The sequence below is a fragment of the Streptomyces sp. NPDC054770 genome, from assembly GCF_053611985.1.
Map to the genome: position 1 here is coordinate 1 of NZ_JBSHBL010000020.1, position 55,808 is coordinate 55,808.

General features: G+C 71.5%; 51 protein-coding genes and 1 riboswitch (1 of these 52 running past the window's edge). Of the genes, 25 read left to right on the top strand and 26 right to left on the bottom strand.

The genetic code is table 11. The features are described 5' to 3' along the window. Positions 1-408: 408 nt before the first annotated feature. Both ACWGKQ_RS19365 and ACWGKQ_RS19370 read left to right on the top strand, forming a co-directional pair. Positions 409-1,266 (top strand): helix-turn-helix domain-containing protein, encoded by an 858-nt coding sequence (locus ACWGKQ_RS19365; RefSeq protein ID WP_453293141.1) that lies wholly within the window; start codon positions 409-411, stop codon positions 1,264-1,266. A 41-nt stretch (positions 1,267-1,307) separates the two neighbouring features. Next, on the top strand, positions 1,308-1,811 hold the full coding sequence (locus ACWGKQ_RS19370; protein ID WP_453293142.1) for a hypothetical protein: 504 nt from the start codon (positions 1,308-1,310) through the stop codon (positions 1,809-1,811). On the opposite strand, the gene ACWGKQ_RS19375 is transcribed toward ACWGKQ_RS19370, so the two are convergent. Together ACWGKQ_RS19375 and ACWGKQ_RS19380 are read right to left on the bottom strand one after the other, a co-directional pair. Next, a complete protein-coding gene (locus tag ACWGKQ_RS19375; protein ID WP_453293143.1) occupies positions 1,744-2,052 on the bottom strand; it encodes a hypothetical protein in 309 nt (102 codons plus the stop codon). The two genes, ACWGKQ_RS19370 and ACWGKQ_RS19375, sit on opposite strands and share 68 nt — an antisense overlap. Before the next feature lie 31 nt (positions 2,053-2,083). Beyond that, positions 2,084-2,341: a DUF397 domain-containing protein gene (locus ACWGKQ_RS19380; protein WP_453293144.1), complete on the bottom strand. Its 258-nt coding sequence runs from the start codon at positions 2,339-2,341 to the stop codon at positions 2,084-2,086. A 177-nt stretch (positions 2,342-2,518) separates the two neighbouring features. Next, a riboswitch (cobalamin riboswitch) is annotated at positions 2,519-2,659 on the top strand. A 101-nt stretch (positions 2,660-2,760) separates the two neighbouring features. Here ACWGKQ_RS19380 and ACWGKQ_RS19385 point away from each other — a divergent pair. From ACWGKQ_RS19385 to cobI, 7 genes are read left to right on the top strand one after another with little or no spacing between them, the layout of a single operon-like run. Beyond that, positions 2,761-3,720, top strand: a complete 960-nt coding sequence (locus ACWGKQ_RS19385) for a cobalamin biosynthesis protein (protein WP_453293145.1) — start codon at positions 2,761-2,763, stop codon at positions 3,718-3,720. Further along, entirely contained in the window at positions 3,717-5,228 is a 1,512-nt protein-coding gene (locus tag ACWGKQ_RS19390; RefSeq protein WP_453293146.1) for a cobyric acid synthase, read from the top strand. Before ACWGKQ_RS19385 ends, ACWGKQ_RS19390 begins: the two co-directional genes overlap by 4 nt. Further along, positions 5,225-8,896, top strand: a complete 3,672-nt coding sequence (gene cobN, locus ACWGKQ_RS19395; RefSeq protein WP_453293147.1) for a cobaltochelatase subunit CobN — start codon at positions 5,225-5,227, stop codon at positions 8,894-8,896. The genes ACWGKQ_RS19390 and cobN overlap by 4 nt, the downstream gene beginning before the upstream one ends. Continuing rightward, the gene (locus ACWGKQ_RS19400; RefSeq protein ID WP_453293148.1) at positions 8,893-10,893 is read left to right on the top strand and encodes a putative cobaltochelatase; all 2,001 of its coding nucleotides are present in this window, start codon (positions 8,893-8,895) and stop codon (positions 10,891-10,893) included. Before cobN ends, ACWGKQ_RS19400 begins: the two co-directional genes overlap by 4 nt. Next, positions 10,893-11,492 (top strand): cob(I)yrinic acid a,c-diamide adenosyltransferase, encoded by a 600-nt coding sequence (gene cobO, locus ACWGKQ_RS19405; RefSeq protein ID WP_453293149.1) that lies wholly within the window; start codon positions 10,893-10,895, stop codon positions 11,490-11,492. Before ACWGKQ_RS19400 ends, cobO begins: the two co-directional genes overlap by 1 nt. After that, positions 11,492-13,036 (top strand): cobyrinate a,c-diamide synthase, encoded by a 1,545-nt coding sequence (locus ACWGKQ_RS19410; protein WP_453293150.1) that lies wholly within the window; start codon positions 11,492-11,494, stop codon positions 13,034-13,036. The genes cobO and ACWGKQ_RS19410 overlap by 1 nt, the downstream gene beginning before the upstream one ends. Next, complete coding sequence (gene cobI / locus ACWGKQ_RS19415) at positions 13,021-13,767, top strand: precorrin-2 C(20)-methyltransferase (RefSeq protein ID WP_453293151.1); 747 nt, start codon at positions 13,021-13,023, stop codon at positions 13,765-13,767. The genes ACWGKQ_RS19410 and cobI overlap by 16 nt, the downstream gene beginning before the upstream one ends. A gap of 11 nt (positions 13,768-13,778) precedes the next feature. Here cobI and ACWGKQ_RS19420 read toward each other — a convergent pair whose 3' ends face one another. Beyond that, positions 13,779-14,507: a ZIP family metal transporter gene (locus ACWGKQ_RS19420; RefSeq protein ID WP_453293152.1), complete on the bottom strand. Its 729-nt coding sequence runs from the start codon at positions 14,505-14,507 to the stop codon at positions 13,779-13,781. A gap of 84 nt (positions 14,508-14,591) precedes the next feature. Between ACWGKQ_RS19420 and cobM the strand changes: the two genes are divergently transcribed. Genes cobM through cobC form a run of 6 tightly spaced genes read left to right on the top strand, consistent with a single transcriptional unit; the run spans position 14,592 to position 20,963 of the window. Further along, positions 14,592-15,428, top strand: coding sequence for a precorrin-4 C(11)-methyltransferase (gene cobM, locus ACWGKQ_RS19425; protein WP_453293153.1), 837 nt, complete (start codon positions 14,592-14,594; stop codon positions 15,426-15,428). After that, positions 15,425-16,657 (top strand): precorrin-6y C5,15-methyltransferase (decarboxylating) subunit CbiE, encoded by a 1,233-nt coding sequence (gene cbiE, locus ACWGKQ_RS19430; protein ID WP_453293154.1) that lies wholly within the window; start codon positions 15,425-15,427, stop codon positions 16,655-16,657. Before cobM ends, cbiE begins: the two co-directional genes overlap by 4 nt. Further along, on the top strand, positions 16,654-18,357 hold the full coding sequence (gene cobJ, locus ACWGKQ_RS19435) for a precorrin-3B C(17)-methyltransferase (protein WP_453293155.1): 1,704 nt from the start codon (positions 16,654-16,656) through the stop codon (positions 18,355-18,357). The genes cbiE and cobJ overlap by 4 nt, the downstream gene beginning before the upstream one ends. After that, positions 18,354-18,938 carry a precorrin-8X methylmutase gene (locus tag ACWGKQ_RS19440; protein ID WP_453293156.1) on the top strand — a complete coding sequence of 195 codons (585 nt, stop codon included), beginning with the start codon at positions 18,354-18,356 and terminating at the stop codon, positions 18,936-18,938. Before cobJ ends, ACWGKQ_RS19440 begins: the two co-directional genes overlap by 4 nt. Further along, positions 18,935-19,864, top strand: coding sequence for a sirohydrochlorin chelatase (locus ACWGKQ_RS19445; RefSeq protein ID WP_453293157.1), 930 nt, complete (start codon positions 18,935-18,937; stop codon positions 19,862-19,864). The genes ACWGKQ_RS19440 and ACWGKQ_RS19445 overlap by 4 nt, the downstream gene beginning before the upstream one ends. After that, entirely contained in the window at positions 19,854-20,963 is a 1,110-nt protein-coding gene (gene cobC, locus ACWGKQ_RS19450) for an Rv2231c family pyridoxal phosphate-dependent protein CobC (protein ID WP_453293158.1), read from the top strand. The genes ACWGKQ_RS19445 and cobC overlap by 11 nt, the downstream gene beginning before the upstream one ends. A 117-nt stretch (positions 20,964-21,080) precedes the next feature. Here the strand turns inward: cobC and ACWGKQ_RS19455 are convergent, their stop codons facing one another. The 5 genes from ACWGKQ_RS19455 to ACWGKQ_RS19475 all read right to left on the bottom strand — a co-directional run bounded on the left by ACWGKQ_RS19455 (position 21,081) and on the right by ACWGKQ_RS19475 (position 25,764). Continuing rightward, positions 21,081-21,980 carry an SCO1860 family LAETG-anchored protein gene (locus ACWGKQ_RS19455; protein WP_453293159.1) on the bottom strand — a complete coding sequence of 300 codons (900 nt, stop codon included), beginning with the start codon at positions 21,978-21,980 and terminating at the stop codon, positions 21,081-21,083. Between the two features lie 142 nt (positions 21,981-22,122). Then, entirely contained in the window at positions 22,123-23,214 is a 1,092-nt protein-coding gene (locus tag ACWGKQ_RS19460) for an amidohydrolase family protein (RefSeq protein ID WP_453293160.1), read from the bottom strand. A gap of 92 nt (positions 23,215-23,306) precedes the next feature. After that, a complete protein-coding gene (locus tag ACWGKQ_RS19465) occupies positions 23,307-24,080 on the bottom strand; it encodes an amino acid ABC transporter ATP-binding protein (RefSeq protein WP_453293161.1) in 774 nt (257 codons plus the stop codon). Continuing rightward, positions 24,077-24,913 carry an amino acid ABC transporter permease gene (locus ACWGKQ_RS19470; RefSeq protein WP_453293162.1) on the bottom strand — a complete coding sequence of 279 codons (837 nt, stop codon included), beginning with the start codon at positions 24,911-24,913 and terminating at the stop codon, positions 24,077-24,079. Before ACWGKQ_RS19470 ends, ACWGKQ_RS19465 begins: the two co-directional genes overlap by 4 nt. Continuing rightward, entirely contained in the window at positions 24,910-25,764 is an 855-nt protein-coding gene (locus ACWGKQ_RS19475) for a transporter substrate-binding domain-containing protein (protein ID WP_453293163.1), read from the bottom strand. The genes ACWGKQ_RS19470 and ACWGKQ_RS19475 overlap by 4 nt, the downstream gene beginning before the upstream one ends. 218 nt (positions 25,765-25,982) lie before the next feature. Between ACWGKQ_RS19475 and ACWGKQ_RS19480 the strand changes: the two genes are divergently transcribed. The 5 genes from ACWGKQ_RS19480 to thpD all read left to right on the top strand — a co-directional run bounded on the left by ACWGKQ_RS19480 (position 25,983) and on the right by thpD (position 30,498). Continuing rightward, on the top strand, positions 25,983-27,083 hold the full coding sequence (locus ACWGKQ_RS19480) for a pyridoxal-phosphate-dependent aminotransferase family protein (RefSeq protein ID WP_453293252.1): 1,101 nt from the start codon (positions 25,983-25,985) through the stop codon (positions 27,081-27,083). 296 nt (positions 27,084-27,379) lie between these two features. After that, entirely contained in the window at positions 27,380-27,895 is a 516-nt protein-coding gene (gene ectA, locus ACWGKQ_RS19485) for a diaminobutyrate acetyltransferase (protein ID WP_453293164.1), read from the top strand. An 11-nt stretch (positions 27,896-27,906) separates the two neighbouring features. Further along, positions 27,907-29,178 carry a diaminobutyrate--2-oxoglutarate transaminase gene (gene ectB, locus ACWGKQ_RS19490; RefSeq protein WP_453293165.1) on the top strand — a complete coding sequence of 424 codons (1,272 nt, stop codon included), beginning with the start codon at positions 27,907-27,909 and terminating at the stop codon, positions 29,176-29,178. A 31-nt stretch (positions 29,179-29,209) separates the two neighbouring features. Continuing rightward, positions 29,210-29,608, top strand: coding sequence for an ectoine synthase (locus ACWGKQ_RS19495; RefSeq protein WP_293997165.1), 399 nt, complete (start codon positions 29,210-29,212; stop codon positions 29,606-29,608). Positions 29,609-29,610: 2 nt separating this feature from the next. Then, complete coding sequence (thpD, locus tag ACWGKQ_RS19500; RefSeq protein ID WP_453293166.1) at positions 29,611-30,498, top strand: ectoine hydroxylase; 888 nt, start codon at positions 29,611-29,613, stop codon at positions 30,496-30,498. A gap of 118 nt (positions 30,499-30,616) precedes the next feature. On the opposite strand, the gene ACWGKQ_RS19505 is transcribed toward thpD, so the two are convergent. The 4 genes from ACWGKQ_RS19505 to ACWGKQ_RS19520 all read right to left on the bottom strand — a co-directional run bounded on the left by ACWGKQ_RS19505 (position 30,617) and on the right by ACWGKQ_RS19520 (position 34,058). Then, positions 30,617-31,678: an aminotransferase class V-fold PLP-dependent enzyme gene (locus ACWGKQ_RS19505; protein ID WP_453293167.1), complete on the bottom strand. Its 1,062-nt coding sequence runs from the start codon at positions 31,676-31,678 to the stop codon at positions 30,617-30,619. Positions 31,679-31,799: 121 nt separating this feature from the next. Beyond that, on the bottom strand, positions 31,800-32,516 hold the full coding sequence (locus tag ACWGKQ_RS19510; protein WP_453293253.1) for a DsbA family oxidoreductase: 717 nt from the start codon (positions 32,514-32,516) through the stop codon (positions 31,800-31,802). Between the two features lie 64 nt (positions 32,517-32,580). Then, positions 32,581-33,084: an N-acetyltransferase family protein gene (locus tag ACWGKQ_RS19515; protein ID WP_453293168.1), complete on the bottom strand. Its 504-nt coding sequence runs from the start codon at positions 33,082-33,084 to the stop codon at positions 32,581-32,583. Then, entirely contained in the window at positions 33,081-34,058 is a 978-nt protein-coding gene (locus ACWGKQ_RS19520) for a GlxA family transcriptional regulator (RefSeq protein ID WP_453293169.1), read from the bottom strand. Before ACWGKQ_RS19520 ends, ACWGKQ_RS19515 begins: the two co-directional genes overlap by 4 nt. A gap of 70 nt (positions 34,059-34,128) precedes the next feature. On the opposite strand from ACWGKQ_RS19520, the gene ACWGKQ_RS19525 reads away from it, so the two are divergent. After that, positions 34,129-35,520, top strand: a complete 1,392-nt coding sequence (locus ACWGKQ_RS19525; protein ID WP_453293170.1) for an MFS transporter — start codon at positions 34,129-34,131, stop codon at positions 35,518-35,520. Here ACWGKQ_RS19525 and ACWGKQ_RS19530 read toward each other — a convergent pair. Next, positions 35,480-36,088: a DUF1349 domain-containing protein gene (locus ACWGKQ_RS19530; RefSeq protein WP_388913837.1), complete on the bottom strand. Its 609-nt coding sequence runs from the start codon at positions 36,086-36,088 to the stop codon at positions 35,480-35,482. The genes ACWGKQ_RS19525 and ACWGKQ_RS19530 overlap by 41 nt on opposite strands. A gap of 170 nt (positions 36,089-36,258) precedes the next feature. Further along, on the bottom strand, positions 36,259-37,788 hold the full coding sequence (locus ACWGKQ_RS19535; protein ID WP_453293171.1) for an aldehyde dehydrogenase (NADP(+)): 1,530 nt from the start codon (positions 37,786-37,788) through the stop codon (positions 36,259-36,261). Positions 37,789-37,933: 145 nt separating this feature from the next. On the opposite strand from ACWGKQ_RS19535, the gene ACWGKQ_RS19540 reads away from it, so the two are divergent. Together ACWGKQ_RS19540 and ACWGKQ_RS19545 are read left to right on the top strand one after the other, a co-directional pair. Beyond that, complete coding sequence (locus ACWGKQ_RS19540; RefSeq protein WP_123978118.1) at positions 37,934-38,707, top strand: IclR family transcriptional regulator; 774 nt, start codon at positions 37,934-37,936, stop codon at positions 38,705-38,707. A 92-nt stretch (positions 38,708-38,799) separates the two neighbouring features. After that, positions 38,800-40,257: a penicillin-binding transpeptidase domain-containing protein gene (locus tag ACWGKQ_RS19545; protein ID WP_453293172.1), complete on the top strand. Its 1,458-nt coding sequence runs from the start codon at positions 38,800-38,802 to the stop codon at positions 40,255-40,257. Positions 40,258-40,342: 85 nt separating this feature from the next. Here the strand turns inward: ACWGKQ_RS19545 and ACWGKQ_RS19550 are convergent, their stop codons facing one another. Next, on the bottom strand, positions 40,343-41,794 hold the full coding sequence (locus tag ACWGKQ_RS19550) for an NCS2 family permease (protein ID WP_453293173.1): 1,452 nt from the start codon (positions 41,792-41,794) through the stop codon (positions 40,343-40,345). Between the two features lie 293 nt (positions 41,795-42,087). Between ACWGKQ_RS19550 and ACWGKQ_RS19555 the strand changes: the two genes are divergently transcribed. Next, the gene (locus ACWGKQ_RS19555; RefSeq protein ID WP_453293174.1) at positions 42,088-42,660 is read left to right on the top strand and encodes a SigE family RNA polymerase sigma factor; all 573 of its coding nucleotides are present in this window, start codon (positions 42,088-42,090) and stop codon (positions 42,658-42,660) included. Further along, positions 42,657-43,508, top strand: a complete 852-nt coding sequence (locus ACWGKQ_RS19560) for a hypothetical protein (RefSeq protein ID WP_453293175.1) — start codon at positions 42,657-42,659, stop codon at positions 43,506-43,508. The genes ACWGKQ_RS19555 and ACWGKQ_RS19560 overlap by 4 nt, the downstream gene beginning before the upstream one ends. 110 nt (positions 43,509-43,618) lie before the next feature. On the opposite strand, the gene ACWGKQ_RS19565 is transcribed toward ACWGKQ_RS19560, so the two are convergent. From ACWGKQ_RS19565 to ACWGKQ_RS19615, 11 genes are all read right to left on the bottom strand, one after another. Then, complete coding sequence (locus ACWGKQ_RS19565; RefSeq protein WP_453293176.1) at positions 43,619-44,773, bottom strand: right-handed parallel beta-helix repeat-containing protein; 1,155 nt, start codon at positions 44,771-44,773, stop codon at positions 43,619-43,621. 146 nt (positions 44,774-44,919) lie between these two features. Continuing rightward, positions 44,920-45,717: an HAD family acid phosphatase gene (locus ACWGKQ_RS19570; RefSeq protein ID WP_453293177.1), complete on the bottom strand. Its 798-nt coding sequence runs from the start codon at positions 45,715-45,717 to the stop codon at positions 44,920-44,922. A 139-nt stretch (positions 45,718-45,856) separates the two neighbouring features. Then, positions 45,857-46,960 (bottom strand): right-handed parallel beta-helix repeat-containing protein, encoded by a 1,104-nt coding sequence (locus ACWGKQ_RS19575; RefSeq protein ID WP_453293254.1) that lies wholly within the window; start codon positions 46,958-46,960, stop codon positions 45,857-45,859. A 31-nt stretch (positions 46,961-46,991) separates the two neighbouring features. Then, the gene (locus tag ACWGKQ_RS19580; protein ID WP_453293255.1) at positions 46,992-47,975 is read right to left on the bottom strand and encodes a pectinesterase family protein; all 984 of its coding nucleotides are present in this window, start codon (positions 47,973-47,975) and stop codon (positions 46,992-46,994) included. 46 nt (positions 47,976-48,021) lie between these two features. Beyond that, positions 48,022-49,140: a pectinesterase family protein gene (locus ACWGKQ_RS19585; protein ID WP_453293178.1), complete on the bottom strand. Its 1,119-nt coding sequence runs from the start codon at positions 49,138-49,140 to the stop codon at positions 48,022-48,024. 102 nt (positions 49,141-49,242) lie between these two features. Beyond that, positions 49,243-50,559, bottom strand: a complete 1,317-nt coding sequence (locus ACWGKQ_RS19590; RefSeq protein WP_453293179.1) for a pectate lyase family protein — start codon at positions 50,557-50,559, stop codon at positions 49,243-49,245. A gap of 13 nt (positions 50,560-50,572) precedes the next feature. After that, entirely contained in the window at positions 50,573-51,349 is a 777-nt protein-coding gene (locus ACWGKQ_RS19595; RefSeq protein ID WP_453293180.1) for a rhamnogalacturonan acetylesterase, read from the bottom strand. Between the two features lie 133 nt (positions 51,350-51,482). Next, positions 51,483-52,817 carry an ABC transporter substrate-binding protein gene (locus ACWGKQ_RS19600; protein WP_453293181.1) on the bottom strand — a complete coding sequence of 445 codons (1,335 nt, stop codon included), beginning with the start codon at positions 52,815-52,817 and terminating at the stop codon, positions 51,483-51,485. Next, positions 52,814-54,355 (bottom strand): family 43 glycosylhydrolase, encoded by a 1,542-nt coding sequence (locus ACWGKQ_RS19605; protein WP_453293182.1) that lies wholly within the window; start codon positions 54,353-54,355, stop codon positions 52,814-52,816. Before ACWGKQ_RS19605 ends, ACWGKQ_RS19600 begins: the two co-directional genes overlap by 4 nt. Beyond that, the gene (locus ACWGKQ_RS19610) at positions 54,352-55,500 is read right to left on the bottom strand and encodes a Gfo/Idh/MocA family protein (RefSeq protein ID WP_453293183.1); all 1,149 of its coding nucleotides are present in this window, start codon (positions 55,498-55,500) and stop codon (positions 54,352-54,354) included. Before ACWGKQ_RS19610 ends, ACWGKQ_RS19605 begins: the two co-directional genes overlap by 4 nt. Before the next feature lie 70 nt (positions 55,501-55,570). Then, positions 55,571-55,808, bottom strand: partial view of a carbohydrate ABC transporter permease gene (locus ACWGKQ_RS19615; RefSeq protein WP_453293184.1) — the 3' end only. 647 nt of this gene lie beyond the right edge of the window; the window shows 238 of its 885 coding nt (coding positions 648-885); its start codon lies beyond the right edge, outside the window; the stop codon is at positions 55,571-55,573.

Genomic DNA, 55,808 nt, shown 5'->3' on the forward strand with positions numbered 1-55,808 from the left:
GCCGACGGGACCGCGGCGCAGACCTTTGACGGTGCTCGCGGGCACACTCGGCCGGCGTCAACCCGCCGCGATCGACCACACGGGTGGCGGCAGGGGCGCATGACGCCTACTGCGTCCGGAGTCACAGGATTCGCGTGGAAATTTTTCGCTGAATGCGGACCACGGCCGGAGATCCCACCGTCATTGCCGCGTCACACGGACCACTTTCCTAACACTCCCCCGCGTACACGTGCGGCACTTTCGGGGGTTTTATCCTCATTCAGGCTCGCATTGCGACCTCACCTGAAAAGACACATGTCATACTGACCAGCGCTGGCCGCTGCGGTCTAACTAACCTACTCTAATGGGTAGTTACAGTTCGACGGTGGCGGCCTGACAAGTCAGCGACGACATGTGGCAGGGAGCACCATGGCCAGAGACATCGATCCGAGCCTGAATCGCCGCAGGCTGCGAATCGAGCTGCGCAAAGCCCGGGAACAGGCCGGGCTGACGCAGCGGGACGCCGTGAAACGTCTGGAATGGTCACTGTCCAAACTCATCCGGATCGAGGCGGGAACGGTCAGCCTCGGCGTCACCGACCTCCGGGCGCTGCTCCAGTTGTACGAGGTCACGGAGCCGGAGCTGGTGGCGGAGCTGGAGGAGGCCGCCCGTGGCTCAAAAGGGCTGTCGTGGTGGGCTCAGTACAGCGAGGTGGTGTCCCCCGCATACGCGCTGTACCTGGGCTACGAGGGGGCGGCGGACACGATCCGCATGTACAACCCCGTCATCCTCCCCGGTCTGTTCCAGACGGCGGACTACGCCACAGCACTGCAGTCCGCCACGGCGCAGGAAGCAAATGTGCGTCCGCAGGTGGATCTGCGCATCACCCGTCAGGAGCGGTTCTTCGACGGCGACCACGGCCCCGAGGTGGACGTCGTACTGGACGAAGCGGCACTGCGACGGGAGGTCGGCGGTCCCGCGGTGATGCGACGGCAGCTGGACCACATCAAAACGCTGGTGGACCACCCCCGGACGACGGTCCGGGTGCTGCCGTTCTCCGCCGGCGCGCATTTCAGTGTCAGCACACCTTTCATCCTGTTGGGATTCAAGGACGACGACGATCTGCTCTACCTGGAGGGTCCTGCGGGCGGTCTGTCCAGCCGTGACGACCTGAGCCTCTCGGCCCGTTACCAGGAGTGCTTCGAAGAGATCAGCGCCATCGCGTACGAAGGCGACCGGATGATCGAGCTGCTCGACACGGTCAGGGAGAGTCTGGACAACGGCTGAATCCGGGCTGCTACGGCCCGGCGTGAGACGGGGGAGGGCCGATGGCCGTCTTCGGAATACGGGCCTGGTGGGGTCGGTTGCGTGGGTCGGCCGAGGCGGGTGCGTCCGGCGATCCGCCGACCACCGCCTCCAACGCCTCGGACAACGGTGCGCGCCCTCTCGACGACACCGCCCTGAAGGCCTACGCCATGCAACGGCCGGAGTGGGCGGAGGCGCTCATCCAGGTGGAGAACGCCAGAGTGGCCGGAGAGATCCGGCTTCTGTCGGCTCGGCTCCTGCTGGGCACGGCGTGCGGCAGTGTCCTGCTGCTCAGCATCACTGTCGCCGCGCGGGTCGCACCCAGCATCCCGCTCGGCTCCATGACGCCCCTGAGTACGGCGGTCGTCGGCGCCGTCAGCGCGGCGATCCTCACGGCGCTGGGTGCGGGGCTCGGCAGGACGCTGAGCAGGCGTTCCGCCGATGCCCCGGCCGCTCCCGTCAGCGGTGCCGCTGCCGTATCTGACCGGCCACCAGAAGGCGGTTCAGAACCTGGAGCCGCTCAGTGACGGGGGTCAGCCCCCACCACAGGCCGGCGCCCACGGCCACCAGGACCGTCACCACCAGCCACACCAGGCCGCGGGCCGCGCCATCCGGCACCAGCAGTGCCGCCAACGCACCCACTCCGACGGCGAGGAATCCCACCACCGAGCAGTAGATCGCCAGCGGAAGGGCCGCCGTCGGCCACGCCCCGCGGACACCGCGATCACCCAGCCGCGCAGCGGCGGATTCCTTGGCTCGGTCTCCCATGCGTGTACCTCCCGTCCCCCCGCGCGGTGACTCAGCCGCCGCGCGTCTCCGGGTCCACAAGCTCCGTCAGAAAACCACACCACGCCGCGTGACGAAAGACGAGCACAGCGTCTTGACGCCACTTCGAGTCGCGGACCCGCACGCGGTCACTTCCCGGGGCTACTTCCACGCACTCGCCTCCGCCGCTCGAATGGCTGCTCCTGCGCCACGCCCGCCCCGACAGCTCCCTGCCGACCACGCCCACCTCCTCCAGCTCCGCTGGCAACCACACGGTCATGGACACCGTCATCCAGCCGACGGTCCGAGACCGCCGGTCGACGCGTACACGCACGCCTGTTCCCCTCAAGTGTTCCCAGGTTCCTGGCCGGGAAAGAGCCCAGAAACCGCCTATTCGGCCGCCTGACGGCGCATCAGTGATGTGGACCTCAGCACACCACAGCTCCGCAGGTCAACGGCAAGTTGACGGGTCTTCCAAGGCCGTGGTGGACTTCCGGAGCCATGTACGGCGGCAAGGGAGGAAGCCGGTGTGAATCCGGCGCGGTCCCGCCACTGTCACCGGGGTAGCAAGTCCCCGGGAGCCAGGAACTCTCACCGCCGGTCTCGTCGAACCAGGGCGCGGACACCCTGAGTGAGGACATATCGCCATGCGCGGCTGCCGACCGAGGTGCAGTAACCGGACCGTCCCCGACCCCGCGGCCGGCTGAGCCGATGGGTGCCGATCGCGTCTTCGCGTACGGTGCCGCCGCCGGCCTTCTCGGTGATCTGCTGCTCGGCGATCCGCGCCGGGGGCATCCGGTCGCCGTGTTCGGGCGGGCGGCCGGGGCCGTGGAACGGGTGCTGTGGCGGGACCACCGCGGGTGGGGCGCGCTGCACACCGCCGTGTGTGCCGGTGGCGCCGTGGCGCTGGGTGCCGTGGCCCAGCGGGCCGTACGACCGTCCGCCGCCGCGTCCGTCGCGCTCACCACCGCTGCCACCTGGGCCGTCGTCGGGGGCACTTCGCTCGCCCGCGAGGCCCGCGTCATCGGGCGGGCCCTGGAGGCGGGCGATATCGAGGCGGCCCGTGCCCGGCTGCCGCACCTGTGCGGACGGGATCCGCAGGCCCTGGACGCCGACGGGATCGCCCGGGCGGTCGTGGAGTCCGTCGCCGAGAACACGAGCGACGCGGTCGTGGGCGCTCTGGTGTGGGGGGCCGTGGGTGGCGTGCCGGGGCTGGTGGGGTTCCGGGCCGTCAACACCCTGGACGCGATGGTGGGGCACAGGTCGGCCCGGTACCGGCGGTTCGGGTGGGCCTCCGCGCGGCTGGACGACGTGGCCGGGTGGCCGGGGGCGCGGCTCACCGCCGTGCTGGCCGCCGTGGCCGGAGGCGGCACCGAGGGAGCGGTACGGGCCTGGCGGGCCGACGCCGCGAAGCACCCGAGTCCCAACGCCGGGCCCGTGGAGGCGTCGTTCGCGGGGGCGTTGGGGGTACGGCTCGGGGGGACGCTGTCGTACGGCGGGCGGGTCGAGCATCGGCCGGTGCTGAACGGGGAGGGGCGGGCTGTGGAAGTCGGGGACATCGAGCGGGCGGTGCGGTTGTCGCGGCGGGTGGGGTGGCTGGCGTTGGGCGTGAGTGCGGCGGGGGCGCTGCTGCGGGGGGCGCTTTCACGACGTCAGGGGGGTTCCTCATGAACAACGGCGGCCTCCTCGTGGCCGGTACCACCTCCGATGCCGGGAAGAGTGTCGTGACCGCCGGTATCTGTCGGTGGCTGGTGCGGCAGGGTGTGAAAGTCGCGCCGTTCAAGGCGCAGAACATGTCGCTCAACTCCTTCGTCACGCGCGAAGGTGCCGAGATCGGGCGGGCGCAGGCCATGCAGGCGCAGGCCTGCCGGGTGGAGCCGACCGCGCTCATGAACCCGGTGCTGCTCAAGCCCGGCGGGGAGCAGAGCAGTCAGGTCGTGCTGCTCGGCAGGCCGGTCGGTGAGCTGAGCGCGCGTGGCTATCACGGCGGGCGGCAGCAGCGGCTGCTCGGGACCGTGCTCGACTGTCTCGCCGAGTTGCGGGGCACGTATGACGCGGTGATCTGTGAGGGGGCCGGCAGTCCGGCGGAGATCAACCTGCGGCGGACCGACATCGTGAACATGGGGATCGCCCGGAACGCCGGGCTGCCCGTGCTCGTCGTCGGGGACATCGACCGCGGAGGTGTCTTCGCCTCCTTCTTCGGGACGGTGGCGCTGCTGTCGCCGGAGGACCAGGCGCATGTCGCCGGGTTCCTCGTCAACAAGTTCCGGGGGGACGTCTCGCTGCTCGAACCCGGGCTGGACATGCTGCACGGGCTCACCGGGCGGCACACCTACGGCGTCCTCCCCTTCCGGCACGGGCTCGGGATCGACGAGGAGGACGGGCTGCGGGTCTCCCTGCGGGGAACCGTCCGCGAGTCGAACACGGCCCCGCCCGTCGGGGAGGACGTGCTGCGGGTCGCCGTCTGCGCGATCCCGCTGATGTCCAACTTCACGGACGTGGACGCGCTGGCCGCCGAACCGGGCGTCGTGGTGCGGTTCGTGGACCGGCCGGAGGAACTCGCCGACGCCGATCTCGTGGTGATCCCGGGGACCCGGGGGACGGTCCGGGCCCTGGAGTGGCTGCGGGAGCGGGGGCTGGCCGAGGCGCTGCGGCGCCGGGCCGCCGAGGGACGGCCGGTGCTCGGCATCTGCGGTGGCTTCCAGATCCTCGGCGAGCACATCGAGGACGAGGTCGAGAGCCGCAAGGGGGCCGTCGACGGGCTCGGGGTGCTGCCCGTGCGCGTCCGGTTCGCCCGGGAGAAGACCCTCACCCGGCCGGTGGGCGAAGCCCTCGGCGAGCACGTCGAGGGGTACGAGATCCATCACGGGGTCGGTGAGGTGACCGGCGGGGAGCCCTTCCTGGACGGCTGCCGGGTCGGGCAGACCTGGGGCACGCACTGGCACGGCTCCCTGGAGTCGGACGGTTTCCGCCGGGCCTTCCTGCGCGAGGTGGCGGCCGCCGCGGGCCGCCGGTTCGTGCCGGCCCCCGACACCTCGTTCGCCGCGCTGCGCGAGGAGCAGCTCGACCGGCTCGGCGACCTGATCGAACAGCACGCGGACACGGACGCGCTCTGGCGGCTCATCGAGTCGGGCGCGCCGCAAGGACTGCCTTTCATTCCACCGGGAGCGCCCGCATGAGCACTGTGTTGTTGTTGTCGACCGCAGACACCGATCTGCTGGCGGCCCGGGCCGCCTCCGGTGCCGACTACCGGATCGGCAATCCGACGCGCGTCGACGTCACGACGGAGCTGCCCGCGCTCGTCGCGGGCGCGGACATCGCCGTCGTACGGCTGCTCGGCGGCAAGCGGGCCTGGGAGGACGGGCTCGCCGCGCTGAAGGCCGCCGGGATCCCGACCGTGCTGCTCGGCGGCGAGACGGTGCCGGACGCCGAGCTGATGGCCGAGTCGTCGGTGCCCGCGGGTGTGGTCGCCGAGGCGCTCAGGTACCTCGTCGAGGGCGGCCCGGCCAACCTCACCGAGCTGGCCCGGTTCCTGTCCGACACGGTCCTGCTGACCGGCGAGGGGTTCGTCGAACCGCAGAAGATGCCCGAGTACGGCGTGCACGGCACCCGGACCCGGGAGAGCGGCCGGCCGACCGTCGGGGTGCTCTTCTACCGGGCCCATGAACTGAGCGGCAACACCGGCTTCGTGGACACCCTGTGCGACGCGATCGAGGCACACGGCGCCAACGCCCTTCCGGTGTACTGCGGTTCGCTGCGCGGGGCGGACGCCGGGCTGTACGAGATCCTCGCCGGGGCCGACGCGCTGGTGGCGACCGTCCTGGCGGCCGGCGGCACGCACGCCTCGCAGGCCTCGGCCGGCGGCGACGAGGAGGCCTGGGACATCGGGGCGCTCGCCGACCTCGACGTGCCGGTGCTGCAGGGCCTCTGCCTGACCTCCTCCCGGCAGGCCTGGGCCGAGTCCGACGCCGCCCTCTCCCCCATGGACGCGGCGATGCAGGTCGCGATCCCGGAGTTCGACGGACGGCTGATCACGGTCCCGTTCTCCTTCAAGGAGCAGGGACCGGACGACGTCCCGGTGTACGTCGCCGACCCCGAGCGGGCCGGACGCGTCGCCGGCATCGCCGTACGGCACGCACGGCTGCGGCACAAGCCGAACGCGGAGAAGAAGATCGCGCTGGTCTTCACCGCGTACCCGACCAAGCACTCCCGGGTCGGCAACGCGGTGGGGCTCGACACCCCCGCCTCGGCGGTGCGGGTACTGGACGCGCTGCGGGACGCCGGGTACGGGGTCGGCGAATACCCCTCCGAGGGCGACGAGTTGATCCACCGGCTCATCAACGCCGGTGGCCACGACGTCGAATGGCTCACCGAGGAGCAGCTGGCCGCCGCGCCCGCGCGGGTGCCGCTCGCGGACTACCGGGCGTGGTTCGAGAAGCTCGACCCGGAGCTCAGGGACGCGATGACCGAGGCGTGGGGCGAGCCGCCGGGCTCGCTGTACGTCGACGGCGAGGACATCGTGCTGGCGTCCCTGCAGTTCGGGAACGTCGTCGTCATGATCCAGCCGCCGCGCGGCTTCGGCGAGAACCCGATCGCGATCTACCACGACCCCGACATGCCGCCGTCGCACCACTACATGGCGGCGTACCGGTGGCTGGACAACTCGTTCGGCGCGGACGCCGTCGTCCACATGGGCAAGCACGGCACCATGGAGTGGCTGCCCGGCAAGGGGCTCGGCCTCGGCAGCGGGTGCGCGCCGGACGCCGTGCTCGGCGAACTGCCGCTGATCTACCCCTTCATCGTGAACGACCCCGGCGAGGGCACCCAGGCCAAGCGGCGCGGGCACGCCACGGTCGTCGACCACCTGGTGCCGCCGATGGCCCGTGCCGACACCTACGGCGACCTGGCCAAGCTGGAGCAGCTGCTCGACGAGTACGCGCTGGTGTCGGATCTCGACCCGACGAAGGCGCCTGCCGTCCGCGCCCAGATCTGGACGCTGGTGAAGGCGGCCGAGCTCCACCACGACCTGCACGTGGACGAGCAGCCGGAGGAGGACGACTTCGACTCGTTCGTCATGCACATCGACGGCTATCTGTGCGAGATCAAGGACGTGCAGATCCGCGACGGCCTGCACATTCTCGGCGGCGGTCCGGTCGGCGAGCCGCGGGTGAACCTGGTGCTCGCGGTGTTGCGCGCCTCGCAGGTGTGGGGCGGGCAGGCCAACGCGCTGCCGGGGCTCAGGGCCTGCTTCGCGGCCCACTTCGGGCTGGTGGAGAAGGAGTTGCTGGCCGAGCCCGGTGCGCCGGTGAAGGTGCCGGTGGAGCTGACGGATCTCGTCGAGGGTCCGTCGCGTACGGCGGCCGACGCGATCGACCTGCTGGAGCAGCTGTGCCGCCGGGTCGCGGAGGGCATGGAGCAGCGGAACTGGGCGGCCGCCGAGAGCCCCGCGCTGGTACGGGAGGTCCTCGGCGGCACCGAACTCCCGGACGCGGTCGCCGTGCTGGAGTTCGCGTGCACCGAAGTCGTGCCCCGGCTGGCGCGGACCACGGACGAGATCGGGCACATCCTCAAGGCCCTGGACGGCGGTTACGTCCCGGCCGGCCCGTCCGGTTCCCCCACCCGCGGCCTGGTCAACGTCCTGCCCACCGGCCGGAACTTCTACTCGGTCGACCCCAAGGCCATTCCGTCCCGGCTGAGTTGGGAGGTCGGCCAGTCCCTCGCGGACTCGCTGGTGCAGCGCTACCTCCAGGACACCGGCGCGTACCCGAAGTCCGTGGGCCTGACGGTGTGGGGCACCTCCGCGATGCGCACCCAGGGCGACGACATCGCCGAGATCCTGGCGCTGCTGGGCTGCCGTCCGGTCTGGGACGACGCGTCGCGGCGCGTCACCGGCTTCGAGGTGGTCCCACTGGCCGAGCTGGGCCGGCCGCGCATCGACGTCACGGTCCGGATCTCCGGCTTCTTCCGGGACGCGTTCCCGCACGTGGTCGGGCTGATCGACGACGCGGTGCGAGCGGTGGCCGAGCTGGCCGAGCCCGCCTCGCAGAACTACGTCAAGGCGCACGCCGACGAGGACACCGCCGAGCACGGCGACCGGCGGCGCGCGACGGCCCGTGTCTTCGGCTCCAAGCCGGGGGCCTACGGTGCCGGGCTGCTGCCGCTGATCGACGCCCGCAACTGGCGCTCGGACGCCGACCTCGCCGAGGTGTACGCGGTGTGGGGCGGCTACGCCTACGGGCGCGGGCTCGACGGGCGGGCGGCGCGCGGGGACATGGAGACCGCGTTCAAGCGGATCGCCGTGGCCGCGAAGAACGTGGACACCCGCGAGCACGACCTCGTGGACGCCGACGACTACTTCCAGTACCACGGCGGCATGGTCGCCATGGTGCGCCATCTGACCGGCACCAACCCCGAGGCGTACGTGGGTGATTCGGCCACCCCCGACCAGGTGAGGACCCGCACGCTCGGCGAGGAGACGCACCGCGTCTTCCGGGCCCGGGTGGTGAACCCCCGCTGGATGGCGGCCATGCGCCGGCACGGCTACAAGGGCGCCTTCGAGATGGCGGCGACCGTCGACTACCTCTTCGGCTACGACGCCACCGCGGGCGTGGTCGACGACTGGATGTACGAGAAGCTCAGCGCGGAGTACGTCTTCGACGCGGAGAACCGGGACTTCATGAAGAAGTCCAACCCGTGGGCGCTGCGCGGTATCACCGAACGGCTCCTGGAGGCCGCCGACCGGGGCCTGTGGGCCGAGCCGGACGCGGACACCCTGGAGCGGCTGCGGGCCACGTACCTGGAGCTGGAGGGCGACTTGGAAGGCAACTCGGAGGGCGACGACCAGTGAGTACTCCGTTCCCGTTCACGGCCGTCGTCGGCCAGGACGACCTGCGGCTCGCGCTGCTGCTGAACGCCGTCTCGCCGGCGGTCGGCGGGGTGCTGGTGCGCGGCGAGAAGGGCACGGCGAAGAGCACCGCCGTACGTGCCCTGTCGGCGCTGCTGCCGACCGTGGACGTCGTCGCCGGCTGCCGTTTCTCCTGCGACCCGGCCGCCCCGGACCCGGCCTGCCCGGACGGCCCGCACAACCCGCCCGGTGCCTTCGAGTCCCGCCCGGCGCGGATGGTCGAACTGCCGGTCGGCGCCTCCGAGGACCGGCTGGTCGGCGCGCTGGACATCGAACGCGCCCTGGCGGAGGGCGTGAAGGCCTTCGAGCCGGGTCTGCTGGCCGACGCGCACCGGGGCATCCTCTACGTCGACGAGGTCAACCTCCTCCACGACCACCTGGTCGACCTGCTCCTTGACGCGGCCGCGATGGGCGCGTCGTACGTGGAGCGCGAGGGGGTGTCGGTCCGGCACGCGGCGCGTTTCCTGCTCGTCGGCACGATGAACCCGGAAGAGGGCGAACTGCGGCCGCAGTTGCTCGACCGGTTCGGCCTCACCGTCGAGGTGGCCGCCTCTCGCGAGCCCGACCAGCGGGTGGAGGTCGTACGGCGGCGGCTCGCGTACGACGACGATCCGGCGGGCTTCGCAGCGCGTTGGGCCGGGGAGGAGGCCGCTGTCCGGCAACGCATCATGGCGGCACGGGAGTTGCTGCCGTCGGTGCGGCTGGGCGACGGGGCGCTGCGGCAGATCGCGGCGACCTGTGCGGCCTTCGAGGTCGACGGGATGCGCGCCGACATCGTGATGGCCCGGACGGCGACCGCGCTGGCCGCGTGGGCCGGACGGACCGAGGTGCTGGCCGAGGACGTACGGCAGGCCGCGCTGCTCGCGCTGCCGCACCGCAGGCGCCGTAATCCCTTCGACGCCCCCGGACTCGACGAGGACAAGCTGGACCAGACGCTGGAGGAGTTCTCCGGCGAGGACGACGAGGACCCCGATCCGGACGGCCCCGGCGGAGGCGGCGGGCCGGCACCCGAGGACGGCGGCCCGCAGGGCGGAGAGACCGGTGCGCGGCCCGAGGGCGGGGAGGACGGCGAACCGCAGTCCTCCGGCGCCGGTGCGGGCGAGCAGGCTCCGGCACGGGCGTCCGAGCCCTTCCGCACCAAGGTCCTGAGCGTGCCGGGGATCGGGGAGGGCGCCGCCGGACGGCGGTCCCGGGCCCGCACCGAGCACGGGCGGACCACGGGTGCGCGCCGGCCGCGCGGTGCCCTGACCAAGCTGCACCTGGCGGCGACCGTGCAGGCCGCCGCCCCGCACCAGCGGGCGCGCGGGCGCTCCGGGCCGGGGCTCGTGCTCCGGCGGGACGATCTGCGGCAGGCGACCCGGGAGGGACGCGAGGGAAACCTCGTGCTGTTCGTGGTCGACGCGTCCGGGTCGATGGCGGCCCGGCAGCGGATGAGTGCCGTCAAGGGCGCCGTCCTGTCGCTGCTCCTCGACGCGTATCAGCGGCGGGACAAGGTGGGGTTGGTGACGTTCAGGGGGGCTGGCGCGGAGGTCGCGCTGCCGCCGACCTCGTCGGTGGACGCGGCCGCGTCCCGGCTGGAGTCACTGCCGACCGGCGGTCGTACGCCGCTCGCGGCCGGGCTGCTCAGGGCGCACGACGTGCTGCGGGTGGAGCGGTTGCGGGATCCGGCGCGGCGGGCGCTGATGGTCGTGGTGACGGACGGGCGGGCCACGGGCGGGCCGGAGCCGGTCGCGCTGGCCGGGCGGGCGGCCCGGCTGTTCGTGGCCGACGGGGTGGCTTCCGTGGTCGTGGACTGCGAGTCGGGGCCGGTGCGGCTGGGGCTCGCCGGGCAGCTCGCGGGTGAGCTGGGCGGTACCGCGGTGACGCTCGACGAACTGCGGGCGGACTCGATCGCCGGGCTGGTGAAGGACGTTCAGGGTCGTTCGAGGAGGGCCGCGTAATGCCGCAGGGACAGCCGAGTGTCGTACCGGACGACGGGCTGACGACTCGTCAGCGCCGTAACCGTCCGCTGGTGGTCGTGCACACGGGCGTGGGCAAGGGCAAGTCCACCGCCGCCTTCGGGCTGGCCCTGCGGGCCTGGAACCAGGGGTGGCCCATCGGGGTGTTCCAGTTCGTCAAGTCGGCGAAGTGGAAGGTCGGCGAGGAGAACGCGCTGCGGGTGCTGGGCGCCTCCGGCGAGGGCGGCTCCGTCGACTGGCACAAGATGGGCGAGGGCTGGTCCTGGGTCCAGCGCGACGCGCAGATGGACAACGAGGAGAAGGCCCGGGAGGGCTGGGAGCAGGTCAAGCGGGATCTGGCGGCCGAGACGTACCGGCTGTACGTGCTGGACGAGTTCGCGTACCCGATGCACTGGGGATGGGTCGACACGGACGAGGTCGTCGACGTGCTGCGGAACCGGCCCGGGACCCAGCATGTCGTGATCACCGGGCGGAACGCGCCCGGGAAGCTCGTCGACCTCGCCGACCTCGTCACCGACATGTCCAAGGTCAAGCACCCGATGGACGCGGGGCAGAAGGGGCAGAGGGGCATCGAGTGGTGATGTCCCCGTCCGTGCCCCGGCTGGTCATTGCCGCGCCGTCGTCCGGCAGCGGCAAGACCACCGTTGCCACGGGGTTGATGGCCGCGTTCGCCGCGCGGGGGCTCGCCGTGTCCCCGCACAAGGTCGGGCCGGACTACATCGACCCCGGGTACCACGCGCTCGCCACCGGGCGGGTGGGGCGGAACCTCGACGCGTACCTGTGCGGGCCGGAGCTGATCGGTCCGCTGTTCGCGCACGGGGCGCGGGGCTGTGACCTCGCCGTCGTGGAGGGCGTGATGGGGCTGTACGACGGGGCCGCGGGGGAAGGGGAACTGGCGTCCACGGCCCATGTGGCGAAGTTGCTGCGGGCGCCGGTGGTGCTGGTCGTGGACGCGTCGTCGCAGTCGCGGTCGGTGGCGGCGCTGGTGCACGGGTTCGCGTCGTGGGATCCGGAGGTGCGGGTCGGGGGCGTGATCCTGAACAAGGTGGGGTCGGACCGGCACGAGGAGTTGCTGCGCGAGGCGCTGGATTCGGCGGGGGTGCCGGTGTTCGGGGTGCTGCGGCGGGTGGCTCGGGTGGACACGCCGTCGCGGCATCTGGGGTTGGTGCCGGTGGCGGAGCGGCGGGGGGAGGCGGTGGGGGCGGTGGCGGCGATGGCCGCGCAGGTCTCCGACGGGTGTGACCTGGAGGGGCTGCTGGGGTTGGCGCGGGGTGCGGGTGCGGTGCCGGGGGCGGCGTGGGATGCGGCTGAGGCGCTGGTTTTCTCGCCCCCGCCGCCCCTACCCGTCCCATCACCAGGGGCTGCCGCCCCTTCGGCCCCGGCTTCGGGGGCTGCCGCCCCCGGATCCCCGCTTCGGCCCGAAGGGCCTCGTCCTCAAACGCCGGACGGGCTGGAGGGGGTGCGGACCGGCTCTCGTCCTCGGACGCCGGACGGGCCGGAGCGGGTGCCGGTCGGCCCCCGTCCGGTGCGCGTCGCTGTTGCCGGTGGGGCTGCCTTCACGTTCTCCTATGCCGAGCACGCCGAGTTGCTTGCCGCTGCCGGGGCCGAGGTTGTCGTGTTCGATCCGCTTCGGGACGAGCGACTGCCCGAGGGGACGCGCGGGTTGGTCATCGGGGGCGGGTTTCCCGAGGTGTACGGGGGTGAGTTGGCGGCCAACGAGGCGCTGCGGAAGGACGTCGCCGCGCTCGCGGAGCGCGGTGCTCCGGTCGCCGCCGAGTGTGCCGGGCTGCTGTATCTGGGCCGGGAGCTGGACGGGCTGCCCATGTGCGGGGTGCTGGACGTGCGGGCGCGGATGTCGGAGCGGCTCACGCTGGGGTACCGGGATGCCGTCGCCGTGAGCGACAGTGTGCTGGCCGTCGCCGGTACGCGGATGCGGGGGCACGAGTTCCACCGCACCGTGGTGGAGCCGGGGGCCGGGGCGGCTCCCGCGTGGGGTGTGCGTACGCCCCGGCCGCGGGTCGAAGGTTTTGTACAGCGGGGTGTGCACGCCAGTTATCTGCACACGCACTGGGCGTCCGAGCCCGGTGTGGCCCGAAGGTTCGTGGAGAGGTGCCGGACGTCATGAGCAGCAGCAGGTTGATCGGAGTCGGAGTGGGGCCCGGTGACCCGGAGCTGGTGACCGTCAAGGGGGTCAACGCTCTGCGCGCCGCCGATGTCGTCGTGGTGCCCGTCATGGACAGCGGTGAGCGGGGGCGGGCCGAGGCCACCGTGCTGCACTACGTCGGCGAGGAGAAGGTCGTACGGGTCGTCTTCGCGCTGAACGAGCGCAGTGACCGGGGTCGACGGGAGGCCGCCTGGGACGCGGCGGGGGCCAGGGTGGCCGAGCTGCTGCGCGGGCACGGCACGGTCGCCTTCGCCACCATCGGGGATCCGAATGTCTATTCGACGTTCACGTATCTCGCGCAGACCATCGCCGGGCTGGTGCCGGGGGTGGCCGTGGAGACCGTGCCCGGGATCACCGCCATGCAGGACCTCGCCGCCCGCTCCGGGGCCGTGCTCACCGAGGGGACCGAGCCGCTGACGCTGGTGCCGGTGACGGCCGGCGCCGAGGTACTCAAGGAGGCGCTGAGCGGACCGGGGACGGTCGTGGCGTACAAGTTCGGACGGCAGGCCGGGGCGGTCGTGGCGGCGCTGCGGGAGACCGGGCGAGTCGACGATGCCGTGTGGGGGTCGGCGCTGGGGCTGGCGGAGGAGTCGATCCGGCCCGCCGCCGAGCTGGACGGCTCCCCGCTGCCGTACCTGTCCACGCTCATCGCGCCCCCGCGCCGGGACGGCGGCAGAGGCGGGAAACTGTGAGCGGCCGGGCGTCAGCTGGAAACGCCCACCACCAGCCAGATGAACGCCGCGCCCGCCACCGTGCACAGCAGCGTCGAGCGGGCCGGGTGCTCGTGGTGCGCCTCGGGGAGGATCTCGGCGGCGGCCAGGTAGAGCAGGACGCCGCCGAAGAGGCCGAGATAGCCGCCGAGCAGGGCCTCCGGGATGGTGAAGAAGACCGTGGACAGGGCCCCGAGGACCGGTGCGCAGGCGTCGGCGATCAGCATCGCTATCGCCCGGCGGCGCGCGTTGCCGTACAGGCTCGTGATCGTGAACGTGTTGAAGCCGTCCGCGAAGTCGTGCGCGATGACCGCGAGCGCGACCGCCGCGCCCATGCCGCCGCCCACCTGGAAGGCCGCGCCGATCGCCACGCCGTCCATCGCGCTGTGGCCGACCATCGCCCCGGCCGCCGTCAGGCCCACCTCGGGCGCCCGGTGGCCGTGCTCCTCGCCGCCGTGCGCGGCCTGGCGCAGGGCCAGGGTGCGTTCGACCAGATGGGCCAGCAGGAAGCCGGCCACGAAGAGCAGCAGGGCGGCCGGCACGCCGAAGACCGCGCGGCCGGCCGCGCGCAGCGCCTCCGGCAACAGGTCGAGGCCGACCACCCCGAGCATCAGACCGCCGGCCAGGCCCAGGACCAGGTGACGACGGTCGGTCACACGCTGTGCCGTCCAGCCGCCGGCCAGCGTCATCAGGAACGCGCCGAGCGCGACGAAGACCGCCATGTGCCCTTGCTATCCGATCGACCCGCCTCAGCGCACATCCTGAAGCTCCCGTAACACCCTTTGTCCAGAGAGGACCGAATTTCCATGGCCGATGCCGCTGCCGCAGCCGGCGCTCCCGCCGGCAAGGTGACCTTCGTCGGTGCCGGCCCCGGCGCCGCCGATCTGCTGACGTTCCGGGCCGCGCGTGCGATCGCCGAGGCCGACGTCGTGATCTGGGCCGCGAGCCTGGTCCAGGCGGAGGTCCTCCAGCACGCGCGCGAGGACGCGGAGGTTCTCGACTCCGCGACGATGTCCCTCGAAGACGTCGTCGCCGTGTACGAGCGGGCCCGTACGGAGGGGCTGCGGGTGGCCCGGATCCACTCCGGGGATCCGGCCCTCTGGGGCGGTACCCAGGAGCAGGTCGACCGGTGCGCCGGGCTCGGCATCGAGGTCGAGATCGTGCCGGGCGTCTCCTCCTTCTCGGCCGTCGCCGCGATCGCCCAGCGCGAGCTGACCATTCCCGAGGTGGCGCAGTCCGTCGTGCTCACCCGGCTCGGCGGCGGCAAGACGCCGATGCCGCCGGGGGAGGAAGTGCGCGAGTTCGCGCGGCACGGGACGACCATGGCGATCTTCCTCTCGGCCGCGCGCAGCGGGCAGCTGGTGCGCGAGCTGCTGGAGGGCGGCTACCCGACCTCCACCCCGGTCGTCGTCGCCTATCAGGCGACCTGGCCGGAGGAGCTGGTCGTGCGGTGCACGATCGAGACGCTGGAGGAGACGGTCAAGGAGCACAAGCTCTGGAAGCACACCCTCTTCCTGGTCGGCCCGGCCCTGGCCGCCCACGGCACCCGCTCGCACCTCTACCACCCCGGCCACTTCCACGGCTTCCGCAAGGCCGACCCCGAGGCCCGGCGGGCGCTGCGCGAGCGGGGGGCCAGTACATGATCACGGTGGTCGGTACGGGGACGGGAGCGTCCCCGACGCCGGAGGCGCTCGCCGGCGCCGAGCTGGTCGTCGGCGGGCGGCGGCATCTGGATGCCGTACGGCTGCCGGAGGGGGCCGAGCGGGTCGTCCTCGGGCCGCTGGCGCCCGCCCTCGACACCATCGGGGAGTACATCGGCAAGGACCGGCCGGTGGCCGTGCTGGCCTCGGGGGATCCCGGGTTCTTCGGGATCGTGCGGGTGCTCGCGGAACGGTTCGGGTCGGAGCGGCTGGACGTACGCCCCGGGGTCTCCTCGGTCGCCGCGGCCTTCGCGCGGATCGGGCTGCCCTGGGACGACGCGGTGGTGGTGAGCGCGCACGGGCGGGAGCCGCGTACGGCGGTCAACGTGTGCCGGGCGCATCCGAAGGTGGCGGTGCTGACCGGGCCGGGAGCGGGTCCGGCGGAGCTGGCGGCGGCGGTGCCCGAGGACCGGGTCCTCGTCGTGGCGAGCGCGCTCGGCGACCCGGAGCGGGAGCGGGTGGAGCGGGTCACGCCCGCCGAGGCCGCCGCCCGCGACTGGGGAACCGACGTCAGCGTGGTGCTGTGCCTGGACGGGACACGTGCGCTCGGCGGTGTCCGGACGGTCGCCGGCGCACCGGCCGGTCCCGCCGGATGGGCCCTGGCCGAGAGCGAGTTCACGCACCGCGACTCGATGATCACCAAGTTCGAGGTGCGGGCGCTGGCCCTGGCCCGGCTCGGTCCCCGGCTCGGCGACCTGGTCTGGGACGTCGGCGCGGGGTCCGGGTCGGTGGCCGTGGAGTGCGCACGGCTCGGAGCCGCCGCGGTCGCCGTGGAGAAGACGGCGGACGGGGCGGCGCGGATCGCGGCCAACGCGCGGGCGCACGGCGTGTACGTGGATGTGGTGTGTGACATAGCACCGGATGCCCTGGCCGCACTCCCCGACCCCGACGCCGTGTTCATCGGCGGGGGCGGGGCCGAGCTCCCCGCCGTCGTCACCGCCTGCGCCCGCCGCGCCCGGCGGACGGTGGTGGTCGCGATGGCCGCCCTGGACCGGGTACCGGCGGCCCGCGCGGCGCTCACCGGCGCCGGGTTCTCCTGCGACGGGGTGCTGCTGCAGTCCTCCCGCCTCGCGCCGCTGCCGGGTGAGGTGACCCGGCTGGCCGCGACCAATCCCGTGTTCCTGCTCTGGGGGACGCGAACCCCCTTGTCCGAAGAAGGAGTTGCTCTGTGATCGGCCTGATTTCCGCCACCGCGGCGGGGGCGGCGGCGCGTGACCGGCTGGCCGCGGCGTGGCCGGACCGCACGCGGGTGTACGACGGTCCCGTCAAGGACGCGGTACGGTCCGCGTTCGCGGAGTGCGAGCAGCTGGTGTGTTTTCTGGCCACGGGTGCGGTGGTGCGGCTGATCGCCCCGCTGCTGGGCGAGAAGGCGACCGACCCGGGTGTGGTGTGCGTCGACGAGGGCGGCCGGTTCGCCGTGTCACTGGTCGGCGGCCACGGCGGCGGCGCCAACGAACTCGCGGTGGAGGTCGGCGAGTTGCTGGCCGCGCAGCCGGTGGTGACCACCGCGACCGACGCGGTCGGGCTGCCCGGACTCGACACCCTCGGCTTCCCGGTCGAGGGCTCGGTGGCCGCCGTGTCGCGGGCCCTGCTGGACGGCGAACCGGTGGCGCTGCACGCGGAGTTGATGTGGCCGCTGCCGCCGCTGCCGCTGGCGGAGAAGGGCGCCTTCTCCGCCCGGCTGACCGACCGCGCGGTCGAACCGGGCGAGAACGAGGTGCTGTTGCGGCCGCCGTCCCTGGTCGTCGGCATCGGTGCCTCCAAGGGCGCCCCCGTCGAGGAGGTGCTCGGCCTCATCGACACGGCCGTCCGGGACGCGGGGCTGTCGCCTCGCAGCATCACCGAACTCGCCACCGTGGACGCCAAGGCCGAGGAGCCCGGGATCGTCGCGGCGGCCGCACGGCTCGGGGTTCCGCTGGTGACGCACTCCGCCGAGGAACTGGCCAAGGTCCGGGTCCCCAACCCCTCGGACGCTCCGCTGGCCGCCGTCGGCACCCCCTCCGTCGCCGAGGCGGCGGCTCTCGTGGGGGGCGGCGAACTCCTCGTCCCCAAGCGGAAGTCGGAGCGGGCGGACGGCCGGCCCGCCATGGCCACCTGCGCCGTCGTACGACGCCCCGCGCGCGGCCGTCTCGCGGTCGTCGGGCTCGGCCCCGGTGCCCGGGACCTGCTCACCCCGCGCGCCAGGGCCGAACTCCGCCGTGCTTCCGTGCTCGTGGGCCTCGACCAGTACGTCGACCAGATCCGTGACCTGCTCCGGCCCGGCACCCGGATCCTGGAGTCGGGGCTCGGCGCCGAGGAGGCGCGGGCACGTACCGCGGTCGCCGAGGCGCGCGCCGGGCACGCCGTCGCGCTGATCGGCAGCGGGGACGCCGGCGTGTACGCGATGGCCTCCCCCGCGCTCGCCGAGGCCTCCGACGACATCGACGTGATCGGCGTGCCGGGCGTCACCGCGGCACTCGCGGCCGGGGCGATCCTGGGCGCGCCGCTCGGCCACGACCATGTCTCGATCAGCCTGTCCGACCTGCACACGCCGTGGGAGGTCATCGAGCGCCGGGTGCGCGCGGCGGCCGCGGCGGACATCGTCGTGACGTTCTACAACCCGCGCTCCCGGGGCCGCGACTGGCAGCTGCCCAAGGCGCTCGCGATCCTCGCCGAGCACCGCGAGCCGACGACGCCCGTCGGTGTCGTACGCAACGCCTCGCGCCCCGACGAGTCGAGCCGGCTGACCACCCTCGGCGCACTGGACCCGGCGTGGGTCGACATGATGACGGTCGTGACCGTGGGCAACACCGCGACCCGGAACATCGCCGGACGCATGGTCACCCCGCGCGGCTACCGCTGGCAGGAGAGCGCTCCGGAGGAGGGCAAGTGAACCGCGTCGTCCATCCCATCGAGCAGGAGTCCTACCGGCGGCTGCGCGCCCGCCTGGACACCTCGCACTTCCCGCCGCTGACCCGGGCGGTGGTGGAGCGGGTCGTCCACTCCGCCGCCGACCTGGAGTACGCGACCGACCTGGTGACCGACGAGGGCGACCTGGCGAAGGCGCACGCCGCGCTGCACGCCGGGGCGCCGGTCGTCGTGGACGTCGAGATGGTCGCCGCCGGGATCACCCGCCGGGCGACCGTGTGCCGCCTGAAGGACGCCGAGGCCGGGCCGGGCCTGACCCGTTCGGCGCACGCGATCCGGCTCGCCTACGAGCAGGTCGGGCCCGGCGCCCTGTGGGTGATCGGCAACGCGCCGACCGCCCTGGAGGAGCTGCTCACCCTGGACGCCTCCCCCGCGCTCGTCATCGGCCTGCCCGTCGGCTTCGTCGGTGCCGTCGAGTCCAAGGCCGCGTTGCGCGAGAGCGGGCTGCCCGCCGTCAGCAACGTGTCCGAGAAGGGCGGCTCGGCGGTCGCCGCCGCCGCGCTCAACGCCCTGCTGTACCACCCCACTTCCGAGGAGACGCTGTGACCACCCCGCCCGCCCTGCTCATCGCCGGCCACGGCACCCGGGACGACGCCGGGGCCGAGGCGTTCCGCGACTTCGTCCGGGAGCTGGGCCGCCGCCACCCCGAACTGCCCGTCGCGGGCGGCTTCATCGAGCTGTCCCCGCCGCCGCTCGGCGACGCCGTCGCCGAGCTGGTGGAGCAGGGCGTGCGGCGGTTCGCCGCGGTACCGCTGATGCTGGTCTCCGCCGGGCACGCCAAGGGCGACATCCCGGCCGCGCTGGCCCGGGAGAAGGAGCGGCACCCGGGGATCTCGTACACCTACGGCCGTCCGCTCGGTCCGCACCCTTCCCTGCTGTCGGTGCTCGAACGGCGCCTGGACGACGCGCTGGGCGGTTCCTCGCGGGCCGCGCAGGACCGCGCCGACGTGACGGTGCTGCTGGTGGGCCGCGGTTCGACGGACCCGGACGCCAACGCCGAGGTGCACAAGGCGGCCCGGCTGCTGTGGGAGGGCCGCGGGTACGCCGGTGTGGAGACGGCGTTCGTGTCGCTGGCGGCGCCGGACGTGCCGAGCGGGCTCGACCGGTGTCTGAAACTGGGGGCGCGCCGGATCGTCGTCCTGCCGTACTTTCTCTTCACCGGGATCCTGCCGGACCGGGTGCGGCAGCAGACCGAGGGCTGGGCGGCCGCGCACCCGGAGGTCGAGGTGCGTTCGGCGGACGTCATCGGGCCCGAGCCGGAACTGCTCGACCTGGTGATGGAGCGGTACCGGGAGGCGGTCGAGGGTGATCTGCGGATGAACTGCGACTCGTGCGTGTACCGGATCGCGCTGCCCGGCTTCGAGGACAAGGTCGGGCTGCCGCAGCAGCCGCACTTCCACCCGGACGACGACGGACACCACCCTCACGGACACGGACACCACCACCATGGCGGACACGCGCATGCGCACTGAGGACGGTTCCGACGGCCCCGGAGACGACAGATCCCCGGGCGGCGGAGGCGGGCACGATCTGCGGCACCACGGTGACGCCGAGGTCCGGGACGGCGGTCCGGCGCTCGTCGACCTCGCGGTCAACGTGCGCACCGGCACTCCCCCGGTCTGGCTGCGGGAGCGGATAGCCGAGTCGCTGGGCGGGCTGGCGGCCTACCCGGACGGACGGGCGGCGCGGGCGGCGGTCGCGGCACGGCACGGGCTGCCGGTGGAACGGGTACTGCTGACGGCGGGCGCCGCGGAGGCGTTCGTCCTGCTGGCGCGGGCGCTGAAGGTGCGCCGGCCGGTGGTGGTGCACCCGCAGTTCACCGAGCCGGAGGCGGCGCTGCGGGACGCCGGGCACACCGTGGACCGGGTGCTGCTGCGGGAGGCGGACGGGTTCCGGCTGGATCCGGCGGACGTCCCGGAGGACGCCGACCTGGTGGTGATCGGCAATCCGACCAACCCGACGTCGGTTCTGCATCCGGCGGCGGCGATCGCCCGGCTCGCCCGTCCCGGGCGGACCCTGGTCGTCGACGAGGCGTTCATGGACGCGGTGCCGGGTGAGCGGGAGGCGCTGGCCGGGCGGACCGATGTGCCGGGTCTGGTGGTGCTGCGGAGTCTCACGAAGACGTGGGGGCTGGCCGGGCTGCGGATCGGCTACGTGCTGGCCGCGCCGGAGATCGTCGCCGAGTTGGCGCGGGCGCAGCCGTTGTGGCCGGTGTCCACGCCGGCGCTGGCGGCGGCCGAGGCGTGTGTGGCGCCGCGCGCGCTGGCGGAGGCGGCGCATGCGGCGCACCGGGTCGCCGCGGACCGGGCCCATCTGGTGGCGGGTCTTGAGGAGTTCGCGCCGGAGGGGGTACGGGTGGCGGGGCCGGCGGAGGGGCCGTTCGTGCTGGTCCGGATGGCGGGGGCGGCGGCCGTGCGGCGGCAGCTGCGGGTGCTGGGGTACGCCGTGCGGCGGGGGGACACGTTTCCGGGGCTGGACGAGGAGTGGGTGCGGATCGCGGTGCGGGACCGGGTGACGGTGAACCGGTTCTTGCAGGCGCTGGATCAGGCGTTGATGTTGATACGGGCGTGAGGGGAGGGGCCGGGGAACTGTGGGCCGTGGGCGAGTGCGGGTCTCGTCGTGGCTGGTCGCGCCCGCGCGGCGGTAGCCGCAGATCGACTACCGCCCCGCGCCCCTGAAAGCAGAGCGTCAGCGTCGGCGTCGGGCCACAGCGACCGCTCCTCCGCCTGCCGCCACCAGCGCCAGCGCTCCTCCCACCGCATACGGCGTCATCGAACTCCCACCCGTCTCCGCCAGCTTCGTCTCCTTCGCCGGGGCGCCCTGGACCTTCACGTCGGACACCGGGTCGGCCGGGTCGGCTGCGGGATCCGGCGGTGTCTCGCAGGTCACCTTCGCCAGGGTCACCGTGCCTTCCACGTCGGCCACGTTGAGCTTCAGCGGGTTGACGGAGACCTTGAGTTCGAGGGCGCTGGCCGCCGCCGAGGTCGATGTCGTCTCGCGCCTGGACAGGTCGAGGCGGACCTCGCCGACGCCGGGGACCTTGACGTCGGTGGGGCCGCCCGCGCTCAGCGTCACGCGCTTGCCGAGCACGGTGACGGCGCCGGCCACGTCGGCGTCGGCCTCCGGCGGCCTGCCGGTCTCGCAGGTGGCCTCGGAGGTGACCGTGTCGAGTTCGACGAGGGACAGCAGGGGCAGGCCCGGCAGGTGCAGCCGGGCGTGGGCGAGGTGAACGGAGGCCTCGGCGCGGCTGTCGGTGACCGTCGCCTTCGCCGCGGCGACGTCCGCGCCGAGGACGTTGAACGGCTTGCCGCCGTCCACTCCGTCGAGCGTGGCGGTCAGCGCGGTCCGGTCGGAGCTCTGCGGTGCCCGGACCTCGTTCAGGGTGACCGCGAGCGGGACGTCCACGGTCTTGTCGAGGAGGGAGACATGCAGGCCGGTGCGGAGGACGACGGCGCTCGCGCGACCGTGGTCGGTGGTCGCGTGTGCGGTGCCCGCGCCGGCCAGGACCGCAGGACCGGCGGCCAGGGCGGTGGCCGTCGCGAAGGTCGCGAGACGGCATGCGGGCATGCGGAATGTGTCGCTGTTCAAGGTGGTGGGACCCCCAGAGGAAACTTGCTCGGGACCCGCCAAGAATTACGCACTGTGGGTGAACGGGCGGCGATCCTGCGTTACTTCACCCAATAGTGGACTTTCCGTGAATCTATTCGAGTCGGCAGGCACAGAAGTTCCCTTACTCCACGATCTGCCCGTTCAGCACCACTCTCCGGGGGGACGCGAGGACGCGTACGTCGGCGCGCGGGTCGCTCTCGTACACCACCAGGTCCGCGGGTGCGCCCTCCTCCAGGCCGGGCCTGCCGAGCCAGGCGCGGGCCGCCCAGCTGGTCGCCGCGAGCGCGTCGAGGGGCGGGATCCCGGCGGTGACCAGTTCGGCGACCTCGTCCGCGACCAGGCCGTGGGCGAGGGAGCCGCCGGCGTCGGTGCCGACGTAGACCGGGATGCCGGCGTCGTAGGCGCTGCGGACGGTGTCGTAGCGGCGCTCGTGGAGCCGGCGCATATGGGCCGACCAGCGCGGGAACTTGGTGTCGCCGCCCGCCGCGAGCTGCGGGAAGGTGGCGATGTTGACGAGGGTCGGGACGATCGCGACGCCGCGGGCGGCGAAGAGGGGGATCAGGTCCTCCGTCAGTCCCGTGGCGTGCTCGATGCAGTCGATGCCGGCCTCGACCAGGTCCTGGAGCGAGTTCTCGGCGAAGCAGTGCGCGGTGACCCGGGCGCCGAGCCGGTGCGCCTCCGCGATGGCCGCCTCGACCGCGTCGCGGGGCCAGCTGGGGGCCAGGTCGCCGAGGTCGCGGTCGATCCAGTCGCCGACCAGCTTGACCCAGCCGTCGCCGCGCCGGGCCTCCTGGGCGACGTACGCGACCAGGTCGGCCGGCTCGATCTCGTGGGCGAAGTTCCTTATGTAGCGGCGGGTGCGGGCGATGTGCCGGCCGGCCCGGATGATCTTCGGGAGGTCGTCGCGGTCGTCGACCCAGCGGGTGTCGGAGGGCGAGCCGGCGTCCCGGATGAGGAGGGTGCCGGCCTCGCGGTCGGTGCGGGCCTGCTTCTCGGCGGTCGCCGCGTCGACCGGGCCCTGCGGGCCGAGGCCGACATGGCAGTGGGCGTCGACCAGGCCCGGGAGGGCCCAGCCCTCGACGGTCGTGATGTCACGGGCGTGGGCCGGACGGTCGTAGGAGACACGGCCGTCCACGATCCACAGTTCGTCGCGGACTACGTCAGGTCCCACAAGGACCCGGCCCTTCACGTGCAGCACCGCTTGATCGCTCATGCCACGCACGATAGTTCGTCGGGTGCGGGTTTCGATGTGGCTGGTCGCGCAGTTCCCCGCGCCCCTTTGGGGCGCGTCCCAGCGGGCGCCTCCTATGGAGTACCGTCCTCCTCCACCTGGGCCATGGCCGGGTCCAGGAGCCGGGAGAGGAAGTGGCGGGTCCGTTCGTGCGTCGGGTTGCCGATCACCTGGTCCGGTGTGCCGTCCTCGACGACGACTCCCCCGTCCATGAAGACCACCCGGTCGGCGACCTCGCGGGCGAAGGTCATCTCGTGGGTGACCACCATCATGGTCATGCCCTCCTGCGCCAGCATCCGCATCACCGCCAGGACGTCCCCGACCAGTTCCGGGTCGAGGGCCGACGTCGGCTCGTCGAAGAGCATCACCTCGGGGCCCATGGACAGCGAGCGGGCGATCGCCACCCGCTGCTGCTGGCCGCCGGAGAGGGCGGCGGGGTAGGCGTCCGCCTTCTCCGACAGGCCCACGCGGGAGAGGTTCTCGGCGGCCACCCGCGCGGCCTGCGCCTTGTCCCGCCGGAGTACCCGGCGCTGCGGCAGGGTGAGGTTCTCGGTGACCGTGAGGTGCGGGAACAGGTTGAACTGCTGGAAGACCATGCCGATCCGGCGGCGCACGGCGTCGATGTCGACGTCCGGGTCCGTCAACTCGGTGCCGCCGACGAACACCTGCCCCTGGGTGGGTTCCTCAAGGAGGTTGACGCAGCGCAGCAACGTCGACTTGCCGGAGCCGGACGGGCCGATGACGCAGACGACCTCGCCCTGGCCGATCTCCAGGTCGATGCCGCGCAGCACCTCGTTGTCGCCGAAGGACTTGTGCAGGCCCTTCACCTCGATCTCGGGTCGGCTCATTTGACGGCCTTCCGGGCCTTCGCCTCCATGCGGCGGACGAGGAAGCCGAGCGGGATCGTGACCAGCAGGTAGCACAGGCCGGCGACGAGGATCGGCGTGGAGTTGGCGGTCGTACTGGCCAGGTCGCGGCCGTACTTGGACAGTTCGCGCTCCTCCAGGGTGACGCCGAGGAAGAGGACCAGGGAGGAGTCCTTGAAGAGCAGGACCAGTTCGTTGGTCAGCGGCGGGAGGATGATGCGGAACGCCTGCGGGATGATGATCGAGACCATCGCGCGGGCGGGTGAGAAGCCCAGTGAACGGGCCGCCTCCAGCTGCCCCTTGGGGACCGCCTGGATGCCCGCGCGGATCGTCTCGGCCATGTAGGCGGCGGCGACCAGGCCGAGCGCGAGGGCCACCTTGCCGTAGGTGCCGCCGACGATCTCCGTGCCGGGGAAGGCGAGCGGGACGGCGACCCCGATGAAGATGAAGATCAGCAGGGCCGGCAGGCCGCGGAAGATCTCGATGTAGATCCCGGCCAGCCAGCGGTACGGGCCGACCGACGACAGCCGCATCAGCGCGATCACCATGCCGAGGGCCAGTCCGACGACGAACCCGGACAGGGTGTAGAGCACGGTGTTCTTCAGCGCCAGCGTGATGACGTCCGGGAACATCTGCCTGGCGATGTCCCACTGGGCGAACTGGTTCTGCAGCCGTCCCCAGTCCGCGCCGACGGCGAAGGCGACCACGGCGGCCACGAAGACGACGTACTGCGCGCCGCGCGACAGCCGGCGCTTCTGCGTCCTGGTCAGGCCTTTCCTGCGAGGCCGGAGTCCGGTGTCCGTGCCGACGGTCATGAGGCGGCGGGGGACGCGGCCGAGGCGTCGTAGGGACCGATCCACTTCTCGTACAGCTTCTTGTACGTGCCGTCGGCCTTGGCGTCGGCGATCGCCTTGTTGACGGCGGCGAGGAGCTTGGTGTTGCCCTTCTTCACCGTGAAGCCGTACTGCTCACCGGTGTTGATGTTGCCGGCGACCTGGAAGGCGTTCGCGTTGGCCTTGTCCTTGAGCCAGCCCTGGACCACCGGGTAGTCGATGACGACGGCCTTGACCTGGCCGGTGCGCAGGCCGTTGAGGACGGCGTCGGAGGACTCGAAGGAGACCGGGTCGAAGCCCTGCTTCCTGACGTAGTCCTCGCCGGTGGTCTGCGCCTGGGCGCCCAGCTGGACCTTCTTGGCCTTGGCGTCGGCGAGCGAGGTGATGCCGCTGTTCTTGCCGACGAGGAGTGCCTGGGTGGCGTCGAAGTACGGGGCGGAGAAGTCGACGTTCTTCTTGCGCTCGGCGGTGATGGTCATGCCGGCCGCGGCCAGGTCGCACTCGCCGGAGTTGAGGAAGGCGCCGGTCTTGAAGTTCTCGAACGGCGTGTCGAGGATCTGCTGCTTCACGCCGAGGTTCTTGGCGACCAGGTCGATCATCGACACGTCGAAGCCCTGCACCTTGCCGTCGACCTCCGACTGGAACGGCGGGTAGGGCAGGTGGGTGCAGGTGGTGAGCTGCCCGGCCTTGACGAGGACGACGCCGCCGGCGGCCGTCCTGGAGGCGCTGGAGCCGTTGCCGCTCGACGTGCAGCCGGCCACGAGGGCCAGCCCGGCCGCGGCGGTGACGGCGGCCAGGGTGCGAGCCCGGCGGCGCCCGAGGAGCGTGGTCACGAGACCTCCCGTGGGTCTGTGGGGACTCCCCGCGAAGCTGTGAGGGAGCTTTGGATTCCGGTTGTGCGGGTTCCGATTATAAGGAGATGTTTGGGTTCCTCAAATCAATCCGATGGCCGAGCGGCCGTCCGGCCTAAGAAGTCGCCGGTCGGAGGGGTGAGTGGGTGCCGGTTACGCTCGTCTTGATCCACCTGTCCGTGACTGAGGAGAGCACCGCCGTGACCCACCCCTTCCTCGATCTGCCCCCGCTGACCGCCGCCCGCTTCGCCGCGATCGAGGACCGGGTGGCCCGGCTCCTCGACACCCGCCAGGACGTCGTGATCATGCAGGGCGAGGCGCTGCTGCCGCTGGAGGGCGCGATCAGGGCGGCGGCCGGGCCGGGGACGACCGCGCTGAACGTGATCACCGGCCCGTACGGGCAGACCTTCGGGAACTGGCTGCGGGACTGCGGTGCGACGGCGATCGATCTCGCCGTGCCGTTCCACACGGCGGTGACGGCCGGGCAGATCCGGGAGGCGTTCACCGCCCACCCGGAGATCGACTTCGTCTCGCTGGTGCACGCGGAGGCGGCGACCGGCAACACCAACCCGGTCGCGGAGATCGGCGAGGCGGTACGGGCCCACGGCGCCCTCTTCTACCTGGACGCGGTCGCCTCGGTGGGGGCCGAGCCGGTGCTGCCGGACGCGTGGGGCGTGGACCTGTGCGTGATCGGGGCCCAGAAGGCGATGGGCGGTCCGGCCGGGGTCTCGGCGGTCTCGGTGAGCGCGCGGGCCTGGGCCCGGATGGCGGCGAACCCGCACGCCCCGCGCCGCTCCTACCTGTCCTTGCTGGACTGGAAGGAGCGCTGGGTCGACGGCGGCCGCAAGGTGCTGCTGCACGCGCCGGCGCAGCTGGAGATGCTGGCGCTGGAGGCCTGTGTGGAGCGGATCGAGGCGGACGGCCTGGAGACCGTGATGGCCCGGCACCGCGCCGCGGCGCTGGCCACCCGGGCCGGTGCGGTGGCACTGGGCGGCGGCCTGGAGCCGTACGTGTACGCGGAGTCCGACGCGGCGCCGGTCGCCACGACACTGCGGGTGCCGGCGGGCGTGGTGGCGTCGGAGCTGGTCGCCGAGGCCCTGGCGGGCGACGGCACCCTGCCGCTGGCGGCGGGCGGGGGCGCGCTGGCGAAGGAGATGATCCGGGTCAACCACTACGGGGTGGACGCGACGGCCGACGCCGTCCGCTCCAGCCTCGCGGCACTCGGCGCGGGACTGGCGAAAAAGGGTCTGCCGGTGGACCTGGCGGGAGCCCGGCGGGCGGTGGATTCCGCCTGGCGGTAGCCGGCCGGCTCCGCCGGCGTCCTGCGGGAACGCATCGACGGAGTTATCAGAACCTGAATTCAGGGCAATTTTGAATTCCCTTTCGACCGATGGCTTACCCGAGTTCTTCTGCCCGCTTTTTGCGGAGCTAAACGGGGGGAATTTCGTCCAGGTTTCAGCCCTGTGACGCACTCCACATAACCAGGCCAATTGTCCGCTTTGGGGTAGGAAATATAGGGACATAAGTGCACGGCGGGTTGAGTCGGCAGCTCCCCCCGCCGTGCATTTTTCTATTTGCCTCGCTAAATTCGGTCCGCATGACTGCCCCACAAGCAGACCTGATCGTCGACCGCCCGCTGGTGACCGACGGTGCCGCTCTCTGGCGTATCGCCAAGGATTCCGGAAGCCTCGATCTGAACTCCTCGTACAGCTATCTGCTGTGGTGCCGGGATTTCGCCGGCACCTCGGCGGTGGCGCGCGGCGCGGACGGCGAGCCCGTCGGGTTCGTGACCGGATACATCCGGCCGGACCGGCCGGACACGCTGCTCGTCTGGCAGGTGGCCGTGGACGCCGCGGAGCGCGGTCGCGGCATCGCCGCGCGACTGCTGGACGGGCTCACGGCACAGGTGGCCGCCGACCGGCCGCTCACCGCCGTCGAGACCACCATCACGCCCGGCAACACCGCCTCCGAGCACCTGTTCACCTCGTACGCCGCCCGGCACGGTGCCACCGTCGAGCGCTCGGTGCTGTTCGAGGCCGGCGAGTTCCCCGACGGTCCGCACGACCCCGAAGTCCTGTACCGCATCGGCCCCTTGACCCCCACATCGCACTGAGGAGCCCCGCCGTGACCATCATCCAGCCCGACCTGAGTGTCTTCGAGACCCTGGAGTCCGAGGTCCGCAGCTACTGCCGCGGCTGGCCGACCGTGTTCGACCGGGCGCGGGGCAGCCGCATGTACGACGAGGACGGCCATGAGTACCTGGACTTCTTCGCCGGCGCCGGATCACTCAACTACGGCCACAACAACCCCGTACTGAAACGGGCGCTGCTCGACTATCTGGAGCGTGACGGGGTCACCCACGGCCTCGACATGTCGACGGTGGCCAAGCGGTCGTTCCTCCAGGCCTTCCAGGACCTGGTGCTGCGGCCGCGCGAGCTGCCGTACAAGGTCATGTTCCCGGGGCCGACGGGGACGAACGCCGTCGAGTCGGCTCTCAAGCTCGCCCGGAAGGTGAAGGGGCGCGAGGCGATCGTGTCCTTCACCAACGCCTTCCACGGGATGTCCCTCGGGTCCCTCGCGGTCACCGGTAACGCCTTCAAGCGGGCCGGGGCCGGGATCCCGCTGGTGCACGGGACGCCCATGCCCTTCGACAACTACTTCGACGGCACCGTGCCGGACTTCCTCTGGTTCGAGCGACTCCTTGAGGACCAGGGGTCGGGGCTCAACAAGCCGGCCGCGGTGATCGTGGAGACCGTGCAGGGCGAGGGCGGCATCAACGTCGCCCGGGCCGAGTGGCTGCGCGCCCTCAAGGCGCTCTGCGAGCGGCAGGACATGCTGCTGATCGTGGACGACATCCAGATGGGCTGCGGACGCACCGGGGCCTTCTTCTCCTTCGAGGAGTCGGGGATCGTCCCGGACATCGTCACCGTGTCCAAGTCCATCAGCGGATACGGGCTGCCGATGTCGCTCTGCCTGTTCCGGCCCGAGCTGGACGTCTGGGAGCCGGGCGAGCACAACGGCACCTTCCGCGGCAACAACCCCGCCTTCGTCACCGCGACCGCCGCCCTGGAGACCTACTGGACCGACGGCCCGGCGATGGAGAAGCAGACCCGGACCAAGGGCGAGCAGGTCGAGCAGGGGCTCATCGCGATCGTCGAGGAGAACCTCGCCGACGTGCGGGAGTACCGGGGGCGGGGCCTGGTGTGGGGCATGGAGTTCCACGAGAAGGAGCGGGCCGGGCGGATCGCCAAACGCGCCTTCGAACTGGGGCTGCTCATCGAGACGTCGGGGCCGGAGAGCGAGGTCGTCAAGCTGCTGCCCGCCCTGACCGTCACCCCGGACGAACTGGACGAGGGGCTCAGCATCCTCGCCCGGGCCGTCCGCGAAACCGTCTGACCGGATCGAAACAAGGAGGCTGTACACCACCGTGATCGTCCGTTCGTTCAAGGAGATCGAAGGTACCGACCGGCATGTGAAGTCCGCGTCCGGGACCTGGGAGAGCAAACGCATCGTCCTCGCGAAGGAGCGGGTCGGCTTCTCGCTGCACGAGACGATCCTGTACGCGGGCACGGAGACGTCGATGTGGTACGCCAACCACATCGAGGCCGTCGTCTGCGTCGAGGGCGAGGCCGAGCTGACCGACCACGAGACCGGGACGTCGTACACGATCACGCCCGGCACCATGTACCTCCTCGACGGGCACGAGCGGCACTCGCTGCGCGTCAAGGAGGACTTCCGCTGCGTCTGCGTGTTCAACCCGCCGGTCACCGGCCGGGAGGACCACGACGAGAACGGCGTCTACCCGCTGCTGACGGAGGAGGGCTGACCATGACCACGATCACCGACCTGTACCCGAGCCGGGGGCCCGTCGAGGTCACCGTCCCCCGCAAGGACCCGGTCGTCTGGTCGGCGCCCGGTGCGGCCGGGCCGATCGCCACGGACCGGCTGGAGGCGTTCGAGCGCGACGGCTTCCTCGCCATCGAGCAGCTCATCGCGGACGACGAAGTCGCCGTGTACCGGCGGGAGCTGGAGCGGCTGATCACCGACCCGGCGATCCGGGCCGACGAACGCTCCATCGTGGAGCCGAAGTCCAAGGAGATCCGGTCCGTCTTCGAAGTGCACCGGATCAGCGAGGTGTTCGCGAACCTGGTGCGCGACGAGCGGGTGGTCGGCCGGGCCCGGCAGATCCTCGGCTCGGACGTGTACGTCCACCAGTCCCGGATCAACGTCAAGCCCGGGTTCGGGGCCGGCGGCTTCTACTGGCACTCGGACTTCGAGACCTGGCACGCCGAGGACGGCCTGCCGAACATGCGCACGGTGTCCGTCTCGATCGCCCTGACCGAGAACTACGACACCAACGGCGGCCTGATGATCATGCCGGGCTCGCACCGGACGTTCCTGGGCTGCGCCGGCGCCACGCCCGAGGACAACTACAAGAAGTCGCTGCAGATGCAGGACGCGGGCACGCCCTCCGACGAGGCACTGACCGAGCTGGCCTCGCGCTACGGCATCAAGCTGTTCACCGGCCGGGCGGGGTCGGCGACCTGGTTCGACTGCAACTGCATGCACGGCTCCGGCGACAACATCACGCCGTTCCCGCGCAGCAACGTGTTCATCGTGTTCAACAGCGTGGAGAACACGGCGGTGGAACCGTTCGCCGCCCCGGTGCGCCGGCCTGAGTTCATCGGGGCCCGGGACTTCACGCCGATCCGCTGATCGTCCCCTTTCCTCTCACAGGGACCCCTCCCAGGGAACCCCTCCCAGGGACCCCCCTCTCAGGGGCCGCCACGTCCGCCGTGGCGGCCCCTGAGCCGTGTCACAGCGCCGGGCCGGGTCAGCCCGCGAGGGCGTCGAGCAGGCGGTCCACGTCGGCGGGCGTGTTGAAGAGGTGGAAGGCCGCGCGCAGGTTGCCCGAGCGGTTGGAGACCTCGATACCGGCCCGGCTCAGCCCGGGCTGCCGGCCGCCGAGCCCGGGGACCGAGACGATCGCCGAGCCGGGGGCGGGCAACGCCTCGTGCCCGAGGGCCGCGAGCCCGGCGCGGAACCGGTCGGCGAGGCCCACGTCGTGGGCGTGCACGGCGGCCACGCCGAGCTCCTCGATCAGGTCGAGCGAGCGGCGCAGGCCGGCGAACGTGAACAGGGCGTGGGTGAGGTCGAACCGCCTGGCGGAGTGGGCGAGTTCGGCGACCGGGCCGTAGCAGCTGTCCCACGGCTCCTCGCCCGCGACCCAGCCCGCGAGGATCGGGGTCAGCCCGCCGAAGTCCTCGGGAACCACCAGGAAGGCCGCGCCGTGCGGGCCGAGCAGCCACTTGAAGGAGACGGACGCGGTGAAGTCGTACGCGTCGGCGTCCATCGGCAGCCAGCCGGCGGCCTGGGAGAAGTCGACGTAGGTGCGGGCCCCGTGCGCGCGGGCGGCCTCGCGCAGCGCGGGCAGGTCCGCGATCCGGCCGTCCGCCGACTGGGCCGCGCTGACCGCGACGAGGGCGGTTTCCGGGCGGACGGACTCGGCGATGCGCTCCAGCGGCACCGCGCGGACCTTGAGGTCGCCGCGGACGTGGAAGGGGTTCAGTACGGAGGTGAAGTCGTCCTCGGCGGTGAGCACTTCGGCGCCGGCCGGCAGCGAGGCGGCGATCACGCCGGAGTGCGCGGCGACCGAGGCGCCCGCCGCGACCCGGGTCGCCGGGACGCCGGCGAGCCGGGCATAGGCGGCCCGGCACGCCTCCACGTCCTCGTACAGCGAGGTCAGGGGCCGCCCCTCGGACCGCAGCAGCGCCGCCTCGTGCAGGGCGGCCACGGTACGGGCGGGCAGCAGGCCGTTGCTGGCGGTGTTGAGGTAGGTGCTCTTCGGGGTGAACTCGGCGCGGACGAGGCTCTCGAACGTCTCCGTGGTCTCCATGCGTCCACTCTGCGGCCCGCTGAACACCCCGTCCATTGCGGATTTCTACGTGGTTCCGCCAAGCGACGCTTATACGACGGCCCCGACCTGGACTTTCGCAGTGTCTGCCGCAGCCGCTGTCTCAGTGCTGGGGCACCGCACACCCGTCCGGCCCGCAGGCCTCGGCGCCGCCCTCGTCGATGAGCTTCAGCGGGGAGCGGGCGCCCCAGGCCTGGCTGAGCGCCTGTGTGAACACCTCGGCGGGCTGGGCGCCCGAGACCCCGTACTTCCGGTCGAGGACGAAGAACGGCACCCCGTTCGCACCGAGCTCGGCGGCCTCGCGCTCGTCGGCGCGGACCTCGTCGGCGTAGCGGGACGGGTCGGCGAGCACCTCGCGCACGGCCGCCGCGTCCAGCCCGGCCTCCACGGCCAGCTCGACGAGCCGCTCGGCGCCCTCGCCGAACAGGGACCGCTCCTCGGCGAAGTTCGCCCGGTACAGGATCTGGATCAGCTCGTCCTGGCGGCCGTGTTCCTTGGCGAGGTGCAGCAGCCGGTGCAGGTCGAAGGTGTTGCCGTGGTCACGGCCCCGGGTGCGGTACGCCAGGCCCTCGGCGGCGGCCTGCGCGCCCAGGTTGTCCTCGCCGGCCTGGGCCTGCGCCTCGCTCATGCCGTACTTCCTGGTGAGCATGGCGAGCACCGGCTGGACGTCGTCCTTGGCGCGGCCGGGGTCCAGCTCGAAGGAGCGGTGCACGACCTCGACGTCGTCGCGGTGCGGGAAGGCGGCGAGCGCCTTCTCGAAACGCGCTTTTCCGACATAGCACCAGGGGCAAGCGATATCGGACCAGATCTCGACGCGCATGTTGTCGGCTCTCCAGGTAGTCATAAGAGGACTTGCAACTACCTGAACCTTCAAACAGCCCGCGTCATTCCCCGTCCACCGCGTACCTCAGGTACACGTGGTGATCGCCTTCGGCCGGCGGGTTCTCCGGGTCCGGCACCCAGCCCTGGCGGGCGTAGAAGGCCTGGGCGCGCAGGTTGTCGACGTGCACGTCCAGCACCGCGGTCCGCCTGCCCTCGGCCCGCCACTGCTCCAGGCAGGCGGCGTGCAGGGCGGTGCCGACACCGGCCCGCCAGCGGTCGGGGTCGACATGGAACTGGAACAGCTTGACCGTTTCGGCACCGGTGCCCTCCGGGGTGCGGAAGGAGGCGACCCCGATGACCGCGCCCGCCTCCACCACGCACAGCACCTGCCCGTCGGGCCGTTCGACGGCTCCGCGCCAGGCGGCCGTCCAGTCGGTGCCGTCTTCCGGGAGCCCGTCCGGGTAGTACGTCGACCGGGCCCGGTGGTGCAGCGCGGCGATCGTCTCCGCCTCGGCGGACAGGGCCGTACGGATCACGCGGGGGCCCTTCACACTGTCATCGATCATGCAACGGAGGACGTGGCCCCGGCCGCGTCGGTTCCGTGCCGGCTGAACTGGGCCCGGTAGGCGCTCGGGGTGAGCCCGGTACGGCGGACCAGATGGGCGCGGAGCGAGTCGGCGGTGCCGAGGCCGCAGGCGGCGGCCACCTGGTCCATGGGGAGCGTGCTGGTCTCCAGCAGCTCCCTGGCCCGTTCCACGCGCTGGTGCAGCAGCCACTGCAGCGGACTGACCCCGCTCTCGGCGTGGAAGCGGCGGGTGAGGGTGCGCACCGAGACCCCGGCGTGCCGGGCCAGGTCGGTGAGGGTGAGCGGCTTGTCGAGGTTGCGCATGGCCCAGCCGCGGGTGTCGGCGCAGGCGGTGCCGCGCTCGGGCGGCAGCGGGGTGTGGGTGAACTGGGTCTGCCCGCCCGGCCGCACCGGGGCGACCAGGGCGAGGCGGGCGACCTCGTTGGCGACGGCGGCGCCGTAGTCGGTGCGGACGAGGTGCAGGCACAGGTCGATGCCGGCGGCGTAGCCGGAGGAGGTGAGGAACGGGCCGTCCTGGGCGTAGAGGACGTCGCCCTGGACCTCGACGTCGGGGTGCCGGCGGCGCAGTTCGTCGGCGTGCTTCCAGTAGGTGGTCGCCCTGCGGCCCTTGAGCAGTCCGGCCTCGGCGAGGGAGAAGGCGCCGGTGCAGATGGAGGCGATGCGCGCCCCCGCCTCGGCGGCCTCGCGCAGCGCCGCCAGCACCCGGGGGTCCGGCGAGTAGAGCTTGCCGGTGCCGGCCACGATCACGGTGTCCGCCTCCCGCAGCACCTCGAGCCCGTGCGGGACGTGCAGGTCCAGGCCGCCCGTGGTGGGCACCGGGCCGGGGTCGGGCGCGCAGATCACCACCTCGTAGCCGGGCCGCCCGTCGACCTCCGCCTTGTCGAACAGCATTTCCGGAATGGCGAGGTTGAACATCGACACGGGTGGGGACGCGACAACCGCGACTCGCAGCATGGCCAGAACCTCCGGACACCTGGCATTCGGGCCACTACTGTACGCCGCGCCCGATCAGCAGCATGGAGCCATGCCGACCGACCAGACCCGACGGGCCACCCGCATCGACACCGAAGAGAGCGAGTTGAACAAGGGACAGAGCCGCGCCCCCGCCCTCACCCTGACCGCCGCCCTGCTGGGCTTCGCGCTCATCACCCTCGACGCGTCCGTGGTGAACGTGGCCCTGCCCGCGATCGGCTCGGCGCTCGGCGGCGGCCTGTCCGGACTCCAGTGGACGGTGGACGCCTACACGCTGGCCTTCGCCGCCCTGATGCTCTCCACCGGCGCCTTCGCGGACCGGGCCGGGGCGAGCCGGGCGTACGGCCTCGGCATCGCCGTCTTCACCCTCGCCTCGGCGGCCTGCGGCCTGGCGCCGACCCTCCCGGCTCTGATCGGGGCGCGCGTGGTGCAGGGCGCCGCGGCGGCCGTCGTGCTCCCGGCCTCGCTCTCCCTGGTCCGGCACGCGTACCCGGATCCCGTGCAGCGCACGAAGGCGGTCGCGCTGTGGGGAGCCGGCGGCTCGGTCGCGCTGGCGCTGGGCCCGGTGGCGGGCGGCGCGCTGACCGCGGCCTGGGACTGGCGCGGCATCTTCTTCATCAACCTGCCGCTCGGGGCGGTCGCGCTGCTCCTGCTGGTGCGCGCCCCGCGCTCGGAGCGCCGTCCGGCCCCACTGGACCTTCCCGGCCAGTTCACCGCCGTCGTCGCCCTCACCGCCCTCACCTTCGCGGTCATCGAGGGCGGTACGACGGGACTCGTGGCCTTCGCCCTGGCGCTGGCGGCGGCCGGCCTGTTCGTCCGCGTCGAGCGGCGGCAGGCGCACCCGGTCGTCCCGCTGGAGCTGTTCCGGGACGGGGCGGTACGGGTGTCCGTGGCGGCCGGGGTGGCGTGCAGCGTGGCCTTCTTCGGCGTGGTGTTCGTCTTCTCGCTCTTCTTCCAGCAGGTCCAGGGCCGTTCGGCGCTGTACACCGGGCTGCTCTTCCTGCCGATGTCCGCGCTGATCGGAGTGACCAACGTGGTCTCCGGAAAGCTGGCCGGCCGCCACGGCCCGCGGCTGCCGATGCTGATCGGCCAGGCGCTGGCCGCGGCCGGCCTGCTGGGCCTGCTGTCCGTCGGCTCCGGCACGTCCGCCCTCGTGGTGGCCGTCCTGCTGGTCCCGATGGCGCTCGGCTGCGCGCTGACCGTGCCGCCGCTGACCGTCATGATGATGGAGGCCGTACCGGCAGAGCGGGCGGGCCTGGCGGCCGGGGTGCTCAACGCGGCCCGGCAGGTGGCCGGCGGACTCGGGATCGCGGTGTTCGGCGCCCTGGTCGGCCACGGCTTCGCCGCCGGGATGCGGGCGAGTCTGACGCTGGCCGCGGCCCTGTTCGCCGTGACCTTCGCGCTCAGCTTCCGTCGCGCAGGTCGGCCGGCCAGTCGGGCCTGAACTCGATGTGGTCGTACGTCACCACGCAGCCCTCCCCCATCGGCGACTGGGTCATGAAGCCGACCAGGGCGCCCTCCGTCTCCTTCTCGCCGCCCAGGGTGAACAGCCGCACGAAGACCCACTTCTTGCCGTCCCGGGAGGCGTGGAAGGCCAGCGCCCGCCCGGTCCTGCTGATCCGCAGCCAGACCGAACTCCCCTCCACCGTGAAGGAGTTGGCATCGTCGGAGTGCCCCCGGGTGACCACGGTGCAGACGGTGGGCACGTCCGGGGAGTTCTCCAGGCAGAGCTTGGCCCAGGCCCGGTCGCCGACGTGGACGTACAGCACCCCGGCGTCGAATGCGGCGCCGAACCCGACGGTGACCCGGGCGATCAGCTGGAAGTCCCCTTCGGGCGCCCCGAGCAGCCGGGGCGCGTCCGAGGCGGGATCCAGCGCCTCCCCGGTGGGCGAGACGAACCGGTCCTGCCGGGCCCCGGCCCACCCGGTGAGCACCCCGTCCTCATAGAACCAGTGCCCGTCGGGCCCGTAGGTACGGAGCGGGAAAGGAAGTTCGGGAAGTTCGACGTCCATGGTCGGATTGTGTCAGCAGAACCATGTGACATGGTCACGGGAAGCCAACTTGGAGGCGCGAGACCGTGCCTGGAAACCAGGGCAAGCCCAGCCGACCCAGGGGCGCGGGGAACTGCGCGACCAGCCACATCGAACCGGCACTCCGCGACGTACCCCACACCCCTCCGGTGCTACCGCTCCAAAACCCCGTTGAACCTCCGAGGAAGCCCCAGCGGATTCCCGTCCTTCAACTCCGCCGGCAGCAACGCCTCCGGCACCCCCTGATAAGCCACTGGCCGCAGCCACCGCTCAATGGCCGTACCGCCCACGGAAGTCGACGTCGACGTGGTGGCCGGGTAGGGCCCGCCATGATGCTGGGCCGGGGCCACAGCGACCCCCGTCGGCCACCCATCGACGAGCACGCGCCCGGCCAACGGCGTCAGCTCCGCGAGGATCTCCGCCCCCAGCCCCTCCCCCGCGGCCTCCTCGGCGGACACGTGAACCGTCGCCGTGAGGTTCCCCGGCAGCCGCGACAGCACCGCCGTCGCCTCCCCCCGGTCCTCGTAGCGGACCACGACGGTCACCGGCCCGAAGCACTCCTCCAGGAGCAGGTCGTACGCCCCGGCCTCGGCCAGCCGACTCGCCGGCACCGTGAGGAACCCTGCGCTCACGGTGTGCTCGCCGCCCGCCCCCGGCGTCACCGGGCTCTCCACGTCGGGGAGTCCGGCCCGCTCGGCGACCCCGGCGACGAAGTTGTCCCGCATCCGGTGGTCGAGCAGCACGCCCGCGTCGGTGTTGCTGACCGCGTCCGTGAGGGACTTGACCAGGCCGTCACCGGCGGCGCCGCCCGGCACCAGCACCAGGCCCGGCTTCACGCAGAACTGCCCGACGCCCAGGGTCATCGACCCGGCGAGCCCGGTGCCGATCTCCTCGCCGCGCTCGGTGGCGGCGGCCTCCGTGACGAGGACCGGGTTCAGGGAGCCCAGCTCGCCGTGGAAGGGGATCGGCACCGGACGCGCGGCGGCCGCGTCGAACAGCGCCCGCCCGCCCCGTACCGATCCGGTGAAGCCTGCGGCGGCGACCAGCGGATGCCTGATCAGCTCGATGCCGGCCTCGAAGCCGTGCACGAGACCGACGACGGCCTCCGGGATGCCGTGCTCGGCGGCGGCCCGGCGCAGCACCTTCGCCACCAGCTCGGACAGGGCCGGGTGGTCGGGGTGCGCCTTGACGACGACCGGGTTGCCGGCGGCCAGCGCGCTCGCGGTGTCGCCGCCGGCGACGGAGAAGGCGAAGGGGAAGTTGGAGGCCGAGTAGACGGCGACGACACCCAGCGGGACCTTGTAGCGGCGCAGGTCGGGAACGGGCGGGGTGGCGGTGGCGTCGGGGTGGTTGATGATGACGTCGAGGAAGGCGCCCTCGTCGACGATGCCGGCGAAGGCCCGCAGCTGGTAGGCGGTGCGGGCGAGTTCCCCGGTCAGCCGGACGGGGCCGAGCGCGGTCTCGGCGTCGGCGGCCTCGACCAGCTGGTCCTTGGCCGCGTCGAGTCCGGCGGCGGCGGAGCGCAGGAAGGCGGCGCGGACCGTACGGTCGGCGAGCGAGCCCCGGGCGGCGTGCGCGGCCGTGACGACGGCGTCGACCTCCTCGGCTGTGGCTTCCACCGCAACCTGTTCACGCTGCTTCCCGGTGCGCGGGTCGACACTCCAGACTGGTGCTGCTGCCACCGCGGGTCCCTCCATGGTTGCGTTCTGCCGCAGTATCCGGGTCATTCACCAGGGATGTTCGATATGCTGAACGCTGTCTCTGATGATGAATATGCTGTTGGAGACTATAACCACGGTTTCTCGTCCAACGAAGGGGTCAAGGGCGATGTCGGCAGGCGAGACAGGCGGCGGGGCACAGGTCAAGTCCGCGGTACGGACCGTTGAGTTGCTCGAATACTTCGCAGGCCGGCCCGGCATGCACTCCCTCGCGGCCGTCCAGGAGGCCGTCGGATATCCCAAGTCCAGCCTCTACATGTTGCTGCGCACCCTGGTGGAGCTGGGCTGGGTGGAGACGGACGCGACCGGCACCCGGTACGGCATCGGGGTGCGGGCCCTGCTCGTCGGCACGTCGTACATCGACGGCGACGAGGTGGTGGCGGCCGCCCGCCCGACCCTGGACCGGCTCTCCGACGACACCACGGAGACCATCCACCTCGCGCGCCTCGACGGCACGAACGTGGTCTACCTGGCCACCCGCCAGTCCCAGCACTACCTGCGCCCCTTCACCCGGGTGGGCCGCCGCCTGCCCGCGCACTCCACCTCGCTCGGCAAGGCGCTGCTCGCCACCCACACCGACGAGCAGGTCCGCAAGTTGCTGCCGGAGACGCTGCCCGCGCTGACCGAGCACACCATCACCGACCGCGAGAAGCTCATCGAGGAGCTCCACCAGATCCGCGAGCAGGGCTTCGCGATCGACCGCGAGGAGAACACGCTCGGGCTGCGCTGCTTCGGCGTGGCGATCCCGTACCGCACCCCGGCCCGCGACGCGATCAGCTGCTCGGTCCCGGTGGCCCGCCTCACCCCCGCCCACGAACAGATGATCAAGGACGCCCTGTTCGACGCACGGGACCGCCTGACGCTGGCGACGCGCAGGCTCTGACCCGGCGGGGCCCGCGGGCCCGCATGAGCGGACGATGAAAAATCCGCCGGCAGGGAACGCACACCCCGCCTTCGCTCGTCTGTCTGAGCGGGATGAACAAGACGATCAGGCGGGCGTCCGTCTTCACACTGCTGCTCGTGCTCGCCCTGCTGCTCAGGGCGACATGGGTGCAGTTCTACGACGGTCAGGCCCTCGCGGACAACACGAACAACCGGCGCAACGTCATCGAGACGTACTCACAGCCGCTCGGGAACATCATCGTGGCCGGTGAGTCGATCACCGGCTCCACGCAGACCCTGAGCAACAGCGACCTCAAGTACAAGCGCACGTACACGAACGGCAAGCTGTACGCGGCGGTGACGGGCTATGCCTCGCAGAGCTATGCCCCGACCCTGCTGGAGGGCGTCTACCAGGACCTCCTCAACGGCACCGACAACCGGCTGAAGACGGTCATGGACACGGTCACCGGGGAGCGCGCCGAACCGGGCGACGTGATCACCACGATCGACCCGGACGTCCAGAAGGCGGCGTACGACGCGCTCGGCGACAAGAAGGGCGCGGCGGTCGCGATCGACCCGAAGACCGGGAAGATCCTGGCGGTCGTGTCGACCCCGTCGTACGACCCCTCCTCGCTCACCGACGCCAACACCGCCGGTACGGCCTGGAAGAAGCTCAACGCCGACTCGGACAAGCCGCTCACCGACCGGGCGCTGCGCCAGCCGCTGCCGCCGGGCTCGACGTTCAAGCTGGTGGTCGCGGCGGCGGCTCTGGAGGACGGCCTCTACGCGAACGTCGACGACAAGACCACCAGCCCCAACCCGTACACCCTGCCGGGCACGACGACCCCCCTGAAGAACGAGAGCGCCTCGGCGCCCTGCGAGAACGCCTCGATCCGCACCGCCCTGGAGTACTCCTGCAACAACGTCTTCGGGAAGATGGCCGTCGACCTGGGCCAGGACAAGGTCCGGGCGATGGCGGAGAAGTTCGGCTTCAACGACGACAAGCAGGACGTGCCGGTGCGGGCCTACACCAGCGTCTACCCCTCCGGCATGGACAAGGCCCAGACCGGCCTCTCCGGCATCGGCCAGTTCGACGTCACGGCGACCCCGCTCCAGTTGGCCATGGTGTCGGCCGCCATAGCCAACGGCGGCAAGCTGGTCTCCCCGCACATGGTCTCGCAGATCACCGACAGCGGTGGTGACACGCTGAAGAACTACGACGACGAGGCGAGCAGCGAGCAGATCGTCAGCTCCTCGACCGCGGAGCAGTTGCAGTCCGCGATGCAGACGGTGGTCGAGCAGGGCACGGGCACGAACGCGAAGATCGGCGGCGTGACGGTGGGCGGCAAGACGGGCACGGCCCAGCACGGCGAGAACAACAGCCAGACGCCGTACGCCTGGTTCACGTCGTACGGCAAGTCGGACAGCACCGGGAAAGAGGTCGCCGTCGCGGTCCTGGTCGAACAGTCGGACGCGGCGAGGTCGGAAGTGAGCGGCAACGGTCTCGCGGCACCGGTGGCGAAGGCGATGATGGAGGCGGCGCTCAAATGACCGCCCCGAGCTGAAGCGCCCCGTAAGGGGCGCGGGGAACTGCGCGACCAGCCACGAATCACCCGCAGCCGATCGCGCAGCCTTCCTACTTCACACCCAGCACCTGCTCCACCGGATCAATCGCGAAGTACACCAGGAACAGCGCCGACACGGCCCACAACAGCCAGTTGACCTCCTTCGCCTTCCCCAGCACCGCCTTGATCACGACGTACGCCAGGAACCCCGCCCCGATGCCGTCCGTGATGGAGTAGGTGAACGGCATCGCGGCGATCGTCAGGAACGCCGGGATCGCGATCTCGTACCTGTCCCAGTCGATGTGCTTGACGTGGGTCATCATCAGGAAGCCCACGGCGATCAGCGCGGGCGCCGCCGCCTGGAGCGGGACGATGGTCAGCAGGGGCGTGAGGAAGAGGGCCAGCCCGAACATCCCGCCGGTGACGAGGTTGGCGAAGCCGGTACGCGCCCCCTCCCCCACCCCCGCCGCCGACTCGATGTACGCCGTGTTGGAGGAGGCCGAGCCGATGCCGCCGGCCACCGCCGCTGCGCCGTCGATGAACAGCACCCGCCCGATACCCGGCACCTGCCCCTGGTCGTCGAGGAGCCCGGCCTCCGCGCTGATCCCGACGATCGTGCCCATGGCGTCGAAGAAGTCGGACAGGATCAGGGTGAAGACCAGCAGTACGGCGGTGAGGACACCGGCCTTGCCGAAGCCGCCGAACAGGCTGAAGTGACCGATGAGCCCGAAGTCGGGCGCGGCCACGATCTTGTCGGGGACCTTCGGCGTGGTCAGGCCCCAGCTCTTGATGTCGGCGGCGGAGTTGATGACGATCGCCACCAGGGTCATCGTGACGATGCTGATCAGGATCGCGCCCTTCACCTTCCGCGCGACCAGCGCGATGGTCAGGAGCACGCCAACACAGAAGACGAGCACGGGCCAGCCGGTGAGCCGTCCGACGGCACCCAGCTGCACCGGCACGGTGGTGTCCGCGGCGTCCGGGATCCGGCTGACGAAGCCCGCGTCGACGAAGCCGATGAACGCGATGAACAGGCCGATGCCGACGCCGATCGCCTGCTTCAGCTGCTGCGGGATGGCGTTCATGATGGCCTCGCGCAGACCGGTCACGACCAGTACGCAGATCAGCAGGCCTTCGAGGACGACCAGGCCCATCGCGTCGGACCAGCTCATCAGCGGCGCCAGCTGGAAGGCGACGACGGCGTTGAGGCCGAGACCGGCCGCGATGGCGAGGGGCAGGTTGCCGCCGACCCCCATGACGACGGTCATGACGCAGGCCACCAGGGCGGTGGCGGTGACGAGTTGTCCGGTGTCGAGGGTGTGGCCGAACTTGTCCTTGGCGCTGCCCAGGATGATGGGGTTCAGGACAAGGATGTAGGCCATGGTGAAGAACGTGGCGAAGCCGCCGCGTATCTCCCGGCCGAAGGTGGATCCTCGTTCGGAGATCTTGAAGAACCGGTCGACGCCGTTCCCGGCAGGTGGCGCGGCCCCCTGCGGCCGGGCCGCCTTCTGCGTCTCGGACATGCTCGTACTCCTCGTCCCCTGGGCATGCGTGTGCGGATGCTGGCTGGATTGTTCCCGCGCCGAACCGGTTTCAGGTTTTCCCCGTGTTACGGAATCAGGCTCGGTGTGGTTCGGTGGACCACACCGCGTCCGGCCTCTCGCACGAGATACCACGAGATGCATCGAACCCCCGTACGACGCACACGAAATGATCACTGCTACGCTCCGGATCTCGCCGGAACGTTCCTCCGGATGTTCGCATGTCACCGCATGTCATCTGCATGACACAGAATCCCTGACAGAAGAGGTCACCCGTGGGCTCAGTCGTCGACGACGCCGCCTCCGAGGAGTTCCATGCCTTCTTCGAACGCCACTACGCCGAACTCGCCCGTCTCGCCCACCTGCTGACCGGTGAGGCGGACGCCGCCGACGATCTGGCCGCCGACGCCCTGCTGGCGCTGTGGCACCGCTGGGACCGGGTACGGGCCGCCGACCACCCGGTGGCCTACGCCCGGGGCGTCGTCGCCAACCTGGCCCGCACCCGCATCCGCAGTGCCGTGCGCGAACGGCGCCGGATCGCCCTGTTCTGGTCGCACCGCGAGGAGACCGCCGAGAACCCGGACGTCGCCGGAGTGGTCGACGTACAGGGGGCGTTGCGCCGGCTGCCGTTCCGCAAGCGGGCGTGTGTGGTGCTCCGGCACGCGTTCGACCTGTCGGAGAAGGACACCGCGCTCGCCCTGGGGATCTCGGTGGGTACCGTTAAGAGCCAGACGTCCAAGGGCATGGCGGAGTTGCAGCGGCTGCTCGGCGACTCCCAGGGTGTGCCGCAGCGGGTGCACGCGGCGATGGTGCCGCGGACCGGTGAGAGCGGAGGAAGGAACCGATGAGGCAGCAGGACGTGCACGACGAGCTGCGCGCCCGGCTGCACGAGACGGCCGAGGCGCACGAACCCGACCGCGCCCGCATCCTGGCCCGGGTCGAGCGGGGCATGGCCGCGCAGGGCCGCCCGAACCATCGCGCCACCCTCCCGCCCGTGTTCGGCTGGGTCCGGGTGATCAGCGCCACGGCCGCGGTCGCCGCGGTCCTCGGGGTCGGCGGCTACGCGGTCGCCTCGGCCGTGAAGGACCCGCCCACCGAGAAGACGGTCGCGGTGTCGCCGACGCCGTTGTCCTCCTCGGACCCGACCAGCCGCCCGCCGTCCCGCCGGGCTGCCCCGCCGGCCTCCGAGGCGCCCTCGAAGAACGCGTCCCCCAGGGCGAGTTCGACGCCCTCGTCGACCCCGAAGGCGTCCGCCACCCCCGCGGCACCCGTCGCGAAGGGCGAGCAGGACGGCCCGCTCTGGTCGGACGGCTCGGTGGACCCGCACAGCAACGACTTCTGGGCGCAGTCCAACGTGACCCTGAAGACCTCCGGGCAGCTGACGGCGCTCACGGTGCGGTTGAAGGTGGCCCAGACGGGCGGGGTGACCGACGCCGGAGCCTGGCGCTCACTGCCGGAGACCGACTTCACGCAGTCGGTCTCCGAGCAGGACGGCTTCCTCGTCTACACGTGGACCCTCAAGCCGGGCAGCAAGGTCGCGGCCGGCGAGTGGGTGTTCGCGGGCCAGTACAACCACAAACAGGGCGGCCGCGACGCCAAGAAGGACAGCTACACCATCACCGGCAGCACGGACGGCAAGCAGTACGCGGTGACAGGCGACTTCGCGACGCACACGACAGCCGACGGCGACTCATAGGAATACGGCGACTCTCCGCGCCCCCGAAGGGGCGCGGGGCTGTACCGATATGCGGCTCCGCCGCGTGGGCGCGACCAGCCACAACGGCCGCGCACCCCGCGACGCACCCGTCAGTCCATGGTGGATCCGATCGTCGCCGACCCGGTGGTCAGAAACATCGTCACCGGCAACGCCCCACTCGTCGGCCGCGCCGCGTACGCGGTCGTCGCATCCGTCGACTTGAAGGCCGGCGTAGCCACCCCGGCGTCCCAGCTGTTCGCCGCCGACACCGCCCTGGACCCCAGCTTGTCCGCCCCGCCCCCGTTGCCCACCGCCAGGTTCCGCGCCAGCCGGGCCTTGCCGGTCTCGAAGAAGAACCCGGCCTGGGCGTTCGCGTAGGCCGTGTTGCGGTTCAGGACGATCGCCCCGGTGTTGGAGTTCTCCGTGAACCCGTTCAGCGTGTTGTCCCAGGCCGCGTCGTCGTTGACGACATGCGCGACGGCGACGCCCCCGCCGCCCAGCTTGAACCCGTTGCCGTTGCCCTCGAACGCGGAGTCGTTCCAGCGGTTCTTGCCGTTGCCGAAGGCCCAGCTGTGCTCGATGGTGACGGGGGACGAGAACTGCCACAGGTCAAGCCCGTCATCCGAGTTGTTGTACAGACGCGCGCCGGTCACCTTGTTGCCGGTGCCCGAGCCGAACTTGATGGCGATGCCGTCGGCGTTCTGTCCGTGGCCGGCCTTGTCGTAGTTGCCGTAACTGTCCAGGTTCTGGACGAGGTTGTTCACGGTGTTGTCGCCGCGCAGCGTGAACCCGGAGTCGCCGTTGTCCGCGGTGACGAGGTTCTTGAAGATCCCGCCCGTGGACGAGGTGACGACGAAGCCCTGGGCCGGGGAGTTCTGGAAGGTGAGGTCCTGCACGGTCCAGTAGCTGCCGTAGATCCCGGTGAGCCACTGGCCGGCGGGCAGCTTGGAGCCGTCGATCCTCACCTTCTCGCCGCTGTAGGCCTTGAGCGTGATGCGGTTGGAAGCGGTGCCGCTGACCGTCGACTTCAGGGTGGCGGTCGGGTAGTAGGTGCCCGCGCGCACCTGGATGACGGTACCGGCGGCGGCGCCGGCGACGGCCGACTCCAGCTGGGCGGTGGTGGAGACGGTCACCGTGCTGGTGGCGGCCTGGGCACCGCCGTTCGACAGACCGAGGTAGACGCCTCCCGCCCCCGCGGCGACGGCCACCGCCGCGGCGATCGAGAGGGTACGCGTCCTGCGGTGGCGTCCGGTGCTGAAGCGCACTGGCCGTTCCTTTCCTTGGCGTCCTTGACGTACGTGACGTGCAGGACGTGTTCGACGAGGGAGCGAAACGGGCCGGAGGGGCCGCCCCGGCCCGTTTCTGTCTCCCAGTCGCCGCCATGGCCGGAAAGGGTTGCCGTCTTCCTCGGCTACGACACGAAGTACGTCGGGTTCGGCAGCTTGTACGTGCGGTCCGCGTGGCCGCCGTCCAGGTCCGAGTACTGGTCGCCGAAGTTGGCGATGATGTCGTACCCGAGGTCCTTCTCGATGTGGTTGCGGGTGCCGGACTTGTACTGCACGGTCGTGCAGGTCCAGCTGCCCGCGGTGGCGCAACCGCTCAGGTACGACGGCGGGTTGGCCGCGTCCTTGAGGAACATGTGCGCGGTGTCGAGGTTGACGTCGGCGCCGATCTTCTTCAGGTTCTCGACCGCGGCGGTGCGCTGCGCCTCGCTCAGGCCGGAGTTGTAGAAGACCTCGACGCCGTCCTTCGCCGCGTACTGGACGAGCTCGGCGCTGCCGAAGACGCCCGGCCGGTCGGCCTTGTTGACGTAGGCCGCCCAGGTCGCGCTGTTGTACGTGTAGTTGTAGCGCTTCTCGTAGTCGAGGCTGAGGAGCAGGGTGTCGTCGATGTCGAAGACGACCGCGGGCTTCTCGCCGTGCCGGTGCGCCTTGCGCGCGGCCCGGTCGATGTAGCGCTTGGCGTCCGCGTCGATGCGGGCCAGGTCCTTGGCGTAGGGGCTGGTCGGCGAGGCCTGGTAGACGCCGTTGGCGTCGGCGGCGGTGCCGTAGTAGGTGTCGATGTCCTTCACCAGGAGCCCGATGTTGTACGGCTCGTGGGTGGAGTTCGCGGTCGACTGGCCGGCCGTGGCGGCACCGGCGCCGTAGAGGGCGCCGCCGGCGAGCGCACACGTGGTGGCGATCGCGGCGAGACGAAGTGACTTATGCATGTCAGGAGTTCTACGCGCGTCACCGGGGTGGGCGCGAGACCCGTTGCCTGATCGATATCTCATCGGCGGGCAAAAAGCGGGTCAAGCGCCCTGGAAGGAGTCCCTCCGGTTGCCTCTGGTGGCTCTGGCTCCCTCCGGCTCAGTTCATGGTGGCCCCGATGGTCGTGCTCCCCGTCGTCAGGAAGGTGGTCGCCGGCAGGGAGCCGTCCGACTGGCGGGCGTTGTACGTGGTGGTGGCGTCCGTCGACTTGAAGGCGGGCGTGCTGATGCCGCTGTCCCAGTTGTTGCCGGCCGACACCACCGAGGAGCCCTTGCTGACCAGCCCGCTGCCGTTGCTCACCGCGAGGTTCTTGCCGAGCCTGGCCGCGCTGGTGGCGAAGTAGTAGCCCCAGCCGCCGTTGGCGTAGGCGGTGGTGCGGTTGATGACGATCGCGCCGGTGTTGGAGTTCTCGGTGAACCCGTTGCCCGAGTTGCCCCAGGCGGCCGAGTTGTTGACGACGTGCGCCACGGTGACGCCGTTGCCGCCCAGCTTGAAGCCGTTGCCGTTGCCCTCGAACGCGGAGTCGCCCCAGCGGTTGACGCCGTTGCCGAAGGACCAGGTGTGCTCGATGGTGACGGGCGAGGAGAAGGACCAGAGGTCGATCCCGTCGTCCGAGTTGTTGTACAGGCGGGCCCCGGTGACGAGGTTGCCGGTGCCGGAGCCGAACTTGATGGCGACGCCGTCGGCGTTCTGGCCGTGGGTGGCGGCGTCGTAGTTGCCGTACGAGTCGAGGTTCTTGACCGTGTTGTTCACGGTCCCGTCCCCGGTGAGCGTGAAGCCGGAGTCGCCGCCGTCGATGGTCTTGATGTTGTTCCAGTTGGTGCCGGTGCAGGACTGGCAGACCACCGCGCTGTCCGGGGAGTTCTGGAAGGTGATGTCGGAGACGTTCCAGTAGTCCGCGGTCAGCTTGAAGATCCACTGACCGGAGGGCAGCGAGGAACCGTCGATCTTGACCGTCTCCGAGCCGTACGCGGTGAGCGTGACCGGTGCGGCGGAGGTGCCGTTGACCGTGGACTGGAGGGTGGCCGTCGGGTAGTAGGTGCCGCCGCGGACCTGGATGACCTCGCCTGCGGTGGCGTTCTTGATGGCGTTGGACAGGTCGGTGGAGTTGCTGACCACGACGGTCGCCGCGTGGGCCGGGGTGGCGAGCACGGCGAGTCCGAGCGATGCCGTGGTCACGGCGAGCGCGGTGAAGGTGCTGATTCGACGCATGACGTGCGGGTCCTTTCGTCGATCAGAGTGAGCGGACGGGTTTCCAGTCGCCGAGGTAGGCCGCGGGGGTGTGCGACGTGGCCTCGGCGGCGGTGAGCTGGGGCCGGTTGTCGGGGACGGTGATCACCGCGCCCGGCCCGGAGTTGCGGTACTCGGCGAACCGCATGGACTGCCAGGGGTAGGCGTCCCGCATGTTCGTGTAGGGCGCGACGGGGTCGATCCCGGGGCCGATGAGGCTGTCCCGCACGACCAGCGAGGGCCAGGCGGTGGTCTCGTACGTCGGCACCCAGGGCCGCGCCAGCTTGTACGCCCCGTCCTCCGCGCCGGAGGAGAACCGGCAGCGGACGGCGAGGAACCCGTGCGGGTTCGCACGGGCGGTCGAGGGGGCGAACACCATGCCCTTGGGGGTGAAGGTCACGTCCCGCTGCAGGGTGCGGAAGTGGCAGTGGGCGTACACCGCGACGGCCCGCCCGAAGACGAAGTCGACGTCGCCCTCGATGTAGCACCCCCGGAAGAACTGCCGGTCGAAGGAGGCGAGTTCGGTGGTGTCGGCGAACAGGGTGTCCTGGTGGGCGAGGAACCGCACGTTCTCGACGTGGGTGCGGTCCCCGGTCAGGTAGGCGGCGACGGCCTGGGTCCCGGTGATGTCCGGGTGGTCGGCGCGCAGCCAGTCGTTGGCGAGGGTGAGGTCGCGGACGGCGAGCCCGGGCGCCGCCGAGGTGAAGGTGGCCGAGCCGGCCGTGCCGTAGGTCCCCGAACCGTCCGGTTTCTGGGTCCCGTTGGCGTTGTCGTAGACGATGACGGCGGCCCGGGGATCGCGGCTCGCGCCCCGCAGTGTCAACTCCTCCTTGCCCGCGGGGACGTTGACGACCTGGCGGTACGTCCCCGGGTGCACGACGATCGTCCAGCCGGGGCCCGGCACCGCGTCCACGGCCGCCTGGACGGAGTCACCGGGCCGGACGTGCAGGGTGCGGTGGTCCCGGGTGAAGGCGGTGGCCGAGCCCATGGCCGGCACGGCCGCAGCGGCGAGCAGTGTGCGTCGGGTCGGCACGTCAGCACTCCTTCCACGGGGTCCAGTCGCCGAGATATGTCTCCCGGGTCGCGGACTCGGCCTGTTCCGCGGTGAGTTGGGGCCGGTTCCCGGGGACGGTGATCGCCGCGCCGGGCCCGGAGTTGCGGTACTCGGCGAACCGCATGGACTGCCAGGGGAAGGCGTCCGACATGTTGGTGTAGGGGGCGACGGCGTCGATGCCGGGGCCGAGGCAGGAATCGCGGACGACCAGCGAGGGGCGGGCCGTGGTGTCGGAGCTGGGCACCCAGGGGCGGGCCAGCTTGTAGGAGGCGTCCGGGGCCGCGCTGCTGATCCGGCTCCGGCTCACCAGATAGCCGTACGGGTCGGCGGCCGCCGTGGACGGCGCGAGGACGAACCCGTACGGGGCGGCGGCCAGGTCGGTCCGGTCCAGGGTGCGGAAGTGGCAGCCCTCGTACACCGCCGTGGCCCGCCCGAAGACGAAGTCCACGTCGCCCTCGGCATAGCAGTGCGCGAAGTACTGCCGGGCGAAGACGCCGAGGGCCGTCGAGTCGGCGTACAGGGCGTCCTGGTGGCCGAGGAACCGGCAGTGGTGGAAGGCGCTGCGGTCGCCCTGCACCTTGAGGGCGACGGCCTGGGTGCCGCTGACGATGTCGGGGTGGTCGGCGCGCAACCAGTCGTTGGCGAAGGTGATCCAGCGGGCGGTGAAGCCGTCGGCCTGCACGGTGGTGGTGGCGGAGCCGGTGGTGCCGTACGTCCCGCCGCCGGGCTTGGGGGTGCCGGCCGCGTTGTCGTAGACGATGACGACGTCACGCGGGTTCTCGGTGGCGCCGATCCAGGTGGCCTCGGTGCGGGTGGTGTCGACGGCGACCGTCTCCCGGTAGACGCCGGGGGCGAGGACCAGGGTCCAGCCGCTGCCGGTGGCGGCGGTCACGGCGGCCTGGACGGTGCTGAAGTCACCGCGGCCGTGCGGGTCGACGTAAAGGGTCTCCGGACTGCGGCGGCGCTCCGGGGACCCGTACCGCCCGAAGGGGCGGGCGGCTGCTTCTGCGGGCAGGGCGGCCAGGGCGAGCGCGGCGCCCGCCCCGGCGCCCGCGAGCAGGAAACTCCGTCTGGACGGGGGAAGGTGGGGCGAGGACATGCGGGTGCTCCTTGGGGAGGGAGAGGGGTGGCGGTACTCCTTGCCGTGGGGGGTGGGGCCGGGGCGGACTCCGGTGCGCGCCCCGGCCGGGGCGGACGCGTGTCAGCGCAGGTGACCGGCGCCCGCGCCGCAGTCGACGATGCGCGGCACGGCCGGTGCCGGGTCGATCCTCGTGCGCAGGGTCGGGGTCCAGGTCGAACCCGCCGTGAGGGTCTCGGCGGGGATCTGCGCGTTGTGGACGGCGATCAGGTCGGTCAGCTCACCGTTGACGTAGTTGTCGTCGGCGGTGAGCGTCGACTCGTTCCACTTCTTCAGGATCGAACCTGCCTCGACCGTGTCGGGCAGGGTGAACGCGTTGTGCTCGGCGACGAGTTGGGACTCGATGCCGATGCCGTAGCTGTAGCCGTAGCCGTCCTCGGCGACGAAGTGGTTGTTGTAGGAGTCGACCTGCCCGAACCGCACCCGGGGCGCCCGCTCCACCAGGTCGGAGAACAGGTTGTGGTGGAGGGTGACCTTGAGGTGCCCCCGGTCGACGGCCGCGGTGGACGCGCTGTCGCTGTTGCCGATGAGGATGGTCTTGTCGTGGTCCTCGAAGACGTTCCAGGAGACCGTGACGTAGTCGGCGCCCTTGACGATGTCCACTTCGCCGTCGTGCTGCTCGTAGATCCGCCCGAAGTAGTACGGCAGGGTGCTGTCCGGGTGCTCACCGTCGGTGAACGTGTTGTGGTCCATCCACACGTGTGTGGACCCGTAGACGACCGCGCTGTCGTACTCGGAGTTCCAGTTGCCGTCGGCGGTGTCGGTCGGGTCCCACTGCGGGAAGCAGTCGAGGGGGCTCTCGAAACCCAGGTTGCGGACGATGACGTTGTCGACGGCCTTGATCTGGAGGCTGGCGCCCTTGAATCCGGCGTCCTTGCCGATGCCGACGATGGTGGTGTTGGCCGGGACGTACGCCTTGATGTAGGCGTCCTGGAGGGCGGCGGAGGCGCGGCGCAGGCCCTCCGGGCTGTCGTCGGGCTCGTTGTCGAGGTTGGTGGAGTGGCCCCAGGCCTCCGGTGAGTACTTGGCGAGGTAGGCGTCGAAGTCGTAGCCGGGCACGGCGAACGAGTCACAGCTGGGCCCGTCCGCGTCGATGGTCCCCTTGACTCTGATGATCTTCGGCGCACTGCCGCCGTCGGCGAGGGCGGCCTTGAACCCGTCCCAGGTGGTGACGGTGTAGACGTGCGCGGCGTCGGCGGCAGCCCCGCCGGTGGTCCCGGTGGTGGCCGCGCCCCAGCCGTCGTCCGCGGCCAGTACCTGACGGTCGAGCGCGACCCGGTGGGGGGTCGCGGCCTGGGCGGTGCCGGTCACGGCCAGTACGAGAGCCGTGCAGCCCACGATCGCCGCTATGACGCGTCCATGACATTTCTGTATACGCACTGTGCGGGTCTCCTCAGCTTGCGGGTGGCCAGGTGATCCAGGAGGTGGGGATGTCCTTGTGCAGCCGGACGACGTCGTGCCGGGCCAGCACCCGGGTGCGCAGCAGTTCCTGCGCCACCAGCCGGGCCACGGCGATGGCCCCCGGCGGGTTGAAGTGCGTGTTGTCCTGCTCGGTGTCCGTCCAGTTGAAGTACGTCTTGGTCGCCTCGACCCCGAGCGACTGCCACAGCGCGAGCGACAGCGCCTCGATGTCGAGCAGCGCGACCCGCTCCCGCGCGGCGAGCGCGCGCATCGCCGCCGGGTAGTCCCCGTGCGTCGGCACGGCGTTGCCGTCGGCGTCGAACCGCCGGCGCTCGACGGGCGTGGCGAGCACCGGCCGCGCCCCGTACGCACGGGCACCCTCGACATAGAGCCGCAGGTAGTCCTGGTAGCTGGTCCAGGGTTCGGTGTACCGGGTGGGGTCGTCGCTCTTCTCGTCGTTGTGTGCGAACTGAATGACCAGCAGGTCGTGCGGCCGGATGGCGGCGAGAATGGCATCGAGCCGCCCCTCGTCGACAAAGCTCTTGGAACTCCGCCCGTTCACGGCTTGGTTGGAGACGGCGATTTCCTTCCGGAGAAAGAAGGGAAGCGCCATTCCCCACCCGGTCTCCGGGGCCGCGTCGGCGTATTTCTGGGCGGCGGTGGAGTCTCCGGCGATGTAGAGGGCGCGATGGTTCCTCTCGGGAGCACCGCCGACGAGAGGAACGGCCGTGAGGGCCGCGGAAGTTACCTGCCTGCGCGTAAGGGACACGGAGGCCGCCTTTCAAACAGGGGATGAGGTTTCCTGCCTAGGGGCGCGGGTCTGTACTGATTGGCGGCTCCGCCGCGTGGGCGCGACCAGCCACAACCGACCCGCAGCCCCCCACAACCGAAACCACCCGATCTCAGTGGTGCTGCTTCCAGTCCGCCTGAGCCTTGTCGAGCTGGTCGGCCAACGTGTCCAGGAACTCCTTCGCCGTCATCTTCCCGAGCAGCACCTTCTGGAAGTTCGGCTCGTTGTCCGCCTTGGAAATGGTGTTCCAGTCCGGCAGGTAGTAAGGAAGCTGCACGATCTTCGTCGACGCCCCGTTGAGCGCCTCGGCGGCCAGCTTCGTCGGCTCCGACGCCTGGACCCAGGCATCCCCCGCCGCCTCGTTGTTCGCCGGCACCTGCCCCGCCGACTCGTTCCACTTGCTGTTGGCCTCGTGCGCGGCGGCGAACTCGATGAACTTCCAGGCGGCCGCTTTGTTCTTGCTGGACTTGAAAAGGCCGAGACCGTCCACGGGGTTGGAGACCTGCACCCGGGTGCCGTCGTCCAGCGTCGGATTCGGAATTCCCTTGAACTTCCCGCTGAGCGCCTTCTCGTGGTCGGCATAGGAACCGAGGTTGTGGCTCAGCATCCCGATCGTGCCGGAATCCCACTGCGCGACCATCTTGGTGAAGTCGTTGTTCACGTCGGCGGACGGGGTGTCCTTCTTGTACAGCCCGACGTACTTCTCCAGGGCGGCGACGTTCTTCGGGTCGTTGACGGTGGTCTTGTCACCGTTCCAGAAAGAGGTGATCCCGCTCTGCCCGTAGACGGCGTCCAGCGCCTGGGCGATGGATCCCTCGCCGCCCCGGATGGTGTACCCGAACCTGTTCTTCGCCTGGTCGGTGAGTTTCGCGGCGGCCTCGTAGAACTTCGTCCAGGTGGTCGGCGGGTCCAGCTTGGCCGCGCCGAACAGATCGGTCCGGTACCAGAGCGTGCCGTTGTTCGCGGAGGTCGGCACGGAGTACGTCTTCCCGTCACCGCCCGCGGACTTCACGCTGTCCAGGAACTTCTCGTTGAGCTTGCCGTTCAGCGAACTCTTCGCGAGCCGGCTGTCCAGCGGCTCCAGCGCGCCCTGCGCGGCGACCTCCGCGAGCATCGCGGTGGTGACCCCGCCGACGTCGGGCAGTCCGCCGCCCTGGATGGCGGTGTCGTACTTGGACTGGACACTGGCGGCGGGCACCCCGACGTACGTGACCTTGATGTCGGGGTTCTGCTTCTCGAAGTCGGCGATGATCTCCTTCCAGACGTCGGTGCGGACACCGCCGTTGTTGTCCCAGAAGGTGATCGTGCCCTTCCCGGAGCCCTCGCCGCCCTTGTCTCCCGCGCCCCCGCTGCCGTCGTCACCGCAGGCGGTGGCGGTCAGCGCGAGCACGGAACCCAGAGCGACGGCGACGGCCGCGCGCCTGCTTCTGCGGATGCTGCTCTTCATTGATCGGCTCTCTTCTGTCGGTGTCGGCAGGGGGTGACGCGGAAGTGCGTGAAGGTGGCGGCCCCGGCGGCGCCCGGTCCCTCGGGCGCGGCGGCGAAGAGGCCGAGCAGGGCGCCGACCCAGCGCCAGGGCGTGGCCGCGAACACCGGTCCGGACGGCACGAAGCCCGCCCCCACGTCGTACGCGAACCGGGAGCGCGCCCCCGCGCCGATCCCGATCCGCAGCCGGGCGTGTCCGCCGGGCGCCGGCCGGCCCGGGGCCGCGTCCCGTTCCCGGTCGGCGGCGGCCTGCGCGAACCGGTGCACGAGCCGCACGGCTCCGCCCGGCCCGCGCTCCAGCCCGATCCAGCCGAAGGCGTCCCCGAGCACCGCAAGCCCCGCCCGCGCCCCGGGCTCGGCGCTGTCCAGCCGCAGTCCGACCTCGACGACGCACGGCGTCCCGGGCAGCCGCTGGGTCAGCACGTGCGGCAGTCGGCGCAGGTCGTGCGCATCCCCCGAGCGCACGCAGGCGAGCCGCAGGCCGTCCCCGGAGTGCTGGGTGGCCCAGCCGGCCCCCGGGTTGGCCGTCCACTGCCACTGCCGGCCGAACCGGCCGCCGGGGAACGCGTCGTCGGTGGCGGGCGCGGCCGGCGGCTGCTCCGGCAGGGCGGGCCTCGGGTGTACGGCGACGGGCGCGCCGTCGTCCCCGATCACCGGCCAGCCGTCCGCGCCCCAGCGCATCGGCTGGAGGTGGACGACCCTGCCGTACGCGCCCCGCTGCTGGAAGTGCAGGAACCAGTCCTCGCCGGCTCCGGTCCGCACCCAGCCGCCCTGGTGCGGTCCGTTGACGTCGGTGTCCCGCTGTTCCAGGACGATCCGTTCCTCGTACGGCCCGAAGAAGCCGCGGGAGCGCAGGGCGCCCTGCCAGCCGGTGGCCACTCCCCCGGCGGGGGCGAGGATCCAGAACCAGCCGTCGTGCCGGTGGAGCTTGGGGCCCTCCAGGGTGAACCACCCCGGTAACCGGTCCCCGTCCACGATCACCTTGCCGGCGTCCAGCAGCGAGGTGCCGTCGGGGTGCATCCGGTGGCCGGTCAGCCGGTTGTCGATGCCGGAGCGGGACTTCGCCCAGGCGTGGACGAGGTACGCCTCGCCCGTCCCGTCGTCCCACAGCGGGCAGGGGTCGATGAGTCCCCGGCCCTCCTTCACCAGGTGCGGGCGGCTCCAAGGGCCTCTGATCTCAGGGGCGTTGACCTGGAATATGCCGTGGTCGGGGTCGCCCCAGAAGATCCAGAAGCGGTCGTCGTGGTGGCGTAACGAGGGGGCCCAGACCCCGCGGTCGTGGCGCGGGGCGGCGAACTGCTCCTCGGGTTCGAGGCGTTCGAGGGCGTGGCCGACCAGGGTCCAGTTGACCAGGTCGCGGGAGTGCAGCAGCGGCAGGCCGGGGGCGCGGCCGAAACTGGAGGCGGTGAGGTAGAAGTCGTCGCCGACGCGGACGACGTCCGGGTCGGACCAGTCGGCGTTCAGGACGGGGTTGGTGTACGTCTGTCCGCCATCCGTCATGTACTCACCCCCTTCGGCGGAGCCCAGGGGGCGCCCACTTCCGAGTAGAGGGAGAGGGTGTCGGCGCACGCCGTGACCAGTGCGTCGATGCCGGTCACGACCCGGCGCTCCGCCTCGGGCAGGTAGTGCCAGGCGTCGGCGGGCAGCGCGGCCGGGTCGTCGGCCAGTCGAATCGCTTCGACGACCTTCATGAAGGCCCCGGTCGCGTCCGGCTCCACCAGCAGGGCGGCGCCGGTGGTGAGGTGGTCGGCGAGGTTCTCCAGCAGGTCCGTGCTGCCGTACTCGATCTCCTCGGGGCCGTGGCCGGCCCGCTGCACCAGCACCCGGTCCTGCTTGTACCAGTGGGTGATCCGGCCGCTGGTGCCGTGCACCACTACGTACGGGTCCCCCGGTTCCTCGGCGCAGAGCGTGGCGGCGACCGTGACCGGGCCGCGCGGGGTGCTGACGCGGACGCAGGAGGTGTCGTCGGACTCGATGTCGTTGGCGCGCAGCAGCTCGGTCTCGATGCCGGTGACGTCCTCGGCGCGGTCGGTGCCGAGCAGTGCCAGGCCGGTGGCGACGGCGTGCGCGAGGGGGTTGGTGAGGACCCCGTCGACCACGTCGACGCCGTTCAGCCGCCGCTTGCCGGCCCAGGGCGCCCGGCGGTAGTAGGACTCGGGGCGGGCCCAGGCACCCGCGCCGCCCACTCCCACCACGTCACCGACGGCGCCCTGCGCGATCAGCCGCCGGATGGCGGGCACGGCGTGCGAGCCCAGCGACTGGAAGCCGATCTGGCAGGACACACCGGCCTTGGCGACCCCGTCGGCCATCCGCCGGAACTCGGCGTACGACGGCGCCGGCGGCTTCTCGAGGAGCACGTGCACGCCCCGCTCGGCGGCCGTCAGGGCCAGGTCCGTGTGGGTGGGGATCGGGGTGCAGATCACGGCGATCCGGGCGCCGGTCGCATCCAGCAGGGCGCCGAAGTCGGCGGACTGGGCGGGCTGCCCGAGCCCCTCCGGCAGCTCGTCCGGGCCCAGCGGGGTCAGCTCGCAGATCCCGGCGAGCCGTACGATCCCCTTCTCCTGGAGCCGGCGGATGTTCTCCAGGTGCCAGCGGCCGTGGCCGCGGGCGCCCGCCAGGACGAGGTCGATGGTCGAAGAGTTCACAGCGTTCTCCCTGCGCAGCCGATCTTTGGGTGCAGGGTAAGCGTTTGCACCGAGCGGTCCGAAAGGTGTCTCATCCCTTCACCGCCCCCGCGCTGAAGCCGGTGATCAGCCACTTCTGGATGAAGGCGAAGACGATCACGACGGGTACCGCGGCGATGATCCCGCCCGCGGCCAGCGCGCCCAGGTCCACGCTGTCGGCGCTCATCAGGGTGTTGAGGCCGACCGGGATGGTCTGCTTGCTCTGGTCGGAGAGGAACATCAGGGCGAACAGGAAGTGGTTCCAGGCGTGCACGAAGGCGAAGGAGCCG

Excerpts from the sequence above, each read along its gene's own strand:
- ACWGKQ_RS19370 (WP_453293142.1), top strand. The coding sequence starts at position 1,308 with ATGGCCGTCTTCGGAATACGGGCCTGGTGGGGTCGGTTGCGTGGGTCG.
- ACWGKQ_RS19530 (WP_388913837.1), bottom strand. The coding sequence starts at position 36,088 with ATGGACGTCGAACTTCCCGAACTTCCTTTCCCGCTCCGTACCTACGGG.
- ACWGKQ_RS19470 (WP_453293162.1), bottom strand. The coding sequence starts at position 24,913 with ATGACCGTCGGCACGGACACCGGACTCCGGCCTCGCAGGAAAGGCCTG.
- ACWGKQ_RS19510 (WP_453293253.1), bottom strand. The coding sequence starts at position 32,516 with ATGCGCGTCGAGATCTGGTCCGATATCGCTTGCCCCTGGTGCTATGTC.
- ACWGKQ_RS19420 (WP_453293152.1), bottom strand. The coding sequence starts at position 14,507 with ATGGCGGTCTTCGTCGCGCTCGGCGCGTTCCTGATGACGCTGGCCGGC.
- cobO (WP_453293149.1), top strand. The coding sequence starts at position 10,893 with ATGCCGCAGGGACAGCCGAGTGTCGTACCGGACGACGGGCTGACGACT.
- ACWGKQ_RS19580 (WP_453293255.1), bottom strand. The coding sequence starts at position 47,975 with ATGGGCTCGGCCACCGCCTTCACCCGGGACCACCGCACCCTGCACGTC.
- ACWGKQ_RS19515 (WP_453293168.1), bottom strand. The coding sequence starts at position 33,084 with ATGATCGATGACAGTGTGAAGGGCCCCCGCGTGATCCGTACGGCCCTG.
- cobC (WP_453293158.1), top strand. The coding sequence starts at position 19,854 with ATGCGCACTGAGGACGGTTCCGACGGCCCCGGAGACGACAGATCCCCG.
- ACWGKQ_RS19520 (WP_453293169.1), bottom strand. The coding sequence starts at position 34,058 with ATGCTGCGAGTCGCGGTTGTCGCGTCCCCACCCGTGTCGATGTTCAAC.
- cobN (WP_453293147.1), top strand. The coding sequence starts at position 5,225 with ATGAGCACTGTGTTGTTGTTGTCGACCGCAGACACCGATCTGCTGGCG.
- ACWGKQ_RS19550 (WP_453293173.1), bottom strand. The coding sequence starts at position 41,794 with ATGTCCGAGACGCAGAAGGCGGCCCGGCCGCAGGGGGCCGCGCCACCT.
- ACWGKQ_RS19410 (WP_453293150.1), top strand. The coding sequence starts at position 11,492 with ATGTCCCCGTCCGTGCCCCGGCTGGTCATTGCCGCGCCGTCGTCCGGC.
- ACWGKQ_RS19600 (WP_453293181.1), bottom strand. The coding sequence starts at position 52,817 with ATGAAGAGCAGCATCCGCAGAAGCAGGCGCGCGGCCGTCGCCGTCGCT.
- ACWGKQ_RS19390 (WP_453293146.1), top strand. The coding sequence starts at position 3,717 with ATGAACAACGGCGGCCTCCTCGTGGCCGGTACCACCTCCGATGCCGGG.
- ACWGKQ_RS19505 (WP_453293167.1), bottom strand. The coding sequence starts at position 31,678 with ATGGAGACCACGGAGACGTTCGAGAGCCTCGTCCGCGCCGAGTTCACC.
- ACWGKQ_RS19380 (WP_453293144.1), bottom strand. The coding sequence starts at position 2,341 with ATGACGGTGTCCATGACCGTGTGGTTGCCAGCGGAGCTGGAGGAGGTG.
- thpD (WP_453293166.1), top strand. The coding sequence starts at position 29,611 with ATGACCACGATCACCGACCTGTACCCGAGCCGGGGGCCCGTCGAGGTC.
- ACWGKQ_RS19605 (WP_453293182.1), bottom strand. The coding sequence starts at position 54,355 with ATGACGGATGGCGGACAGACGTACACCAACCCCGTCCTGAACGCCGAC.
- ACWGKQ_RS19375 (WP_453293143.1), bottom strand. The coding sequence starts at position 2,052 with ATGGGAGACCGAGCCAAGGAATCCGCCGCTGCGCGGCTGGGTGATCGC.
- ACWGKQ_RS19585 (WP_453293178.1), bottom strand. The coding sequence starts at position 49,140 with ATGTCCTCGCCCCACCTTCCCCCGTCCAGACGGAGTTTCCTGCTCGCG.
- ACWGKQ_RS19545 (WP_453293172.1), top strand. The coding sequence starts at position 38,800 with ATGAACAAGACGATCAGGCGGGCGTCCGTCTTCACACTGCTGCTCGTG.
- ACWGKQ_RS19570 (WP_453293177.1), bottom strand. The coding sequence starts at position 45,717 with ATGCATAAGTCACTTCGTCTCGCCGCGATCGCCACCACGTGTGCGCTC.
- ACWGKQ_RS19460 (WP_453293160.1), bottom strand. The coding sequence starts at position 23,214 with ATGAGCGATCAAGCGGTGCTGCACGTGAAGGGCCGGGTCCTTGTGGGA.
- ACWGKQ_RS19560 (WP_453293175.1), top strand. The coding sequence starts at position 42,657 with ATGAGGCAGCAGGACGTGCACGACGAGCTGCGCGCCCGGCTGCACGAG.
- cbiE (WP_453293154.1), top strand. The coding sequence starts at position 15,425 with ATGATCACGGTGGTCGGTACGGGGACGGGAGCGTCCCCGACGCCGGAG.
- ACWGKQ_RS19365 (WP_453293141.1), top strand. The coding sequence starts at position 409 with ATGGCCAGAGACATCGATCCGAGCCTGAATCGCCGCAGGCTGCGAATC.
- ACWGKQ_RS19465 (WP_453293161.1), bottom strand. The coding sequence starts at position 24,080 with ATGAGCCGACCCGAGATCGAGGTGAAGGGCCTGCACAAGTCCTTCGGC.
- ACWGKQ_RS19385 (WP_453293145.1), top strand. The coding sequence starts at position 2,761 with ATGGGTGCCGATCGCGTCTTCGCGTACGGTGCCGCCGCCGGCCTTCTC.
- ectA (WP_453293164.1), top strand. The coding sequence starts at position 27,380 with ATGACTGCCCCACAAGCAGACCTGATCGTCGACCGCCCGCTGGTGACC.
- ACWGKQ_RS19525 (WP_453293170.1), top strand. The coding sequence starts at position 34,129 with ATGCCGACCGACCAGACCCGACGGGCCACCCGCATCGACACCGAAGAG.
- ACWGKQ_RS19540 (WP_123978118.1), top strand. The coding sequence starts at position 37,934 with ATGTCGGCAGGCGAGACAGGCGGCGGGGCACAGGTCAAGTCCGCGGTA.
- cobM (WP_453293153.1), top strand. The coding sequence starts at position 14,592 with ATGGCCGATGCCGCTGCCGCAGCCGGCGCTCCCGCCGGCAAGGTGACC.